Raw genomic sequence first — 57,671 nt, 5'->3', positions numbered from 1 at the left:
GTAGCGTCGGGCGGGCGCCGATCCGGTTTCCGTGGCCGGTGTGGCTGCCCGACGCCCGCGACCTGCCCGACGAGGAGACCCACGGCGAGTACCGGGCGGTCGCGGAGTACGTCGTGATCACCGCGACCGACGACGCGATATCCATCGAGTTCAAGCAGCTGGCGCTGGACGCCGAGCGGGTACTGGCGATGACTGCCGACAGTGGAATACCCGGCGGCACCGGCTACTTCGGCGAGCTACGACCGCTTTCCGCGGCTGTGAAGCGCGTGTAGCCCGCCGGTGGCCGCAACGTCGTCACGGCTGCTGCGACAGGACCACGCGGTAGGCCTGCCACGCGGCGCTCGACCGCGGCAGCGTCTCGTCCATCCGGCCGCCGATCGCCAGGGTGATCCGCGCGGCCGCGACCTGCACCGGCTCGCCGAACCAGTGTTCCTTGCGCGCCTGGTAGCGGTCGGCCGGCATCGCGACGAAGACGTTGCCGACGACGCGGGCGGTGGCGTCCCAGACCGGCGCGGAGATGCCGACCGTCGCCGGTTCCCGGTGACGGCGGTACAGGGCGTAGCCGCGCCGCCGGGTCACCTCGACCTCCTTGCGCACCAGGGAGATGTCCTCGGCGGTGGCGCCGGCCAGCTCGGTGGCGATGATCTGCTCGCGCCGCTCCTCGGGGAGGAACGAGAAGATCCCCAGCCCGGTGGAGCCGTGCGTCAGCGGCATCCACTGGTGCAACTCCGTGACGTAGCGCAGCTGCTGCGTCGAATCGACCGACGCGACGAGCATCATCTGGTCGCGGCTGCTGTCGTACATGCCGAGCATCGCCGTCTCGTCGACCTGGGCGACGAGCCGGCGCAGGTGGGGCATCGCCGCCTCCCGCAGGCCGTGCCCCGACGTGGCCTTCCACGCCAGCCGGTAGAACTCGGCCGCCAACGAATAGCTGCCCTGCTCTTCGTGGGTGACCATCGAGGCCTGCTGCAGGAGGCGGAGCAGGCGGTGGACGCTGCTGGTGGGCATGCCGAGCCCGGTCGCGATGTCCCTGACGCCGTAGCACTCCTTGCCGCCGTCAACCATGAACGCGAGCAGCTGGACGGCCCGGGTAACCGGCTCCCGGGCGCGCGTGGTCTGCTCCGCCTCGGCGTTCGTGGCGGGTTCGGGGGTGGCGCGTTGGGGGGTGGCAAACACGTCGAGCATCTCCCGCGTACGCAAGCGAAGTCCTTCGACCGGGCGGCCGACAGTACCGCCGCGATTCCGTTGTAAGGGATAAAGCTATCACTGTTACGTTTCTGCTTCTGCACGGCGGCGGCCACGGAGGCTGGTGCTGGCGCGACGTCGTCGACCTGCTGCGCCGGGCCGGTCACCGCGTCTACGCGCCCACCTTGACCGGCTACGGCGACCGCGAGCACCTGCGGGCGTGCGTCCGTGACTTCGCGACCTTCGTACTCGACGTCGTCAACGTCGTCGAGCACGAGGAGTTGCGCGACGTCCACATTGTGGCGCACAGCCAAGGCGGCGTACTCGCTCCCCGCGTCGCCGAAGCGATACCTGACCGGATCGCGCAGGTGACCTGGCTGGCCGGGGTGGTACTGGCCGACGGCGAGCGCCTCGCTGACGTCGTACCTCCCGCGACATCCCTTCCCGGGACGACCGACCACCCCGACGGCTCCCGCACGGTCGACGTCGACGCCTGGGTCGCCGCGGTGATGCCAGAGGGAACGGCGCAGCAGCGGCGCTGGGTCGCGACCCATTTCCGTCCCAGTCCCCACCTCGCCCGCGTCGAGCCGGGGCGCCTGTCGGCGTTCCTCGCCCTCGGCCTGCCGACCGCCTTCATCGCCGCCACCGAGGACGTCTGCGTGCCGATCGATCTGGCGCGGCGTTTCACGGGCCGGCTGCCCGGCGCGAAGACCGTCGACGTCGCCGCCGGCCACGAGCTCATGGTCACCCGTCCCGCCGAGACGGCGGCGGCGATTCTCGCGGCTCAAGCGTGAACCGGCTCCACCGGTGAACGCGGCGCGATGCGCCACGGCGCCCATGGTGGCTCCTCAGTGAATCTTCAGTAAATCCATGCCCGGAGGGACGGTCGCGGGTTGACCCCGGCCTGCCGGATGTCGTTGAGTGTTTCTTACAAAGGATGGTCAATTCCCTTAAAGGAAACGGAGAGAACGCGATGACCACGGAGACGCTCCCGCCGGCAGCGGCGACACCCGCCGCGACGGCCGGCGGCCGCCGGTCCGCCGCCGGGCTGCTCCTGGCGCCCGCCGTCGCGGCCATGAGCGCGCTCATCGTGCTGCCGATCGTGGCCGTCCTCGCCCTGTCGTTCTTCCACTTCGACCCGCTCAGCCAGCGGCTTCAGTGGGTGGGCGTCGACAACTGGCGCGCCGTGATCAGCGGCGGGCCGCTGCGCGGCGCCCTGCTGCGCACCATCGGGTACGCCGCGGTGGTCGTGCCTGCCCAGGTCGTCATCGGGCTGCTGCTCGCGGTGCTGATCGACAGCGTCGGGCGGCACGGCGCGTTCTGGCGGGTCGTGCTCTTCCTTCCGTCGGCCTGCACCCTCGCCGCGATGGCCGTGGTCTGGCGCTGGCTGTTCTATCCCAACGACGGCGTGTTCGACCTGACGGTGGGGCGCACCGTCGGCGCGTACGACTGGTTGAACTCCACCGGCCTGTCGCTGGCCGCCGTGGCGGTCGTCGGGTGCTGGTTCGGCATCGGGTCCAGCATGATCGTGTTTCTGGCCGGCCTCACCACCGTGTCGTCGACGACGCTGGACGCCGCTCGGATGGACAAGGCCTCGGCGCTACAACGGTTCTGGCACGTGACGCTCCCCGCGCTGCGACCGGCGGGCACCTTCGCCACCGTCATCGCGATCGGTGACGCGCTGCGCGTGTTCGACCAGGTACGTGTCATGACCCAGGGCGGACCGCTGGACAGCAGCACGACATTGTCGTACTTGCAGTACACGATCGGCGTGGAAAACCTCGACATCGGCTCCGGCGCGGTCGTCAGCGTCCTGCTGCTCGTGCTCACCCTCGTCGCGATCGCCACGCAGCTCAGGCTCGGCCGCGACCACGCCTCGGCGGTGGCGCGATGACCACGAGGCGGATCGCCGTCCGGCCCGCGCCGCTGATCGCCACAGCGATCCTCACCGTTGTGACCGCGATCCAGCTGTTCCCGTTCGTCATGATGCTCTGGACCTCGCTCACCGACCCCGCACACACCCGGCCGGGATCGTTCTCGCTCACCGGGTGGACGCTGGCGAACTTCCGCGACGCATGGGCCTCGCTGGACTGGCCGCACCTGTACCTCAACAGCCTCGGGGTCGTCTTCCTCATCGCCGGGCTCCAGGTCGTGCTCGCCCTGCCCGCCGCCTACGCGTTGGCCCGGCTCCGCTTTCGCGGCGAGCGCGTCGCCTTCTGGCTCGTCATCCTCTGCATGAACGTGCCGGCGCAGGTAACCGCGATCCCGCTGTTCTACGCGCTGTCCCGCATCGGCTGGCTGGACACCTACCAGGTGCTGATCCTGCCCTGGATCGGCAGCGGCTTCGGCGTATTCCTGCTGCGGCAGTTCATCCTGTCGATCCCGCAGAGCGTCTTCGACGCCGCCCGCATCGACAAGGCGCGGCCGGTGGCGCTGCTGTGGCACATCGTCCTGCCCAACGTCCGCCCCGCGATCATGGCCTTCGTGACGTTCTCCGTGGTGCTGCACTGGAACGACCTCTACTGGCCGTCGGTCATGCTCCGGTCGAACGACGCGGCCACCGTCACGTACGCGATCGCCCAGTACGCCGGGCCGGACAGCTCGATCAGCTACGGCCAGCAGATGGCCGCCGCGATCCTGGCCATCGCCCCCCTCATCGCCCTCTACCTCGTCGCCCAGCGACATCTCGTCCGCGGGCTACAACTCACCAGCGGTGGCGAGTGAAAGCCACCGGCTGTCGTCCTCAAGGAGCATCCATGCCTACATACGGGCCCGTTCCCGGCACACACACCCGCCGCGGCTTCCTCGGCCTCCTCTCGTCCGGCGCGGCCGCGACCCTGCTCGCCGCCTGCGGCGGAGGAAGCGGATCCGGCAGCGGCGGGTCCGGCGGGGGCGGCAAACAGACTCTCCTGGTGCCGAACTACGCGACCGTCACCGCGCCGGTCAACGCCGCGTTCGCCGACATCGCCGGCCTTCCCGAGGTCGAGGTGGAGCTCGCGAGCGGGTCGAACTGGCCAGACGTCGACACCCGGCTCCAGCAGGACATCACCGCCGGCCGGGTACCGGAGATCGCGATGGTCGGGATCAACATGCTCCCGTACTACCACGCCAACAAGATCGCCCAGCCCCTCGACGAGCTGCTGCCGGCCGCCGGCTTCGACGCCGGCGCCTTCGACCCCGCCATCCTGGCCGCCGGCCGCATCGACGGAAAGCTCGTCGGCGTGCCGTGGGGAGTGTCCACGATGACCCTCTTCTACAACAAGGACATCTTCCGCGCGGCCGGCCTCGACCCCGACCAGCCGCCTCGGACCTTCTCCCAGCTGCGCGAGTACTCCGAGCGAATCGTGACCGCCAAGGCCGCACGGTACGGCGTCGCGACCAGCCTCATGCAGAGCTCCGGCAACTGGGTCTTCCAGAACTACCTGCTCTCCAACGGCGGCTCCATGATCAACGCGGACGGCACGAAGATAACGTTCAACGAGACGCCCGGGGTGCAGGTGCTGGAGTACTGGGCCAAGCTGGTGGCCGACAAGCTCAGCATGCCCGGCACCCTGCAGCAGATCGACGACGCACTGACCCGGCGTGACCTCGCGATGGTGCTCAACCCGTCGTCCGTGCGGACCCTGATCAGCAAGTCGCTCGGCGCCTCCCTCGCCGCGGCGCCGATGCCGGTACCCGACGGCGGGCAGCCCCGCACCCCGCCCGGCGGCGGCGCACTCGTCATCATCACCAAAGACAAGGCCAAGCAGCAGCAGGCGGCGACGGTACTGGCCGCGCTGCTCGGACCCCAGGCCCAAGGGCAGATGGTCACTACCAGCGGATACCTGCCGGTCAACAGCGAGGCCGCGCGCAAGGCCGCGGCGGATCCGCTGGTCGCCCCCAGCGTCGCGGAGCTCAAGACGCTCGTACCGTGGCAGAACTTCCCAGGCAACAACGCCAACCAGATCAACAAGTTGCTCGACGACGCCATCACCGCCGCCCTGCTCGGCAAGAAGAGCGCGAAGGCGGCCCTCGACGAGGCGGCCAGCGCCGGCGCCGCCCTACTCCCCAAGTGATCGACGACCGGAAGACCATTCGTATGACGACAACACCGGGCCCGCCGGACGGCAGCTCCGCCCGTGGCCACCGCATCGCCGTCTCGGCGCTGAACAAGGTCTATCCCGACGGGACCCAGGCCCTGCGCGACATCGACCTGACCTGTCTGCCGGGCGAGTTCGTCGTGCTGCTGGGCGCCTCCGGCTCGGGCAAGACCACCCTGCTGCGCTGCCTCGCGGGACTCGAGCCGGCGACCGCCGGCAGCATCGCCCTGGACGGCCGGGACGTCACCGCCACGGCCGCCGGCGACCGGGACATCGCCATGGTCTTCCAGAACTACGGCCTCTACCCCAACAAGACCGCGTACGCCAACATCGAGTTTCCGCTCCGGATGGCGAACATGCCGCGGGCAGCGCGCCGGGCCGCGGTCGCCGAGGTCGCCGCGATGCTGCGCCTGGAGCCGTATCTCGGCAAGCGCCCGGGCCAGCTCTCCGGTGGGCAGAAGCAACGGGTCGGCATCGGCCGCGCCCTGGTCAGACGCCCGGGCGTGCTGCTCATGGACGAACCACTGTCCAACCTGGACGCCGAGTTGCGCGTGACGATGCGCAAGGAGATCCGCGCAATGCAGCGGGCCACCGGCACCACCACCGTCTACGTCACCCACGATCAGAGCGAGGCGCTGGCGCTGGCCGACCGGTTGGTCGTCATGCGAGACGGCCGCATCGTCCAGAACGACCACCCGGAGACGGTCTTCCGCCTCCCGGCCACCGACTTCGTCGCACGGTTCCTCGGCGGCATGAACTTGCTGTCGATGAGTGACCCCGCCGTACGCGACGCCGTCCTCGGGCGCCTGCCGGACGGGTACGACACGTCCGCCGTCGCCACCGTCGGCGTGCGTCCGGAAGACTGGGTCGTGCCCGGGGAAAGCGAGCCGCGGCCCGACGACGAGATCGAGTTCACCGGCCGGGTGGAGGACAGCGAGCTCATCGGCCGCGAACGGCTCCTCTCCGTCCTGATCGGGGCAGAACCCGCTCAGGTACGCATCTCGGCCGACCGGCGGCCGTCCAATGTGGCCACACTCCGGGTCAAGCTACGATACCTGTCCCTGTTCGGACCCGACGGCGAGCGACTGTCCCCCGCCCCGCGCGCGCTCACTCCTGCCACCCACGAGGCGACGATCTGAAAGGCGGCGGCCACCGTGCCCCTGAACCCCGATGCCGCGGCGTACCTCGCCAACACGACGTCGTACGTCGCCAAGGTGCTCGACGGCGGATACAGCATCGACGCGGTCCGGCGCGGCCAAGGCGATGCCGCCGGCGCGGCGTTCGGCCCGCGCGACGCCGTCGCCACGGTGGCGGACTCGCGGGTACCCGGCGGGCCACCCATCCGGGTCTACCGCCCCGACGCCACCGCCCCGCTGCCGATCGTCCTGCACTTCCACGGCGGCGGATACGTCTTCGGCGACCTCGACACCCAGGACAGCGTGTGCCGCGCCATCGCCGCACGCACACCGGCCGTCGTCGTCGCCGTCGACTACCGCCTGGCGCCGGAGCACCCGTACCCCGCCGCGATCGACGACTCCTGGCACGCGCTCGAGTACGCGTACCGCAACGCCGAAACGCTTGGCGGAGACGCGGCGCGCGTCGCGGTCGGCGGCGACAGTGCCGGCGGCGGCATAGCCGCGGTCATGGCCATCCGGGCCCGCGACGCCGGGCTCCCGCTGCGCCTGCAGTTCCTCGTCTATCCGGTCGCCGACCATGACCCGTCAAGACCCTCCATGCGCGAGTACTCGGACGGCTACGGCCTGACGACACGGGCGATGGACTGGTACCTCCAGCAGTACCTGACCCGCGAGGCCGACTGGCGCGACCCCGAAGTCTTCCCCCTGAACCACCCGGCATCACTCGACGGCGTCGCCCCCGCTCACGTCGTGACCGTCGAGTACGACCCCATCCGCGACTCCGGCGAGGCATACGCCGCACGCCTGCGGGCCGACGGCGTGCGCGTGGTGCAGATCCGCGAGCCCGGCCTCATCCACGGCGCGTACCGCATACCCGGCACCATCCCAGCGGCCGCACGCATCCTCGACGACATCATCCACAGCCTCCAACAAGCCTTCGCGTAGCGGCCGGTTGTAGTGCGTCAGCTGCCGGCGTCCCAGAACGCATCAAGCGCCTGTTGGTCAGAGTAGTGTCCCCGTACCGCCGAGATGAGACCGTCGCGGAACGTGATCAACTGGCAGCCCGTGACGTCCAGTCCTCGGTCATCGCGGGCTCCGGTCGCGTGTTGGATGGCGACGACGTAGTGCTGACCCACTGCGACGTCGAGCAGCGCTGCTCGGAAACTGTCTCCCGACAGCGGACCCAGTTGAGCGAGGAAATCCTCTCGGATCGCCGTCCAGCCGATATGGTCGCCCGCGATTCGGCTGTTTCCGGGCAGGTGCCAACTTGCATCGGGGGCGAAGCAGGTCTCCGCCATCGTCCAATCGCGGCGCGCCAGCGCTTCGTAGAACCGGGTGACGACTTCGATCGCGGCCACTCCTTGGTGAGTCATCGCCATTCGATCCCTTCGTGACAGCGGAGCAGGTCGCGGCGCGCTGGGTCCGCACCCGGCAACCTCGACACCGCAGCTTATGTGCGCGGCGACGATCCGGGATGCTGATCGGGTGCGCGAGAGCAAGATCGATCCCTCGTCGCAACTATGAGCCTGTCCTGCGGGCTCACCGCTGGCTGGCGCGGCCGGCCGGAACCGCAAGCCGAGCCCGATCAGCGCAAGTATCGACCTACCCCGCGGTGAGGTTCTGGAATACGGTGTGTCCGACCGCTGAATATCCCGCACCGGAAGTAGCTCATGGCCATCAGCGTTTTCGACCTGTTCTCGATCGGTGTCGGGCCGTCGTCGTCGCACACGGTGGGGCCAATGCGCGCCGCACGGACGTTCGTCGAGGGGTTGGCCGACGACGGGTCGCTCGGGGAGGTGACGCGCGTGCGGGCTGAGCTGTTCGGCTCGCTCGGCGCCACCGGGCACGGCCACGGCAGCGACCGGGCGGTCGTGCTCGGCCTGCTGGGTGAGCGTCCGGAGACCGTCGACACCCGCACTGCCATCGACCGGGCGGACGCGGTCCGCGCCGCCGGGCAGGTGGAGGTGCTGGGCAAGCACCTGGTCGCGTTCGCCAAGGATGACCTCGTCCTGCACCGGCGTCAGACGCTGCCCTACCACCCCAACGGGATGCGTTTCTCCGCCTTCGCCGGCGATCGGCTGGTGCGCGAGCGTACCTACTACTCGGTCGGCGGCGGCTTCGTGATCGACGAGTCGGCGGCCGGCGCCGACCGGATCAAGGCCGACGACACCGAGCTGCCCTATCCGTTCTCGACCGCCGCCGAGCTGCTGCGGCGCTGCGCCGAGACCGGGCTGTCGATCAGCGGGGTGATGCTGGCCAACGAGACCGCGTGGCGTTCGCAGACCGAGGTGCGGGCCGGGTTACTGCGGATCTGGGCTGTGATGCAGGAGTGCGTGCAGCACGGCTGGACGAGCGAGGGGACACTGCCCGGCGGGTTGAAGGTGCCGCGCCGTGCCCCTGAGCTGTATCGCAGGCTGTGCTCGGAGCCGTTCGCGACCGACCCGTTGCGCGTCATGGACTGGGTGAACCTGTTCGCGCTTGCGGTCAACGAGGAGAACGCGGCCGGCGGGCGGGTGGTCACCGCCCCGACCAACGGCGCCGCCGGGGTGCTGCCGGCTGTCCTGCACTACTACTCGCGGTTCTGCCCGGGCGCGTCCGACGACGGGGTGGTGCGCTTCCTGCTGTGCGCGGGCGCGATCGGTGTGCTGTACAAGGAGAACGCGTCGATCTCCGGGGCCGAGGTGGGCTGCCAGGGCGAGGTCGGGTCGGCCTGTTCGATGGCCGCCGGCGCGCTGTGCGAGGTGCTGGGCGGGACGCCGGCCCAGGTGGAGAACGCGGCGGAGATCGGGATGGAGCACAACCTCGGCCTGACCTGCGACCCGGTCGGCGGGCTGGTCCAGGTGCCGTGCATCGAGCGCAACGCGATGGCGGCGGTGAAGGCGATCAACGCTGCTCGGATCGCGCTGCGCGGCGACGGCCGGCACATCGTCAGCCTGGACAAGGTGATCAAGACGATGCGGGAGACCGGGGCCGACATGAAGGTCAAGTACAAGGAGACGGCCCGCGGCGGGCTTGCGGTGAACGTCGTGGAGTGCTGAGCCGTCACCGGCGCGATCTTGTCGGCTCCGCAGCTGTCGTAGTGCTCCGTACCCAGCGAGCGGTGCCATCAGGAGTACCAGGTTCCACCCGGAGAACAAGAATGCCTCCTGTCAGGGCACGGACGCGCGACTAGCCTGCCGTGGGTGGAGCGATTGGCGATCGACGGGGGCACGCCGGTGCGGGCCCGGCCGTTTCCCGGTGTCCTCGAGCCCGGCGGGCGCACGTTCGGCGAGCAGGAGCGGGAGGCTGTGCTCGCCGTGCTGGACAGTGCGGTGCTCAACGCCACCTGTGGCGGGCCGTGGCTCGAGGACCTGGAATCGGCGATGGCGCGGCTGCACGGGGTGCCGCACGCGGTGGCCTGCTCCTCGGGGACCGCGGCGTTGCATCTGGCGGTGGCGGCCGTCGACCCGGAGCCCGGGGACGAGATCATCACGACGCCGCTGACGGACTTCGGGACCGTCATCGCGATCCTGGCCCAGAACGCGGTGCCGGTCTTCGCCGATGTGGACCCGGCCACCGGCAACCTGACGGTGGAGTCGGTGCGAGCCTGCCTGTCGCCGCGCACCCGGGCCATCGTGGTGGTGCACCTTTTCGGGGCCGCGGCGCCGGTGCGGGAGCTGCGGGCGCTCGCCGATGAGCACGGGATCGTGCTCATCGAGGACTGCGCGCAGGCGTACCTGGCCCGGCCGCCCGGCGACGGCCGGCCCGTGGGCGGCTACGGGCATGCCGGCTGCTTCAGCCTGCAGCAGTACAAGCATGTGACCTCGGGCGATGGCGGACTGGTGATCACGTCGGACGCGGCGCTGGCCGAGCGGATGCGGCTCTTCGCGGACAAGGCGTGGCCGCGGGAGGACGGGCGGACCCATCTCTTCCTGGCGATGAACTACCGGATGACCAACCTGACCGCGGCCGTGGCGGGCGTCCAGTTGCGCCGGCTGCCCGGCGTGGTGCGGCAGCGCCGGCAGCTCGCCACCCGGCTGTGTGACGCGGTGGCCGGCCTCGAGGGCGTGCGGATGCCCGCGAACCCGCACGACCACGCCTGGTGGGTCGTGCCGCTGATCCTGCCGGGAGGCGGCAACCAGCGGTGGGCACAGGCGTTGACGGCCGAGGGGGTCACCGCGCACGCGGGCTGGCTCAAGATGCCGGTGTACCGGTATCCGGCGCTCGCGCAGCGACGGACCTACGGCCGGTCGGGTTTTCCGTTGACCAGCCCACCGGCGCGGCACGAATGGCACTACCCGCCCGGGCTGTGCCCGGAGGCGGAGCGGCTGATCGAGCACACGCTGGTGATGCTGCCGTGGAACGAGAACTACACGACGTCCGACGTGGACGACATCGCCGCGGCGGTGCGCAAGGTGCACGCGGCGTCCAAGCATGGCGTTTTCTAGCCGGGCACCGTTCTTGTCGTGCACAGGGCCGGGGCTTGTGCGGATGCCACGGAATCCGCTGCGCCGCCGTGAGCCGCGGTTAGGGTCGGTACGCATGCGGATCACTGAGGTCACCGCGGTTGCGGTGCAGGTGCCCAGGCAGGTGCCGATGGTGGCGAGCCAGGGCGCCATCAGCGTCAGCGAGTTCGGCGTGGTGCGGATCGACACCGACGCCGGCGTCGTGGGCTGGGGCGAGATTGCGATGTCCTGGGGCCGGGTCGGGCGGGCACTCTGCGGCGATGTGGCGCGGAGCCTGGCGCCGGTACTGGTGGGGCTGGACCCGCGGGACGTGTCGGCGTGCGCGATGGCGATGCAGCGGGTCCTGCACATCACCCCGGACGGCGCACACGCGGCGCGGGCCGCGGTGGAGATGGCACTGCTGGACATCGCGGGCAAGGCGGCGGGTGTTCCGGTGTACCGGCTGCTGGGCGGACGGGTGCGGGACCGCGTCCCGATGGCGTGGCCGATCCCGTGGGGCACGCCGGCCGACACCGCCGACGCCGCGTCGTGGGCGGTGGAGCAGGGGTTCCGTACCGTCAAGCTGAAGGTGGGCCGGCCGGGGGAAGTGGACCGGGACGCGGTGGCGGCGGTGCGCTCGGCGGTCGGCGACGGGGTGGCCATCAAGGTGGACGCCAACATGGCCTACCGTTCGGCGGGCGAGGCGTTCGCCGCGCTGCGACCGCTGGAGGAGTTCGGGCTCCAGCTCATCGAGCAGCCGTTGCCGGTGCGTGACCTGGACGAGATGGCGCGGCTGCGCGACCGCCTGGCGACGCCGCTGCTGCTGGACGAGTCGTGCTGGGAACTGCGCGACATCGGTGAGATCGTCCGGCGGGGCGCGGCGGACGTGCTCAACGTCTACGTCGTGGAGATGGGCGGGCCGCTGCAGGCGTGGAAGGCGTTCGCGGCCGCCGAATCGGCGGGGCTGACCGGGTTGCTGGGCAGCCAGTGCGAGATGGGACTGGCGACGGCGGCGTGCGCCCACGTCGGCGTGGCCGTGCCGAACCTGGCGTACGAGTCGGACGTGGTGGGACCGCTGCGCTATCCGCGTGACATCGTGCTGAACCCGCCCCGGATCGAGGACGGGTTCCTCTACGCCCCGGACGGTCCGGGGCTCGGCGTGGAGATCGACGAGAACGCGCTCGACGCGCTGCGGATCGAGTAGTCCGGTGCCGCGGGCGGCGCCGGAGCGCCGCCCGCGATCTCACACCTCGCGCAGCGCTTCGGCGACGATCTCCACGGTGCGGTCGACGTCGGCGTCGGTGTGGGCGACGGAGAGGAACCACAGCCCGCGCGGCACGATGTTGATGCCGCGGGTGAACAGCGCCCGGTGGAACCGGGCGGCGGCGGCCCGGTCGGTGGCGGCGAAGTCGCGGTAGTCGAGGACCGAGCCGGATGCCGTGAAATAGGTCTGGAACACCGGTCCCGGGCCGTCGACGAGCATCGGCACCCCGGCGTCGGCGGCGGCGGACCGGATGCCGTCCATGAGGCGCCGTCCCGTCGCGTAGAGGTGCGGGTAGATCCGGTCCCGGTCGCGATCCAGGACGGTGAGGTTGCCGACCGCGGCCGCCATCCCGAGCGGGTTGCTGTTGAAGGTGCCCGCGTGCCCGACCTCGCCCCGGGTCACCAGCTCCATCACGGACGCCTTGCCCGCGATGGCGGCGACCGGCAGCCCGCCGGCGATGGCCTTGCCGAACACGGCCAGGTCCGGGACGACCCCCAGGTGCTCCTGCGCACCGCCGGGCGCCAGCCGGAATCCGGTGATCACCTCGTCGAAGATGAGCAGCGCGCCGTGTTCGCGGCAGAGGCGCTGCACGGTGTCGAGGAACCCGGGCACCGGGGCGATGCAGCCGGTGTTGCACAGCACCGGTTCCATGACCACGGCGGCGACGTCGTGACCGTGCTGGGACATCAGCGCGGTGAGCGCCTCGGCGTCGTTCCACGGCGCGACGATCAGGTCCGTGCCCGCGCTGAGCTGCTGGCCGCCGCTGCCGGGCACCGGCCGCGGGGACCGGGCCGGTCCGGCGCTGTCCAGCGCCGGGTGCAGGCTCCAGAGCGCGGCGTCGAGCCACCCGTGGTAGTGCCCCTCGAACTTGAGGATCTTCTGCCGTCCGGTGGCGCCCCGGGCGATGCGCCAGGCGCCGATCACCGCCTCGGAGCCGACGGTGTTGAACCGGATCAGCTCCGCGCAGGGGACCAGGCGGCAGACCAGCTCGGCGGCGATCACCTCCAGCTCGTGCTGGGCGGCATAGGCCTGACCCCGGGTGAGCTGCTGATTCACCGCGTCCACCACGGCGGGTGCGGAGTGCCCCAGCACCATCGGACCCTGCGCGAGGACGTAGTCGACGTATTCGGTGCCGTCGGCGTCCCACAGATGCGCGCCGTGGGCCCGGTCCACGTACAGGGGCACGAACTGGCTGCGTCGGGCGTCGCTGGAGACACCGCCGGCTAGTACCTTTTGTGCGCGTTCGTAGAGTTCGGCGCTGCTCATTGATGTCACTCTCCGTCTTCGTGGCGGTATCCGCCGGATGACCGTAGGCCGGGCCGCGCGGGATCTGTCAAGGTCGACCAAAAACTCGGGACCAGCAGGACAACAAAGCGCCTGGGATCACAGGAAGCGCGCTTGTCCATCTGTTGATCGCAACTTACGGTCATCGGACAGCACACGGGGTAAGGAGGCAGGGCGTGGATCGGTTGACCGTCGGCGTCGTGGGGACAGGAATCATGGCGCGCACGCATGCCGCTGTGTTGAACTCGTATCATCGCAGTGCCGTCGGTGGCTGGGTCAGCCGCGATCCGGCCCGCGCGACCGGGCTCGGCGACGCGCCGGTCTACTCCGACGTGCCGTCGATGGCCGCGGATCCGGCCATCGGCGCGGTGCTCGTGGCCACCCCCGATCACCTGCACACCGCCCCCGCGCTGGCCGCCATCGAGGCCGGCAAGCACGTGCTCATCGAGAAGCCGCTGGCGACCACGGTGGCGGACGCCCGGCGCATCCGGGACGCCGCGAACGCGGCAGGGGTCACCGTCATGACCCTGTTCAACCACCGCTGGGTGCCCGCCTACTGGCAGGCGCACGAGCAGACCGCCGGGCGCCGTCCCGTGCTGGCCTACGCCCGCAAGAACGACACCCTGTCCGTTCCCACGCAGATGATCGGCTGGGCCGGGCAGACAACGCCGTCGTTCTTCCTCTCCAGCCACGACCTCGACCTGCTGCTGTGGTATTTCGACGATCGCGTCGTGCGGGTGTACGCCAGCGCTGTGCACGGTGTGCTGCGCGAGCACGGCATCGACACGCCGGACGCGGTCCAGGCGCAGATCCAGTTCGCCGGCGGCGCGGTCGCCACCCTCGAGGCGTGCTGGACGTATCCCGACACCTTCCCCACCATGACCGACTCGTTCCTGGAGCTGATCTTCGCCGACGCGGTGGTCCACCTCGACCGCAAGCGGGAGCAGATTGAGATCGCCACTCCGGACCGCTTCAGCTATCCCCGCAACCAGCTCGCCGGCCGGGTCGGCGGCAAGCCGTCCGGTTCCGTGGCCGCCGCGGTCACGCACTTCGTGGACGCGGCGCTGGACAACACCCCGCCACTGGTCACAGTGGACAGTTCGGTGCATGTCACGGAGGTACTGACCGCGATCGACACGTCGTGGCGAAGCGGGCAGCCGGTAACTGTCGACATTGGAGAGTGAGACCCGATGAGGTTACGAGAGCTTGTACGCATGGGCGCCGCGGCCGTAGCCGTGTCGCTCACGCTGACCGGCTGCTTCACCCAGGGCAACGACGCGAAGAGCGGCGACGACAAGCCGGCCAACCTGACCGGTGAGTTCGAGGTCGTCAGCTTCTATCCCGAGGGCTCGCCGGAATACAAACGCCTGGAGGGGCTGGCCAAGCAGTTCGAGGGCCGCTTCCCCGGCGCGAAGGTCAAGCTCGTCTTCGGCGGCGGGCAGGACGTTCCGAAGATTCAGGCCAGGTGGCGGGCGGGCAACCCGCCGGAGGTGAACTACGGCTTCTTCGGCCGGCTGGCGGGCAACCCCGACGGCATGAAGTACGTGGAGGCCGGCCAGGTCCAGCCGCTCAGTGACGCCATGAGCAAGACCCTGACCGGATTCGACAAGCCGTGGAAGGACGCGGTGCTGCCGGCGGTCCGCACACTCATCACCGGCCCCGACGGCACCTACTACGCCGCACCCGAATCGGTGACCACCATCCAGTTCTTCTACAACAAGAAGGTCTTTCAGCAGCTCGGCGTCAGCCCACCGAAGACCCTTCCGGAGCTGTTCGAGGTGGCCGACAAGGTCAAGGCCTCCGGGGTGGCGCCCTTTGCCGTCACCGGCACCTTCGCGCCGTACATGCAGCAGTACCTGGACTACCTGCTGATGCGGCGCAGCGGCACGCAGAACACGCTCGACGCCATCGCCGGCAAGAAGGACTTCGCGTCGCTTCCCGGTGCTGCCGAAGCGGTGGCGGACCTGCACAAGATGGTCAGCTCCGGCTACTTCATGGACGGGTTCAAATCGGCTGACTTCACCGCCGCGCAACTCGCCTTCTTCCAGGGCAAGGCCGCGATGATCCTGATGGGCTCCTGGCTCATCGGTGAGATGAAGCAGAGCATCCCGGCCGACTTCGAGGTGGGCACGTTCGCGTTCCCGACCGTCCCGGGGGCGTCCGGCGACCAGACCGGCGTCTACGGCGGGGTCAACGTGCAGACGGTGGCCAAGCAGTCCAAGAACCCGGCGCTGGGCGTCGAGTGGCTGCGGTTCGTGGCGGAGAAGTCCAACCAGGAAGCCTTCGTCGCCGAGACCGGCAACATCTCCGGCTACGAGGGTGTCGCCGCGCCGAAGGGCTTCGAGGCGCAGGCCGAGATGCTCAAGCAGGCGAACGCCTTCACGCTGACCAACCTGGGCATCCTGGCGGAGCCGGCGGCGGTCAAGGACGCCTACGGCCAGGCGGTCGTGAAGCTCTTCTTCGGGCAGGCCGACGCGCCGACGACCGTGCAGAGCATCAACGACGGACTGAAGAAGGCCCGCGGTTAAGGGGTTCATGGCGATGAGACGGCAGCGGGCAGGGATCGTGGAGCGCCAGAAACGGCGTCTGGTGCTGCCCTTCCTGCTGCCGGTCCTCGCCGTCTACGGGTTCTTCATGCTCTATCCGGCGTTCAGCACGTTCTACGTCGCCGTCACCGACTGGGACGGGGTCAAGGTTCCCAACTTCGTCGGCCTCGGCAACTTCACCGACCTGGCGTCGGACCGGCTGTTCCGGTCCACCATCGGCAACACCGTCATGTTCACCGTGCTCGGCGCGCTCATCCTCTTCCCGGCGGCACTGTTCTTCGCCGCCGTCACGCAGAAGCTCCGCGGCGGCAAGTTCTACCGGTTCCTGATCCTGGCGCCGGTCGCGCTGTCGGTCACCACCGCGGCGCTGCTGTGGAAGTTTCTGCTCAACCCCACCTTCGGGTTCATTCCCGAGGCGTTGCGGCTGGTCGGGCTCGACGGGCTGGCCGACTTCGAACTGCTGGGCAGCACCTCGACCGCAATGCTGATGGTGGTCCTGGCCGCGGTCTGGCACGGGGTGGGCATCTGGACGATGCTGTTCGCCGCCGCATTGGAACGGGTACCGGTGGAGCTACGGGAGGCCGCCACGCTCGACGGGGCGTCGGGCTGGCAGATCTTCCGGTACGTGACCTGGCCGCTGATCTGGGACGTGACCCGCACGCTGCTGATTCTCTGGATGATCCAGGGCCTGCAGACGTTCGCCTTCATCATCGCCATGACCGGTGGCGGACCACTCAAGTCGACCGAGGTCATCGGCACCTACCTCTACGGGGTGGCATTCACCGAGGGCCGATTCGGCTACGCGGCGGCGATCGCGGTGGTCCTCTTCGGCGCGATCCTGATCCTGACCCTGGCCGTGAACCGGTTCTCCCGGCGCGAAAGCGAGCAGTACTGATGGTGGCAGCCCGTTCCCGGCGCATCGCGCTGCACCTGGCGCTGGTGTCCTACTGCCTCGGTTCGGTGGGCGCCTTCGTCTGGTGCGTGATGGTCTCGCTCAAGACCAACCCGGAGTTCTTCGCCACGAGCCCGTGGTCGCTGCCGAAGTCACTGGAGTTCGGCAACTACGCCGACGCCTGGACCACGGCGAAGATCGGCCGGTTCTTCGTCAACAGCCTCTACACGACATCGGTCAGCGTGACCGTGGGGCTGCTGCTGTCGGTGATGGCGGCCTACGTGCTGGCCCGGGTCTCCTTCCCGGGGCGGCAACTGGTCCGGCTGGTCCTTCTCAGCGGGCTGATGATGCCCGGATTCCTGGTCGTCGTCCCGCTCTACTTCATGCTGCGGGACCTGGGCCTGCTCGGGTCGCTCAACGGCCTGATCCTGGTCTACATCGCCTCGCAGATCCCGTTCAACGTGTTCGTCCTCATCAGCTTCTTCGCCTCCCTGCCGAAGGAGATGGAGGAGGCGGCCTACGTCGACGGTGCCTCGGCGAGCCGGACGTTCTTCCGGGTCGTGCTGCCGCAGGCGATGCCGGCGGTCACCAGCGTCGCGGTGCTCAACACGCTCACCACATGGAACGAGTTCTTCTTCGCCCTGGTGTTCCTCACCAGCGACGACGCGCAGACCGTGCCGGTCGGCATTCTCGGCCTCCAGGTCAACGCCCAGTACGCGGCGAACTGGGTGGAGCTCTTCGCCGGCCTCGTGATCACGATGATCCCGGTGCTGGTGCTGTTCGCCGTGGCACAGGAACGGATCGCCCGCGGTCTCACCGCGGGCGCGTTGAAGGGATGAACGTATGAGGTTGCGCATCCGCGAGGAGGTCGGCGTCGCCCGCGCAGGCGAGGTCGTCGTCGCCGGGGTGCCGGTGGCAGCCGGGGCGACCGGGCCGTTCACGGTCCGGGATCCCTCCGGCGCGGTCGTCGCCGCGCAGGAGCTGTGGCGCTCGGGTGGCTGGGCGACCCTGGCCTTCCCGGCCACCCTGGACGCCATGGCGTCGGCGGACCTCACGGTCGGCACCGGCTCCGGGGCGGCGCCGGCCCGTGCGGCCACCGCGGTCGCGGACGGCGACTCGGTGGTGCTGGACACGGGACGGGTACGGGCGACGGTGCGGCCGGACGCGTTCGACCCCCTCGGCGGCCTCGCGGGCCTGCGGGAGGCCCGGGTCCAGCTCGTGGACGGGGACGGCGTGGTGCACGCGGCGACGAGCGCCGCGGTCCGCATCGTCCACAACGGACCGCTGCTGGCCCGGGTGGAGCTCACCGGCCGGTACGGCACCTCGTGGGCGTTCGCCGCCACGGTCACCGCGACCGCCGGCGCACCGCACCTCGACGTGGAGCTGCGTCTCATCAACGACATGGACGGCGACGAGGCGGCCGTCGCGGAGTGGGCGGCGGTGCTCGGCACCGCGCCGATCCGCGGCGGCCTGTGCGGGGCGTTCGACGCCGCGCACCGGTCCTCCGGTCCGTTCACGCTGCGGCACCGCGGCGCCGGGCACGCGCGGGGCATCTTCGCCGCGTCCGAGGTCTCCGGCGGCTCGGACTGGACCGACGCCAGCTCCCCGGATTACCACGACCGCTGGGAGTGGGCCGAGCTGCACGGGCTGCAGGGCACCAACTGGGTGATCGCCGAGACCGAGACCGGGCCGGTGACCGTGGCCGTGCACCGGTTCGGGGAGAACCATCCGGCGGACCTCGCCGTCGGCGAGGCCGGGGTCAGCGTCCGATTCTGGCCGCGGGACGCGGGGGAGCTGCGGTTCACGCAGGGGGCGGCGAAAACGCGGCGGGTGCGGGTCATCGAGGGCGCCGACCGCCTCGGCGGGCTGCGCCTCGACCACCCGCTGGTGGGACACCCGCTCGACCCCGCCGGCGCGCCGCGCATCCTGCCCTACCTGCCGGAGCGCTACCCGAACCTTGAGGCCCACATCCGCGAGGAGCTCTTCGGGTGGTACCAGTCGGGCCAGTCCCAGGGCTTCCACGACCTCGGCGACAGCGTGCAGGGCATCACCACGGGGCCGCGGACCGGCTACTCCGCCAACAACGAGCACGACGCGCTCTACGCGCTGGCGCTGCACTACCTGCGCTCGGGCGAGCGGGCCCACTACGACTCGGCCAGCATTTACGCCGACCACCTGTGCGACATCGACCTGATCCACCACAGCACCCGAAACGCCTTCGAGGCCGGCGGGGTCCGTGCGCACGGCCGCGCCCACGTCCACTACGTCCGGGCCCGCACCCCGTCCGGCGAAGTGTGGTCCTCCATCGACACCGGCCACATGTGGACCGAGGGCCTGGTCCTGTTCGCCCAGATCAGCGGGGAGCAGCGATACCTGGACGCCGCCCGCCTGATCGGCGACTGCCTGATCCGGCTGCACGGCATCGGCTGGACCCGTCCCGAGCCCGGCCCGCGCAACAGCGGCTGGCCGCTGATCGCCCTCACCGCGCTGGCCCGCGCCACCGGCGAGTCGTCCTACCTGGACACCGCGGCCGCGATCGCGCGCCAGGCGGTCAAGGCGCAGGCAGACGACGGCCGCTGGCTCATGCGGCTGGGCCTGCACGACGACTACTGCGCCTGGCAGAACGCCGTCCTGCTCACCGGGCTCGCCAACCTGCTGGCGCTGCAGGACGACCCGGCAGTACGGGCGGCGATCGTCACCGGCTGCCGTTCCCTGGTCGATCTCGGCCGCAATCCCGACGGCACGTTCATCTACCTGCGGCGGTTCGACTACCGCTGGGCGAACCGGTCCGCCATGGTCCGCGAGGCCCTGGCGCTCGGGTTCGACCTGACCGGCGACGAGCGGCTGCTGGCCGCCGGATTGCAGGGCGGTGGCCGCTGGTACCGCCCCCGCGGCGCCGCCCCCGCGCTGAGCAACGACATCGCCGAGTGGCGCGGCCACCTGCCGTTCCTGGCCCGCGCGCACGACGCCGGCCTGCTCACCGACCTGCTGGAGGCGTGATGGCCCTCGACGTCAACGTCACTGTCGGGCCATGGCCGACCGACGACCATCCCGCCTGGACCCCCGCCGACGTCCGGGCCCACCTGGACCGCCACGGCCTCGACGCCGCCCTGGTCCGGCACAGCCGGGCCGTGCTCTACGACCCGGTCGCCGGCAACCGCGCCCTGCGCGAAGCGCTCGCGGGTGACGAACGTCTGCTGCCGGCGTACGTGCTCGGACCGCTCGACTGCGGGGAGTTCGGGCCGCCGGAGGACCTGCCGGCGCGGCTCGCCGCGGAAGGCGTGCGCGCGGTGTGGCTGTACCCGCGCAGCCACACCTGGTCGCCGGACGGCCCGGAGGCGGCGGGTCTGGTCGAGGCGCTCCGGGCGGCGCGGCTGCCGGTGTTCGTGGAGCAGGACGAGATGTCGTGGTCCGAGGTGGACCGGCTGGCCGAAGCCGCGCCGGAGCTGGACATCGTGGTCTGCGGTGTCGGCTACCGCACCCTGCGCCAGCTGATCGCCGTGCTGGAGCGCCGTCCCCGGGTGCACGTCGACCTCTCCTACCTCGCCAGCCAGCACGGCCTCGAACTGCTGGCGGGACGCTACGGCGCCGGCCGGGTACTGCTCGGCACCGGTGCTCCGGTCCGCGACGACGCGGCACCGATGTTCCTGCTCGCCCACGCGGCGCTCGGTGAGCGCGAACGCGCGGCCGTGGCCGGCGGTAACGCCCGCCGCATCCTGTCCTCCGGTACGGCGGGCGTTGCCGGTCCGCGTCCGGAGGGCAGGGCCTTCCCGCGGGCGGACGACGTCCTCGACGCGCACGCGCACATCGGGGCGTGGCCGGGCACGTGGCTGCCGCAGCAGGAAGTGGACGAGCTGGTCGCGGCCATGGACCGGGCCGGAACCCGGCAGGCGGTCGTCTCGCACCTGCTCGGGGTCTGGGCCGATCCGATCGCGGGGAACGAGCAGGCCGTCGCCGCCGCGCAGCGGCACCCCGGCAGGGTCTACGTCTACCTCGTCGCCGACCCGCACCGGCCGCAGGACGAGTCCGTGCTGGACCGCCAGCTCGGGCTGCCCGGCGTCGTGGGGATCAAGGTGCATCCGCACACGCACGAGTGCGCGCTGGACGACCGGCGCTACGACTGGATCTGGCGGCTGGCCCAGCGGCACGACGTCGCGGTCCTCGGGCACGCGTTCGCCGACACCTGGCACAGCGATCCGCGCCTGTTCGGCAACGTGGCCGCCCGCCACCCCGAGCTGCGGCTGCTGGTCGGTCACAGCGGCGCCACCGTGACCGGATTCCGCCGCACCATCGAGGTCTGCCGGGCACACCCCAACGTCTACGCGGAGATCTGCGGCTCGTGGATGACCGGCGGCTGGCTGCGCCGGATGGTCGACGCGCTCGGCGCCGACCGGATCGTGCACGGCACCGACGCGTGCCTCATCGACCAGCGCTACGGGCTGGGCCGCGTGCTCGGCGCGGACCTGACCGGCCGTGAACGCGCCCTGATCCTGGCGGGCAACGCCCGTCGCTTGCTCAACATTCCATGCTCATCTGGAGGAGACTGATGTTCCTAGCCCGCGTCCGGGTCGGCGCCGGTCCGGTGGTCCTCACCGCCCGGGTCTCACCGGACTCCCTGCTCCGGCTGGATCGGCTCGGTGTGACCGGCGACGATCCGGTCTCCGTCCTCACCGAGCTCGGCCTCGACCCGCTCACGAAGATGGTGCGCGAGGCGGTGCGGGCCGGGATCCCCGCCGACCGGCTGCTGCGGGTGGACGAGGTCACCTTCGAATCGCCGGTGCCCGCGCCGTCGAAGATCGTCTGCGTCGCGCTGAACTACGTGGCGCACGCCGAGGAGGGCGAGCAGGCGGTACCGCAGGAGCCGGTGGTCTTCTTCAAGCCGTCGTCCTCGCTGACGGGGCACGGCGCGACCGTGCACTGCCCGGCCCGGTCCCAGCGGCTCGACTACGAGATCGAGCTGGCCGTTGTCATCGGCGCCACCGCCCGCGACGTGCCGGAGGCCGACTGGGAGCGCGTGGTGCTCGGCTACACGGTGCTCAACGACGTGACGGCGCGGGACCTGCAGCTGGTGGCGATCGAACGCAACCAGCCGTGGGACCTGACCAAGGCGTTCGACACGTTCGGCCCCTGCGGGCCGTACCTGGTGACACCGGACGAGATCGCCGACCCGATGAACCTGGACCTGACCCTGACCGTCGACGGTGAGGTGCGCCAGCATTCGAACACGAAGCACATGGTGTTTCCCATCGGCAAGCTGATCGAGGTCATCTCCGACGGCATGACGCTGGTCCCCGGCGACATCATCGCCACCGGCACGCCCTCCGGCATCGGCCCGGTCCCGGACGGCGGCGTCATGGTCGCGACCATCGAATCCGTCGGTACGCTCACCAACCCGGTCACCTACGCCGCCGTTCCGGCGCTCTAGGGGGCGTGTCGCGGCCGGGAACACCGGATCACCGGTGTTCCCGGCCGCGCCGCTGTCCTCAGGTCAGGTGGAGCGTGGTGCGGCCGGGCAGAAGGGTGAGCGCGATCTCCAGGTGAGCGGTGCCGTGCCGCTGGACGACGGCACGGCGCAGCGGGGCGCCCGTCACGGTGGGGATCGGGGAGTCGCCGAGGGGGATCAGGATCGCGGCGTCCTGCAGGGGGAGCTCGGCGTCGATGTGGAGCAGGCCCGGCCCGGGCCGCAGCGTGACGCCCCGGCGGGCGCGTTCCCAGGCGCCGATCCGCGCCGCGGTCCACCACCGCAGGCCCAGCGAGCGGCCGAGCTCGACGATCGCGGCGGCCGCCCGGCGGGTCTCGGGGGACAGGCGCATGTTGGCGCCGTGGAACAGGCAGTGCAGGACGCCGTGGTGCGCCAGCACCTGGCCGAGCACGGCCTCCGCGATCGGCGGCTGGATCGTCCACGCCAGGTCCTGGAAGTGCAGCGGCAGCATGAGGACCGGCAGCGCGCCGAGCGGATACGCGACGTGACAGGTACCGAACGGGAAGCCCGCGTTGCCTTGGGTTCCCGGGCCGCGGGACCCGTCGACGAGGATGCCCATGGACACACACCAGCGGTAGAAGTCGTCCCAGCCCTCCCAGCGCAGGTAGTGGTTCTTGTTCGTGGTGACGGGACCGCCGGCGGCACGGGCCCAGGCGAGCTGGGCGGCCAGCTCCGCCTCGGTGAAGCCGCGGCCGGGGGAGTGTGCGTCGAAGTGCAGGCCGAGCTCGTGCCCCTCGGCCGTGATCCGCGCGATGGTCTCCGGCGACAGCGCCGGACCGCCGCCCGGCGCCGGCGGCAGCAGGCACCACGTCGCTGCGGTGCCGCACTCTGCGAACGTCTCGAGCGCCACCGTCGCGTCCGGGTCGGCGTTGCCGTCCGTGTCGTGTGACAGGTGCCCGATCGCGGGCACGCCGGCCGGCCAGTAGCCCAGCCACGGCAGTGTCGCGGCCGGCGCGAGCCACCACAGGGTGCGCAGCAGCACGTGCCGCCACAGGTCGGCGTGCGGGCGGTGGAAGTAGGGCGCCACCGCGTCCGGCGGCCAGGCGTGCGCGAAGCCGGGCTCGAGCACCTCGCCGGGCGGCAGGGCACGGTCCTGCTCGTAGGAGAGGGCGATGCCGTCGTCGACCTTGAGCACCCCGTCGTCGACCGGGGACGTGTTGTCCGAGGGCGGCACGCCGTCGGCGAGTACCGGCCATCCCTGCTGGATGCGGACCACCGACTGGCACAGGTCGGCCCCGATCACCATGACGGTGCCGGCGCCCACCCGGCGGACGGTGACCGCCGCGCTGCCGTCGCCCCAGCGCGCGACGACGGAGGCTGTGGCGGCGGGCGTCATGCGGACACCGCCGAAGGCGCGCAGCGGCACGTCGGGCGGGGTACCCCAGGCCGGAGCGGGGGCGAAGACGACCCGCCCCTCGGCGACGGGGGCGGTGACGCGGACCGCGGCCAGTCCGGCGAGGGGGCCGGGGTCGCCGAGGACGAGCAGGCGGCCGCCGCGGCCGAGCCACCGGCGCAGGGTCTCCACGTCGGGGTCGCCGGCGCCGGCGATGACGAGGACCGCGAAACGCGGATCGGGTGCGGGCACGACCTGGTGCGGCAGGCCCGCATGGGCGAGGATCTCGGTCAGGTAGCCGGAGAACGCCGGCTCGGCGCCGCCCTGGACCGGATCCAGGACGACGCCGAGCGGCTGAGCGAAATCGGTCACGGTGTCCATCTCATGAGCGAGGCGCCGCTGCCCCAGTAGACCCGGCCCGACGAGTCGAACGCGATGGTCCGGTAGTAGCTGGCGCCGACGTTGGCGAGGGTGGTGAGGCTGTCGGTGGCCGGGTCGATGCGAAACAGCGACCCGCCGGTCGTTCCGTAGACCAGGCCGTCGGGGCCGGTGGCGAGACCCAGCGGCGATCCGAGGGGGAACGCGCCCAGCTGCGTCACAGTCCGGGTGGCCGGGTTGAACGAGAACCACTTGCTGTCCGAGGTGACCCCGTAGACCTTCCCGTTGCCGGCGGTGGCGAGCGAGCAGATCCAGGTCGAGCCGGGCACCGGGACAGTGGAGTGCACGACCGACGAACTGGCCTCGTCGAAGACGAGCAGCTTGGCGTCGCCGGTGGCGGTCACGCCGTCGCCGTTGATGGTGCTGCCGACGTAGATCTCGCCCGGCCCGGCCGCGAGCGCGAACAGGTTGTGGTCGCCGGCGAGGTGCCGCCAGGACTGGGACTGGTAGGTGACCGGGTCGATCCGGGTGAGTGCGCCGCCGAGCTGGCCGTAGGCGGCCCCCGAGGCGAGGTACAGCTTGCCGGTCGAGCCCTTGACGAAGTCCCACGGGCGATACTGCTGGTCCCCGAACTCGCCGAGGTCGCGCGGGTTGCCGCCGGCGGCGGAGTCCGGGTTCCACGGCTGGGCGGGGTCGTAGGCCGTGACGACGTTGTAGGTGTACGACCCCATGAAGAGTTTGTCCGATGTGGACGCCATCGACAGGACCTCACCGGTGCGGCCCTTCGCGACCGGTCCCAGCACCGTTGTGGCCCCGGTGCCGGGGTCGGTGCGGAACAGCGCGTTGGTCTCGTAGGTCCCGCCGTAGATCTTGCCGTCGGGACCGGTCTGCAGCGCGGTGATGTTGGTCGGGGAGCCGGGCAGGGTGAGCTGCTGCCGCACGACCTGGCCGGTGCGCGGGTTGACCCGGCCGTACATTCCCTTGCTGCCGATACCGGTCAGCCACTGCTCGCCGCCGATGCGCAGCTCGCTGAGATGGCCGGAGACCCAGTCGGCGTCGCTGATCCGGGTGCACGCCTTGGTGACGAGGTTGTACCGGATGACGCCGGGCGTGGAGCCGGTGCAGGTACCGACCGCCCACGCCTCGTGTCCGGACTTGGGCAGCACCGTGTAGCCGGCCAGCTCCGGCACCTCACCGAGGAACTTCGGTTTCTGCCACGGCGGGGTGTTCAGGTTGAACCGCAGCACCCGGATGTCCGGGGTGACCATCTGTACGAGCAGATCGTTGCCGACGAGCGCGGCGTTGTACCCGAAGGAGTAGCCCGCGTACTGCGACGGCAGGATGTCGGTCTTCCGGCCGGTCCGCACGTCGAGGATCGTGGCGAAGGCGGGAGCGCCGCCGCCGACGAACAGCCGCCCTCCGGGCAGCGGCACGAGCGCCTTGGCGTACTTGTGGTCCGGGACAACGACACCGAGGTCGCGCAGGGCGCTGGTCTCCTGGTCGTACTCGAACACCTTGCCCGACGGGAAGGTGCCCAGGTAGATCTTGCCCCAGGGTGCGGCGGTGACGCCGAAGAAGAAGGTGTTGCCGAGGTCGGTCTCGGGTGACGTGGCGACGATGCCGAGCTGCTCGGTCTTCGGGTCGTAGCGCCACAGGTGGGCGCGGCTGTCGCCGCCCAGGGTGGCCAGGTACACGCGGCCGTCGGTGCCGAGCGCGGTGTGGTAGCCGCCCCACGAGCCGGTCATGGTCAGCTGCTTGACGAGCGTGCCGGTGCGGGCGTCGACGGCGAAGAACGTGACGCCCGGGGAGCTGGCGACGTAGGTACTCCCGTAGAGCATGGGATTGCCGTGCTTGTCGCGGCCCTGGACGCTGTCGAGGATCAGGTAGTCGGAGATCGGGACGCCGAGGTTCTCGACGGTACCGACGACGGCCTGGTTCGCCGCCGGTGCGGCCGCCGCGGGCGGTGCGGCGAGGCCGGCGACCACGAGGGTGCCGGCGACCGCCACGGCCAGGCGGCGCAAGAGGGTCGTGTTCAACGGTGCTCCTATCGCAGCGTTACGAAGAGGAGGGGATGGAACGACGGATCGCCGGAGCGCTGCCCGGCCATGAGCATGCTGATGCCGTTGCCGGGCGGCGTCCGGCTGCCGGAGCGGGCCTGCAGGAGGTTGGGCCAGTTGGCGGCCGAGACGCCGGGCACCGTGTGCCGGTCCAGGCTCCAGTCGCGGCCGTTGCGGCTGGTCGCCACGACCAGGTCGGCGCCGTCGGAGCTGAGCACGACCAGCGTTCCGTCCGGGCGCGCGACGATCTGGCTGTGGTTGCCCAGCGGGCCGACCGGCACGGGGGAGCCGGACGCGCCGCGCTGGTAGTAGAGCGTGCCGACGCCGTTGTCCCGCCGGTAGAAGACCGTGTGGACGGTGCCGTGGACGTCGACGGTGAGGTCGGAGGCGTCGACCCAGTTGCGGTCGCCGTCGGGAGCTGGATTCTGGGTCAGGTATCCACCGGCGAAGGTCCGTCCGCCGTCGGTGGAGTGCCACAGGAGGGCGCCGTCGAGGCAGGCCGAGTTGGGTGTACCGAGCACATACTGGCTGAACGACAGGTGGACGTCGCCGGATTGCTTGCCCGGCTGGACCCGTGGGTAGAGCCAGGCGCGCCCGGCCGGCGGGGTGCCGATCCGGGTGGTGTGGACATCGCGCCCGGTGCGGGTGTCGAACTGGTTGAGGTACAGGTCCCAGCCGTCGACGGCGTAGGCGCTGTAGAGGTAGTGCCCGTCGCGGGAGACGGCGAGCCCCTGGTAGTAGCGTTCCGTGCTGCCGGTGCGCACGGTGTAATCGGTGAACCGGGTGAAGTCGACCGACCCGTCGCGCAGCCGGGCGTCGAACTGGAGCCGGATCGCGTAGACGGAGGCCATGTCGGCGCCGGGCTTGGGCGCCACCCCCGGAAACGCCTCGGCGCCGGTGTAGCAGGCGACGTGCAGGTGCAGCCGCCCGGCACCGTCGACCAGCAACCCGACCGGCTGGTACACGTGGCCGGGCAGCCGTACCGCCTCGGTCCAGGTCTGGCTGTCCCGGGACTTCCACACCCGTGCCTGCCACGGGTATTCGGCGCCGTTGCCGTCCAGTGTGGCGGCGTAGTACCAGCGCCCGTCGAAGACGACCTTGGGTATTTGCGCGCCCCAGGTGGGGACGACGTTGGTGAGGCGCAGGGCGTCGGAGACGACGGAGGTGCACAGCCCGGCTCTTGCTCGGGCGAAGGCCGGCGAACCGGCGGCCACGGTCGCCGCGGCGGCACCGAGGCTGAAGAGGACCACGCGCCGGGAAACTGGTCTGACTGCCATGGATCGACGCTAGTCACCCGGGCTCGGGTGCTGGGGCGCCGTCATTGCGGTGCGGCGGCCGGAACTTGCGCTGTCGCGCTCAGCCGGCGTACTGACGCCGGTATTCGGTGGGTGTGACGTTGAAGGTGCGCTTGAACAGGACCCGGAAGCGCTTGGGGGAGCAGTACCCGACCCGGTCGGCGATGGCCTCGACCGGAAGTGCGGTCTGGGTCAGCAGCTGCCGCGCGTGGTGCATGCGCACGCCAGTGAGGTAGCGCAGGAACGTCGTGCCGAGCTCGCGCTGGAACAGGTGGCTGATGTAGAAGGGGCTCACGTAGACCGTACTGGCCACGGTGGTCAGTCGCAGATCCTCGGCGTAGTGGTCGCGGATGTACTGCTCGACCATCGCGAGCACGTGCCGCGCGGGCGACTGCGGCGCTTGGACCTCGACGATGCGCGGGAGCAGCTGCCCCAGCCACAGCATCAGGTAGGACCGCTCGTGGATCTCGAACATCTCCAGCAGCTCGTCGAGGGCGAGCCGGTCGAAGGCGTCGACCCAGTCGGCCGACCCGTCGGCGAGGCGGCGCTTCCCGGCCACGTCGAGGGCGTAGAGCAGCTCGGCGCCGATCCAGCGTCGCAGCACGTCCGGGGTGACGCCCTCCACCAGCGCCACCCGGTCGATCCAGCGCCGCAGCGCGTCGACGGCGCCGACGGCGTCGCCTTCGCGGATGCAGCGGGCCAGGTCGCCTTCAACCCGCTCCGGTAGCGCGGCGGCGCCCGCGCTGTTGTGGTCGTCGAAGAGATAGAGCCGGTTGCCGCCGCCGACGAGCTTGCGCTCGACGGCGCGCACCGCCTCGCTGGTGGCGGTCTCCAGCCGCGCCGGTCCCGCGTGCGGGTTGCTGACGCTGATGGTGACCGCGACGCCGGTCTCCGCGCTGACGGCGGCGAGCAGGCTGTCGGCGTACTCCTTGGCGGCGGCCATGAGCCGGGCCCGGTCGTCGCCGGCGAGGGTGACGATCCACGAGTCGGGCGGCACCAGGGCGATCCGGGCGCCGGCGGGCAGCAGGGACTCGGCGTGCTTCTGGGTCATGGCGACCTGGTCGGCGGCCCAGTCGTCACCCCGGGCGAGCCGGTTCACCTCAAAGTCGTCGATATCTGCGAGGACCGCGACGAGCAGGCCGGGGCCGGCGTCGTCGATCACTGTCACGGGTTGACCTAAGACGGTGCCGAATCGGGACATCGTGCCTCCGGCCGGTTGAGCAGGTCCGAGGTGGTACAGCGCAATCTCGCGCCCCTCGGGGATGGGTTGCCAGCTGATATACCACAGGTGGGTCTTCCGAGAAAGGGTGTCATATGGATATTGGCCGGCTGCGCGACGCGCTCAACGGCGTGCTCGCCTTCTCCCCGACGTTCTTCGGCGCTGGTGGTGAGCTCGACCTGGACGCCCTCGCGCGGCACGTCGACCGGCTCGCGGACACCGGTGTCTGCGGCGTGGTGGTCGCCGGTGGGGTCGGCGAGTTCTACGCGCTCGACGACGGCGAGCTGCGCGATCTGGTCGACGTGGCCGTCGACGCGGCAGCGGGCCGGATACCGGTGCTGGCCGGGGTCGGTCACGCCACCGACCGCGCCGCACAGCAGGCGCGGCTCGTGGCCGGCGCGGGTGCGGCCGGGCTCATGGTCAACCCGTTCTACTTCGTCCGGCCGGAGCCGGCCGGGATCATCGAGCACTGCCGGCGGCTGGGCGAGGCCGGCGGGCTGGGCCTGCTGATGTTCAGCACCCGGGACATGGTCTACGACGTGCCGGCGCTGCGAGCACTGTCCGAAGTGGACGCCGTGGTGGCGGTCAAGGACGAGGTCGGCGACCTCGACCTGTTCGCCGAGTGCGTGCGGGAACTGGGCGCCCGGTACGTCTGGATCAACGGCATGGCGGAGATCCCGGCCGTCGAGTACGCCGCGCGCGGCGCGGTCGTCATGACGTCGGGCATCGTCAACCTCGACCCCGTCCTGGCCTTGCGGATCTGGGACGCGGCCGAGCGCGGCGACGCCGACACGCACGGGCGGCTCCTGGCCGAACGGGTTGCGCCGATCGCCGCGCTGCGCAGCGCCCGGCCGGGCTACCACATCACGGTGATCAAGGAGGCGCTGAGCCTGCTCGGCACCGGGACGGCCACGGTCCGGCTGCCGCTGGTGCCGCTGCGCCCGGACGAGCGCGCGGTGCTGCGGGAGCACCTGACCCGCACCGGGTTCCCCGACCGGGCCAACGCATGATCGACCATCACGTCCGGTTCGGCCCCGAAGACATGGGGACCACCGACGCCGACGAGCTGATCCGGCTGCTCGACAACCACGAGGTGGAACGCGCCGTCCTCGGGCCGGTCGGGCGGTGGGTCGCGGTGGACAACCGGGAGGGCAACGAGGCTCTGTCGGCCGCGATCCGCCGCCATCCCGACCGGCTGCTCGGCTACGCCTGCGTCAACCCGTGGTACGGCATCGGCGCCGTCGACGAGCTGTGCCGCGCGCTCGACGCCGGGCTGTGCGGGCTGAAGCTGGAACCGGCCCGGCAGGGACTGCGCCTGCTCGACCCGCAACTCGAGCCGGTCCTGGGCGCCGCCGAGCATCGGGGGGTTCCGGTCTACGTCGTGACGGGGGTGCCGATCGCGGCCGAACCGTTGCAGCTCACCGAGCTGGCCCGGCGCTGGCCCGGCCTCACGTTCGTGATGGGCCGGTCCGGCCGTACCGACTTCAGCACGGACCTGATCCCCGCGCTCACCGCGGTGCCGAACATCGTGGCCGAAACCGCCTACAACGGCCCCGGCGACCTGCGCCGCATCGCCGGCGCCATCGGCGCGCACCGGGTCGTCTTCGCTGGCGACGTGCCCGCCAACGACCTGGGCCTGGAGCTGGACCGGGCCGCCCGCACCGGGCTCACCCTCGGGAGCCTGTTCTCATGATCCTCGACATGCACACGCACCTGCCCGCCGAGGACTCCCCGGCCTGGCGCTCCTGGCGCCAGGAGAACGTCCTGGCGGCGATGGATGCGGGCGGCGTGCACCGGGCGGTGGTGATGACCCTGGACGGGTTCTTCCGCGACACGCGGCGCGCCAACGACATCGTCGCCCGGGCCTGCGCCGGTTCGGGCGGCCGCCTGATCCCGTTCGGCACCGTCGACCCGCATCAGGGCGGGGCCGCCGACGAACTGCGGCGTTGCGCGCGGGAACTGGGGTGCCGGGCCATCAAACTGCACCCGTGGCTGCAAGGCTTCTCGCCCCTGGACGCCGCCATGGACCCGGTGGCCGAGGCTGCCGCCGAGACCGGCCTGCCGCTGGTGTTCCACGACGGCACGCCACCCTACTCGTCGCCGCTGCAGATCGCCGCGCTCGCGGAACGGTTCCCCGCCCTGTCCGTGGTGCTGGCCCACGGCGGCCTGTTCGACCTGTGGCGCGACGCGGCCGCCGCCGTCCTGCGCCACCCCAACGTGCACGTGACCCTCTGCGGCACCGCACCGCTGGGCATCTTCCGGCAACTGCTGGCGCTCACCGGAACCGCCCGGGTGAGCATCGGCACGGACAGCGGCTACGGCGACCCGGATCTGGCCCGCCACCGGCTCGCCGTGCACCGGCTGCTGCTGGACGAGCTGGACGAGTCCGCGGCCGCCGCGGTCGGGCACCGCAACGCCGAACGACTACTGGGACTGGACTGATGGACACCTCTGCCTGGATCTACCCCTGGGACGTCGCCGACCACGGCCCGTCCGCGCTGTCCCCGGTGGTGCGCGACGCCGGCCTCTGCGCCGTCAACGTGGCCGTCAGCTACCACAGCCTCTTCGCCACCGTTCCCGACAACCCGCGCCGCCACCTCGTCGAGCTGCCCCGCGGCATGGTCTACTACCGGCCCGATCCGGCGCGCTGGCACGACAGTGCCGTCAAGCCCCGGGTGTCGGCCTGGGTCGACGAGCTCGGTGACGCGCTCACCCTCGGCCGGGAGCTGGCCGAGCGGGCCGGCTGCGGGCTCACCGCCTGGACCGTCGGCCTGCACAACAGCCTCGGCCGCCGCCATCCGGAACTGGCCCTGCGCACCGTCTGGGGTGACGTCGTGACCGCGGCGCTCTGCGTGCGCAACCCCGCGGTGCGGGCATATGCGGCCGCCCTGGTCGCCGACGTCGGCGCCCGGGCCGACCGGGTGCAGCTCGAGTCGGCGCATTGGCTGCCGCTGCCGCACCACCCGCACGTCAAGCTCGCCCTGCCGCACCCCGTCAACCTGGGCATGATCGCGCAGATCTGCTTCTGCGACCACTGCCGTGCCGCGGGCGAGGCCGCCGGGGTCGACGTCGGCGCGCTGACCGCCGCGCTGCAACGGCGCTGGCAGCGCTGCTACGAGACGCCGGTACTGCAGCCGCTGTCCACCGAGGAGGGCTACGAGGCGTACCAGGCGGTGCGGGTCGAGGCGGTGACCTCGCTCGTCGCCGAACTGGTGGGGCGCAGCCCGGTGCCGGTCGAGTTCGTCACCTTCGGGGACCGGGCCGCCACCGGGGCGCACCTGGCCGACATCGAGCGGGCCGGGGCGGCGGTCCGGGCGCTCGCCTACGGCCCCGCCGAGCGGGTCAAGGAGGTCCGTGCGGCGGAGGAGGCCGCCCCCGACCGGCCGCGCTCGCTGCACCTGGGGCTGTCGCTGCTGCCCGAGCACGTCGCCGACCACGAGGCGTTCCTCGGGGCGGTCGACGCGGCCGGCGACGCGCCGTCGCTGTCCTTCTACCACCTGGGGCTCGTCGGCGCCGAGCGCCGTACCTGGCCCGGGAGCGTGCGCCGTGGCTGACGCGGTGCGGGTGGTGCTGGCCGGGTGCGGTGACATCGCCACCACCGGCCATCTGCCGGCGCTGGAGCGCAGCGCCGACGTGGTCCTGGTGGGGGTGCTCGACAACTCGGCCGAGCGGCGCGGCGTCGCGGCGCGCCGCTACGGGGTGCCCGAGTTGGAGCGGCTCGACGACGCGGACGCCGACGCGGTGATCGTGGCGACCCCGCCGGAGGTGTCGCCGCACCTGACCGCCCACGCGGTCGGCCTCGGGCTCGACGTGCTCTGCGAGAAGCCGATGGCGGTGGACCTGCCGTCCGCGGAACGGGTCCGCGACCTGGTGGCGGGCAGCGACCGGATCGTGCAGATCGGGTTCAAGAACCGGTTCTCGCCACTGGTCCGGGCGGTGCGGCGGTGGCGGGACGAGGGGCGCATCGGCGGGCCGGTCGCCTTCACGCTGGGCGGCTTCGACGAGGCGTACGACCCGTCCGACACCGTCCACACCGGGCGGATCGGGCACTTCCTCGCCCACGGGCCGTCGTTCGTCCACGAGGGGGCGCACTTCGCCGACCATCTGGCGTACCTGTCCGGTGCGACGCCGGTCTCGGTGCAGGCGATCGGGGTGCGGTCGCGGGACAGCCTGCCGTCGGAGAACTTCGTCTCCGCCCTCGTCGGCTACGACAACGGCGACGTGGCCCGGCTGGAGATCGGCTGGCAGTTCCCGCTCTCCCCGGTCGGTGAGTTCCGCGCGCTCGGCCCGGACGGCATCGCCGTCGTCGACCGGCCGGGCCTCACCGCTACGCTGTTCACCCGGGACAGCAGCGAACAGGTGACGCTGGACCGACCCTGGAACGATGCCTGTTTCGACGCCCAGCTCGGCCACTTCGTCGACTGTGTCCGCAACCGGGTCACCCCGGAGACCTCGGCGCCGGCCGGCGTCGAATCCCTGCGGCTCGGCCTGGCGGTCGTGACGGCGATGCGGACGGGAGAAGCGGTCACGTGGGACTGATGCGGGAACGGGTCTACGAGACGATCCTGCAGGACATCATCGCCGGGCGGCTCGCGCCCGGTGACCGCATCACCGAGCGCGTGCTGGCCCGCAGCCTCGGCATCAGCACCACCCCGGTCAAGGAGGCCCTGCGCCGCCTGGAGAACGAAGGGTACGTGTCGGCAGTGCCGCGCACCGGCGTCGTGGTCAAGGAGACCGCGCTGACCTCGGTGGGTGACGTGGTGGTGGCTCGTGCCTGGCTGGAGGGGCTGGCCGCAAGGCTGGTGGCGGAGCGGTTCGCCGGCGGCGGGCTGCCAGCCGGGCAGCGGGCGGAGCTCGCCGAGGTCGTGGGCGAGATGGGCCGCGCACCCGCGGAGGCCGGGCTGGATCTGGAGCTGGTGGTGACCATCAACGCCCGGTTCCACGACCTGATCCGCACCATGTCCGGCAACCGGCTCATCGGGCAGTTCGTCGGCGTGCTGCTGGGCGTGGACAGCGCGCTGCGCCGGCACCTGCTCACCGACGAGGCGGAGCTGCGGCGCGGCCTGGCCGAGCACCTCGCCGTCTACGAGGCGGTGTGCGCGGGCGATCCCGACCGGGCGGAAACCCGGATGCGCGAACACATCCTGCGTTCGGCCAGCCGGGTCGTCGCCACCACCCGGCAGGAGGCCACCCCGTGAGGACGTTGCTGGCGGAGCTGACCCGCGACGAGGCGGCGCGACGGGCCGCCGGGGCGGTAGCGGTGGTACCGGTGGGAGCGGTCGAGCAGCACGGACCGCACCTGCCGGTGGGCACCGACCTGTTCGCGGTCGCCCACATCGCGCGACAGGCGGCCTCGCTGGCGGCCGGGACGGCGGACGTCATCGTGACGCCACCGGTGCCGTTCGGCTATTCGCCGTACCATCTGCCGCACGGGCCGACGGTGACGCTGCGGACCAGCACCCTGCATGCGCTGCTGTACGACGTGTGCGACTCGCTGGTGCGGTCCGGGTTCCGGCGGGTGTTCCTGCTCAACGGGCACGGCGGCAACGCCGAGCTGATCGCGGTCGTGGCGCGCGAGGCGGGGGTGGACCTCGGCGTGCTCGTCGGCGCCGGCTCCTACTGGACAATGGCGTGGGACGCGCTGGAGCGAGGCGGCGCCCAGGAACGCGGGCGGCTACCCGGCCACGCCGGCGCCTTCGAGACCTCACTGGTCGCCGCGCTGCGGCCGGACCTGGTGGTCTCCCCGCCGCACGGCCGGGACACCTTCGCGCGCAACCCGCGCGGATACGCCCGGCCGTACCATGTGGAGGACCCGTTGGCGTGGGCCGGGGAAGGTTTCTCCGACGATCCCTCGGCAGCCTCCGCCGCGGACGGCGCGCGCTGGCTCGACCTCGCCGCCGACGCGGTCGCACAGGCGTTGCAGGAGTTCGCCGCGCGCCCGCTCCGCTGACAGCTGGCCACCTTTACGGGACGGTGGCGCTCGGGAAGTCCGACGATGGCCATGGCTTCCCTGATCACCGGGTGTGGCGTGCAACCGGAAGCTCCCGCCGGGGCACAGGGCAATTCTGCGCCTCACGGCGCAATTCCCAACCGGCATACGGTGGGGCTATGACGCTGCAGGACCATCCTGAATACCGGACACTGCTCGAACGGCTCTTCGAGTGGCGCCGCGAGATCCTCAGCCGGATGGCCCGGTGGGACGAGTACGCGACGCTGCCCACCTATCCCCGGCAGGACCTGGCCAAGGAACCGGGCGTGACGGTGCGCGTGGACAGCTTCCTCGGCACGCACAACACCGACACCGTGACAGATGTGTACTTCCGGGTCACCGACGCGGCCAAGGGCGTCTGCGAGACCGGGGCGATCCCGTTCCCGGTCGAGCCGGTCGACGAGCCGACGCTGACCCGGCTGCGCAGCCGGTTCCCGCTCGCCGAGGTCGCCGGGGACGGCGACGACCTGAGCAAGGCGGTGCGGCTGCGCGACTGGATCAAGTCGCTGTTCCGCCACCTCACCCCGTTTCGGATGCCGGAGTGGAACGGCCTGCTGATCCTGGACCGGGGCTCGCGCGGCGTCGAGAACTTCATCTGCGTGCACTACTCCGTCGCGCTGGTGCAGTCGTGCCTGGCCATCGGCATGCAGGCCCGTATGGTCAACCTGCACCGCGGCATCGCCGACAACTACGTGATCGGGGACGAAGCGGTCGCCGACCCACCCGTCGACGAGCACGTGGTCGCCGAGGTCTGGAGCGCCGAGCTCGGCACGTGGGTCATGATGGACACCGACTTCGACTGCCACTACGAGCGGGGCGGCGCCCCGATGTCCGCCTGGGACATCCACAACGCGTTCATCCACGGGGAGCTCGACGCCGTCGTGTGCCGGCGGGGGCCGCACTCCATGTCCTTCAACGCCTACGGGGAGCGGCTGGCGGACGAGGACCGGTTCTTCGCCGAGACCCTGCCGTCGTACTACGCCCACGTCTCGGTGCTGATGCGCAACACGTTCCTGTCGGACCCGGACGGCCCGGTGACCGTCGCACACCTCACCGACGCGAGGACCGCGCCGATCCTGTGGCACCGCGGATCGGACCTGCGGCTGCAGCCGCACCTGATGGGGCCGGTGGTCGTCGCCGGCCCCTACCAGGACACCACCCCGATCCTCACCGACGGCAACCTGCGCACCGGCTGGGCCTCGTCCGACGCGCAGACCGAGCACTCGGTGGAGGTCACCCTGCCCGGCCCGCGGGTGCTGGGGCGGGTCGTGCTGCACTGGCCCGAGTACGCGCTGTACCACCGGGCGTCGCAGCAGTACCGGATCGAGGCCCGGATCGACGGAGCCTGGCACACCGTGGCGGAGGTGACCCAGCCGGTCGAGGCGCCCTATTCGCTGCACGACCTGGACACGGTGGTGGCGACGGCGGTACGGGTGATCCAGCCTGCCGGCGGCGGATTCCGGGACCACCCGAACCGGTTGTGGCTCAACCAGGTCGAGCTCTACGCGCCCCGGTCGGCATGAGCCGCATCGACAGCGTCGACGTCCGCACCGGTACACCGTTGTCGCTGCGGCTCTGATCTGAGGGCTACGGGAGCAGTGCGATCGCCACCGCCTGGAGCTGGTCCGTTGAGAGGCTCAGCTGCGGCCGGGTCACCTTGAAATGCGACACGCTCGGATTGTCCAAGTCCACGTTCACCCAGTTGTTCAGGCCGACCGCGACCCTGGGCGAGTCCGGACGAAACGCCTCCGACATCCTGCTGACCACGCCATCGGCAAGCCTGGTGTCAATGGTGCGCAGGATCGTGCCGTCGGCGAGCTCGGAGCTGACGCAGGTCGACCTGCCGGTAGTGTCGTTCCCGCAGATCGGCGTCCCCGGCGACATCTGCCCCACCGGCTCGTTCACGCTCACGGTCAGCAGCTGGCGGCCCGCAGCGTCGTAGACGTCGAGGAGTACCACGTAGGCCGTGGTTTGCGGGATCATCGACCAGTCCGGGTCGCAGGTGCCGGTGGTCACCGTTTCGGCATCGGGCATCGCGCTGTGCAAGGCCTGACGCAGGGCCGTGGTGAGCCGTTCGGCCTCCTCCGTCGTCGGGAGCTGCTGCTTCGTGGTGGCGGCGGAGGAGGCGCTGGGGCCCGGGGACGCCACGACCGGCACGCACTCCGGGGGTGGCGACGTGACCCCGGTGACCGCGGCCGGTGTGCGCTGCAATGCCAGCCCCAGGCCGGCCGTGCCCGCGAGCACGGCGACGACCGCACCGGCGGCGGCGAAGCGGGTGCGCAGGCGGCGGCGCAGGCCCCGCGCGACCACCGCGTCCAGGTCGAGGCGCGGTGGCGGTGCCGGCGGGTCGAGCTCGCGCAGGTCGTTGATCAGCGGGTCCATGAGGTCTCCTCCGTTGCGTCGTGGCCGGCCAGGCGCTCGCGCAGGGCGGCGAGCCCACGGGCGGCCTGGCTCTTGACCGTTCCGGTACTGCAATTGAGCGCCTGCGCCGTGTCCTCGACCGACAGGTCGCAGCAGTAACGCAGGACCAGCACCGCCCGCCGGCGCGGGGGCAGCTCGGCCAGCAGCGCGGACAGGGCCAGGCGATCGGCGACGAGGTCCGGCATGGTGCGGACCAACACGCGACGCACATAGGCGTCGATGTCGTCCGCGGCGGCGACCCGCGGCCAGTGCTGCAGGATGCGCACGAGCGCCGCCGACAGCACGTCGTCGGCCCGGTGCCAGTCGCCGCAGAGCAGGTAGGCGGTGCGGCGCAGGGTCGGCATTTTGCCGGTCACATACGCCCGAAACCCCTCGACGTCCTTTGCCATACCCTCCAGACACGGCCACCGCGCCGGGAGGTTGCCCGCCTGGCTTACAGACTGCGGGACCGGCGCCGGAGCCGCCGCGAGGGTCTCGCGTTTGGACTGCGCGGCCGGCAGCCCGTACCCGGAGCGGGCGGTCCAGTCCGCCAGGTCCGGCGGACAGCGGCGGTGTTGTGGCCGTCGGCTACGATGCGGGGCTCTGCCGGTGAACAGGAGATCGTCGATGGGCGTTGTCGCGGGGCTGCGTACGCGAATGCCGCTGGTGATTGCGGTGACCGTCGGTCTGATAGCCGTCGCGGTGACGTACGTGGTGCTCCGTCCCGACCCCGGGGAGGCGGGCGCCGACAAGCGAGCCGGCTGTGAACCCATCGAGGTCAGTTCGTCGACCGAGAAGGCCGACCTCATGATCGAGCTGGCCCGCCGGTACAATGCCTCCGACAAGCTGTACGGCGGCAAGCGGTGCGCGTCGGTTTCCGTGCACCGGCTCACGTCCGGTGCGGCGGCGGAGGCGCTTGGCTCCGGCTGGGATGAACAGCGCGACGGTGGGCCGGCACCGCAGGTGTGGACGCCCACCGCATCGTTGTGGCTCCAGTTGGCCCGCCACCGGGAGACCACCGGCGGCAAGCAGGTGGTGCCAGCGGCCGGCACGCAGATGCCGTCGATCGCGCAGAGCCCGTTGGTCATCTCGATGCCGAAGCCGATGGCCGAGGCGTTCGGCTGGCCGAACCGCGAGTTCGGGTGGAGCGACGTGCTGGCGCTGGCGTCCGATCCGCAGGGGTGGGGCCGGTACGGCCATCCCGAGTGGGGGCGCTTCTCCTTCGGCAAGGACAACCCGCACCGGTCCACGTCCGGCCTGGCCGCGACGGTGGCCACGTACTACGCGGCGACCGGCCTGTCCCGCGAACTGACGGCGGCCGATCTCACCCAGCCCAATGTGATCAACTTCGTTCGCGGGGTCGAAGCCGGCGTCCTGCACTACACCGACGATGCGGTGAAGTTCCTCGCCAACTTGGCCGAGGCCGACGCCAAGGGCGCCGCGATGTCGTACGTGAGCGCCGTCGTGCATCAGGAGCAGCTCACCTACCTCTACAACAAGGGCAACACCACCGGCGACCCGAAGGTGAAAGGCAAGGCGCCCACGGTGCCGCTCGTGCCGATGGTGCCGCGGGACGGCACGCTGATGCTCGACCACCCGTACGTGGTGCTGCCTTCGGCCAGTGCCGCACAACGGGAAGCAGCCGCGGACTTCCTCGCGTTCCTGCAGCAACCAGCCCAGCAGGCCGCGTTCGCGGCGATGGGCTTCCGCGACCACCAGGGCAACGCCGGTCCCGAGTTGACGCAGACCCTGCAGATCCCGGCCGGGCAGAAGCTCAACCTGATCCAGTCGCCCGTCGGAGAGGTCCTGGACAAGATCCTCGCCGGCTGGGACGACCTGCGCAAGAAGGCGAGGGTGCTGCTCGTTCTCGACGTCTCGGGCTCGATGAAGGAGAAGGCGGCCGGTGACATCAGCAAGCTGGAAGCCGCGAAGAACGCGGCGATCGCGAGCCTCGACCTGCTGCATCCCGACGACGAGGTGGCACTGTGGACGTTCTCGGGGCAGCGACCAAACGGTGCGCAGCCCTACACCGAGCGGCTGCCGACGTCACGCATCCGTGACGCGAAGCAGCAACTCACCGACATCATCCGGGCGCTGAGCGCCGATGGCGGCACGGCCTTGTACCACACGACCCGGGCCGCCGACGGGTACATGCGGGAACGGCTGGACGCCGACCGCATCAACGCGGTCGTGCTGCTCACCGATGGGCGCAACGAGTATCCGGCCGACAACGACCGGGCGAAGTTGCTCCGCGACCTGGACGGGTCACGCCTGGAGAACTCGGTTCGCATCTTCGGTATCGCCTTCGGCGAGGAGGCTGACCTGGACACGCTCGAACAGATCGCGAAAGTGTCGCGGGCAGCCGCCTACGACGCGCGCGACCCGGCCAGCGTCGACAAGATATTCAGCTCGGTGCTGAGCAATTTCTAGCGGGCGACGTCCGGCAACCGCGTCTTCAGCGGTCGAACACGATACCGAGGGCCACCCGCACCGTATGCACGATCACGGCGACCACGGCTCCCGCAGCCAGCACGGCCGCCGCGCCCGCACCGGCGAGGCCGCCGATCATGCTGCTCAGGGCACCGAGCAGCACGGCCGCTGCCACACTCCACGGATCGGTGAGGTGGCGGCGGATCGATCGCCCCCGCCCCGGTTCGACGGCCTCGTCGACGCGTGACGCGCGGCCCGCCGTCGTCGAGGCCGGCGACAGCTGCATGACTCGCTGCGGCGAGCCCTCCGGCACGGGTGACGGGCCGGCGGCCGTTGCACGCGCCTGCGCAACGGTCTCCTCCGACCCGGCATCGGCGGGCAGCCTCATCGTGACACCGGTGGGCGTGCGTTCCTCGCACGCGTCGAGCAGGATCAGTGAACCCTCCGCCACCACGAGCTCGGGCTGCTCCAGAACCGCCGGCGGCATCCCGAACGCGCGGTGCAGCAGCGTCGCGACGAGTGGGACGCGGCTCGACCCGCCGACGAGGAAGATGCCGCCGACGTCCGACAGCCCGATGCCCGCGCTGCGTACCGCGGCGCGGGTGACCGCGACCGTCCGCGCGATGACCGGTTCGGCGAGCTGCTCGAACTCGTCCCGGCTCACCGGAACGGTGTCGTCCAGGATCGGCAGGTGCACCAGCGTCTGCGAACGACGGCTCAACGACTCCTTGGCCAGCCGAGCGTCCTCCCACAGCTGCCACCGGGCACGACGGTCGGCGGCGGTGGCCGGTTGTCGCAACCGGTCCCAAGCGTCCGGGGCCCGCTGCGCGATCAGCCGGCCCAGGTGCTCCACCAGCGCGGCGTCCAGGTCCAGGCCGCCCACCTCGGGCAGCCCTTCACCGGCCAGTACCGTCAGCGCTCCTGCGGGGTCGCGCCGAACCACACCGGCGTCGAACGTGCCGGCCCCGAAGTCGTACACCACCGCGCACTGACCCGCGCCGACCCGGCCGACCTGGCCGAGGAAGTAGGCGGCGGCAGCGATCGGCTCCGACACGAGTGTCGGGCTCGGCAGGCCGGCACGGAGCGCCGCAGCGGTCAACCGGCTCAACCGCGACGTGCCCCAGGTCTCCGGATGCGTGATCACGACACGATCCGGGAGCTGGCCGACGACCTGCTGCGCCTCCGACGCCACCCGTCCCAGCACGGCGGCGACCAGGTCGACCACGTCGGTCTCGTGGCCGCCGAGCAGGACGATCCCGTCTGCCATCCTTCGCTTCGGGTTGGGCTCGTACCGATCCGGATGCACCCGCGCCGACCGCACGGCTTCGGCACCGGACAACACGTCGCCGGGGCCTTCCAGGAGTACCGCCGAGGGCAGTAACGGTGACCCATCGAAGAGCAGGGGACGTGCTTCACCGCCACCGCGACGCACCATGGCCACGGTGTTGAAGGTGCCGAAGTCAATCCCGAGCAGCACGCCGTGAGCCATCGTTGCAGCGTACGCGGCCCCCGCATTTCCGTCCCGCCTTGATCCGCGCGTCCGGCGAGCATTGCGCCATCCTCGATGCCTGACGCGCCCGGCCTGGCAACCTGCCCGGTCCGCATGGCGGTCTTGACTGTGACGTTACGTCACAGTCGAGAATGGGCACATGCGCATCAGTGAGCTGGCCGAACTGGCCGGCTCGACCGTCCGCACGATCCGCTACTACCACCAGATCGGCCTGATCCCGGTGCCGGAGGCCCGGCACGGCCGCCGCGACTACGACATGGTCCATCTGGCCCGCCTGGTCCGGGTCCGCTGGCTGGCGCAGGCCGGCATCCCGCTGGCGACGATCGCGGCCATGCTCGGCGACCAGACGCAGCCCGCCCCGGGCCAGGCCAACGGACGCCGGGAGTCGGTCCTGGATGACCTGCGGGCCAGCGTCGACGCCCTCGACGAGCAGCTCGCCGACCTCGGCGTGCAGCGGGATCGCATCGCCGGGCTGATCGCCACCGTTGAGTTCGACGGGCACCTCTCGCCGATGCCGGCTGCCCTGGTGCGCTTCTACGACCGCCTGGAGTCGCAAGCCGGCGACGAGCACGTGCGCCGGGTCATCCGCCGCGAGCGCGACTTCATGGAGCTGGCGTTCTACCGGGGCGACATGCCGCCGGAGTCCGTGGTCGTCTACGAGCGGCTCACCGAGGCCCAGCTCGCCGAGAGCCAGGTGCTGTTCGGCCAGATCGCCGAGCGCGTGAAGCGCCGCGACGAACTCGACGCCCGCGAGATCGCCGAGATCGCCGCCGCCGTCGTCGAGCGGATCACCCGGCAGCTCGGCCCGCAGCTGCCGGATCTGCTGCGCTCCATCGACCTCGGCCTCGCCCGGCGCGCCGCCGACCTCTACGTCCGGCTCAGCGACGCCCGGATGCGTCCCGTCCAGCGGGCCATCGCCGATGCCCTGCTGACCGTCATCGAGAAAGGGCAGGTCCAGTGACAGACCCGGTCATCGACGTCCGCGGGCTGGTGAAACGGTTCGGGAGGTTCGCGGCGGTCGACGGCCTCGACCTCACCGTGTCCGGCGCCTCGGTGCACGGCTTCCTCGGCCCCAACGGGGCGGGCAAGTCCACCACGATCCGCGTGCTGCTCGGCCTGTACCGCGCCACCGCCGGTCACGTCCGCGTGCTCGGCCTGGACCCGGCCGCCCACGCGGCGGAGGTGACCCGGCGGATCTCGTACGTGCCCGGAGAGGTCATCCTGTGGCCGAACTTCACCGGCCAGGAGGTGCTCGACGCCCTTGCCGGCCTGCGCGGCCGCCGCGACGTCGCCGCCGAGCGGCGCCTGGCCGACGATTTCGCGCTGGACACCCGCAAGCTCGTGCGCACCTACTCCAAGGGCAACCGCCAGAAGGTCGTCCTCGTCGCCGCCTTCGCCGCCCCCACCGACGTGCTCGTGCTCGACGAGCCCACCTCCGGGCTGGACCCGCTGATGGAGGAGCTGTTCCAGCGGGAAGTGCGCGACGCGGCGGCGGCCGGGCGCACCGTGCTGCTGTCCAGCCACATCCTCGCCGAGGTCGAGGACCTGTGCGACGCGGTCACCATCATCAAGGACGGGAAGCTGGTGGAGTCCGGGCGGCTGGCCGACATGCGCCACCTCGCCGCGTCGACGATCACGGCGCGGCTGCCCCGGGAGCGCAGCGTCGCCGTCGCGCAGCAGCTGCGCGGACTCGGCGTGGCCACCGAGCCCGACGACGGCATGGTGCAGCTCAGCGTGGCCCGGACCCTGGTGCCCGCCGTGCTCGGCGTGCTGGCCGAGACCGGCGCCGAGGACATCACCTGCACCCCGGCGAAGCTGGAGGACCTGTTCCTGCGGCACTACGCGGTGGCGGCACGGTGAGCCTCACGCTGCTGTTGCTGCGCCGCCACCGCCTGGTGCTGGGCTCGTGGCTGGTCCTGCTGGTGGGGCTGTGCGCCAGCACTGTCCAGGCCTACCAGGACTCCTACTCGACCGCCGAGCAGCGCCGGACCGCTGTCGAGCTGGCGCACCACAACACGGCCACCACCCTGCTCTACGGCCGGCTGCCCGACCCGGGCACGCCCGGGCAGATGTACGCCTGGGAGATCGGCGCCATCGTGACCATCCTGGCGGGCGTCATGGCCGTGCTCGTCACGGTCTCGGTCACCCGCGCCATCGAGGACGACGGCACGCTGGAACTCCTGCGCTGCTGTGGCCTGCCGCCCCGGCTGCCCCTGACCAGTGCGCTGACGCTGCTCGGGATGCTCGGCACGGTGCTGGCCCTCGGCACCGCCGCCGCGGCCGGGCTGTGGACCGGCCGGGTCGACGGCGTCACGTGGCCGGGCGCGGCGGCGTTCGGCGCGTCCGTCGGCCTGACGTTCCTGCTCATGGCCGCCCTCACCACGGTGCTGGCGCAGGTTGCCCCGGCCGCAGGGCAGGCGCGGACGGTCGCCTTCGCCGCGCTCGGCGTCGCCTTCGGCCTGCGCGCCTTCGCCGACACCCAGGATGTGGGCGCGCTCAACTGGTTCAGCCCGCTCGCCCTGCGCGCGACGGCGCAGCCGTTCACCGGCGACCGCTGGTGGGTCATCCTCGGCGCTCTGCTCGCCGCGGCCGTCCTGGCCGGGGTCGCGGTCGTGCTGTCGGGCCGGCGCGAGTTCGGCGCCGGGCTCGTGCGCCGCCGTGACACCCGCGGCTCCCGGCTGCGCCTGCGCACCGCCGCCGGGCTGGCCGCCCGGCTCGCCCGCGGCCGGCTGCTGTCCTGGACCGTCGTCGTGGCCGCCATCGGCGCCCTGTTCTCGGCCATGGGCTCCGGCAGCGTCGAGCAGAGCCGCGACGGCGACCTCGGCGGGTTCCTCGGCACACAGCTGGGCGCCGGCGATCCGGTGGCCGGCTACCTCGCCTACTGCGGCACCGTCATCGGGATCGTGGTATCCGTGTTCGCGGTGCTGTCGGTGACCGCGGGCGGGCAGTCCGAGCGGGCGGGGCTGACCGACGTCGTGCTGGCCAGCGGCGTGCGCCGGTGGGCACCGCTGGCCGCACAGGCCGGCGTCACCGCGGCCGGCTGCGCCGTCATCCTCGCCGCGACCGCCGCCCTCAGCGCGCTGATCGCGCCGCTGGTCATCGACGGCCAGGACGTCGCTTCGCGCAGCCTGGCCTACGTGGCCGGGCAGTGGCCGGCCGCCGTGGCGATGACCGGCTGCACGACGCTCGTCGTCGGGCTGCGCCCGCGCCTGGCCGGGCTGGCCTGGCTGCCGCTGGCCGCCAGCGCGCTCGTCGCCCTGCTCGGTGACCTGCTGAGCATCCCGCAGCGCGTCCAGGACCTGGGGCTGTTCCGGCACGTGCCCGACATCGCCGCCCCGAGCCCGCACACCGGCGCGCTCCTGCTGCTCGTGGCGGCGGGCGCGGTGCTGGGCGTGCTCGGCGTCGCCGCCACCACCCGCCGTGACATCACCACCGGTTAGGAATCACCACCGGATAAGGTGGTTCGCCGCCCCGATCACGTGAACAGCAATTGTCGTCCGGGCGGCGCGGAACGATCGCCGAGCGACGTTTCGCCAAAACATTTCCGAGGCGTGTAACAAATAGTCGGCGACGAACGCTGCGGCGAACCCGGCGGCGCGATTTCCCGCCATGGTTGAAACCGCCGGCCGGCCTTATTCGATATCGAGGCCGGCGACGCCGCGCAGCTGTGAGCGCCGGCCCAGTTGCAGCTTGCGGTAGACCCGGGTCAGGTGTTGCTCGACGGTGCTGACCGTGACGAAGAGTCGGCGGGCGATCTGCAGGTTGGTGTGTCCCTTGGCGGCCAGGACGGCCACCCGCAGCTCGGCATCGGTGAGCCGGTCCAGCGGGCCGGACGGGCGCGCGGTGTCGCCCGGCGGGTGCGGGTCGGCCCGGTCCCCGGCGGGCCCCATCGCCGCGATCCGCAGCTCCAGCGGCCGGGCGCCGCAGCGGTTGGCCAGCCGAAGGGCCGACGTCGCGGCCCGCCGGGCCGGCCCCGGCTGGTCGAGCTCCTGGTACGTGGCGCCGAGGTCGGCGTAGGCACGCGCGAGGCTGAGCCGGTCGCCGGACTTGCCCAGCAGGCCGATGGCCTCGCGCAGCAGCGCCTCCCCGGGCTGCGGCGGGCCCGCCGCAGCCACCGTGCACAGCGTGATGCCCCGGGTCCGGGTGGCCGGGCCGGTCAGCGCGAGCTGCTCCTCGGCCAGCGCGAGGGCCTCCTCCCGCTCGCCGATGGTGAGCAGTGCCTCCGCCGCGTCGGTGCGCCACGGCACGAGGTCGGGCCGGTCCAGTGACCAGCCCTGCATCAGCCGCCCGCAGGCGCGGAAGTCGTCCAGCGCCGGGCCGGGCCGCCCGGCGGCCAGGTGCAGGTGGCCCCGCGCGCTGAGGTACTCCAGCCCGAACACGGTCGCGAACACCGCGTCCGGCACCGGATGGTCCAGGTACAGGCTCGCCGCGTCGATCATCCCCATGCCGGTGTTCGCGCGGATCATGACGGCCAGCGGCGCGCCGGCCGCGGCGGCCCAGTCGGCCACCGGCAGCAGGGCCAGCGCCGCTGCGGCCCGCTCCACCGCCTCGGGCAGGTCGCCGAGGCGGGTGCTGACGCCGGCCCGCGCCACGCCGATCATCGCGCGCCAGGTGGGGTGCCCGCGCACGCGGTCGTCCTTGAGCAGCAGGTCGCAGGCGTCCGCGGCGAGGTCCGGCCGGTCGCCGTAGAGCAGCGCCATGACCGCGTACACCGCCGGCAGCACGCCGTCGACGGCCGGGCGGACGCCGTGCAGCACCTGCTGGGCTTCGCTCAGCGCGCCGGGATCGGGGCCGTCCAGCACGACCCGGCTCAGCACGTCGACGGCCCGGTGCCAGACGCCCTGCCGGCCGCCCAGCCGCCGACCGGACGGGTCCGCCCGCCCCGGCTGCGCCGCGCCGGCGGGCGCCTCCGGCCGGTCGGGCGCCGCCTCGATGCTCAGCCCCGGCGCGAGCGTGCCGGAGTACTTGGTGAGCAACTCCAGGTCGATCGCGACGCCGGGCCGGGAGTGCAGGTCGGCCAGGATGCGTAGCGCGTCGGCGTACTGGCCCTGCCACAACAGGTGGGCGAGCAGGCAGGTCACCTCGCCCGCGGAGAGCAGCCCGGCGTGCGCCGCGGCGCACAGCTGTGGCAGGTAGCGTTTGGCGGCGCTCGGGTTCACCCGCCACTGGGCCTCGGCGAGCGCGGCGGTGATCTCCGCACGCTGCCGCGGCTCCTCGGCCCCGTCGTGGGCGAGCCGCAGGTAGCCGATCGCGGTGGCACTGTCGCCGTCGAGCAGCGCCAGCCGGGCACCGTCCAGCAGCACGCCGCATGCCCAGACCGGCCCGGTCTCCCGGCCCGCCGCGAGGTGGCGCGCCACGACCGGCGTCGGGGCGCCGGCGGCGTGCAGGATGTCGGCGGCCCGCCGGTGCAGGCGGGTGCGCAGCTCGATCGGCATGCCGTCCAGCACGGCGTGCTCCGCGGCGTCGTGCCGGAAGCGCCCGGCGTCGAGCAGCCCGGACTCGGTCAGGATGTCGATGCCGGTGATCACGGACTGGTGGTCGGCGGCGACCACCTCGCCCACCAGCGGCACGCTCGTCGCCGCGCCGAGCACGGCGACGGCGTGGGCGATGTCCAGCAGCGACGACTCGGCCCGCAGTAGGCAACCCGCGACGGCGCGCCGGTAGGTCTCGCCTGGCACCGGTCCGTCGCCGGTGAGCGCATCGCCGGGCAGCTCCTCGGCCAGCGCCCGCAGCAGCAGCGGGTTGCCGCCGGTGATGGCCAGGCATTGCGCGGTCAGCCGCTCGGCCGTCTCCGCGTCCATCCGCTGCTCGAGCAGCGCGGTGACGCCCGGCGCGGGCAGGGTGCCCAGGCGCAGCTGCCGGACGTTGGGCAGGTGCAGGATCTCCGACTGCAGTAGCCGGCGCAGCCGCGAGTTGTGCGTACACTCGCCGATCAGCACCAGGATCCGCTGTGAGCGCGCGCGGCGGATCAGGTACAGCAGGCAGCTCAGCGACGGCGGGTCGATGAACTGCAGGTCGTCGACGACGATGACGAGGGGCCGCTCGGCGCACAGCGTGCGGAAGGCGGCGTGGACGCCACGCAGCAGCGCCGGGCTCACCGGCGGCGCGCCGTCGGGTGGGCCGCTCTGCGGCGCGTCGAGGACACCGCCGAAGAGCAGCCGGTCGGTCGCGTCCGCGCGGTCGGCGGGCAGCGCCACCCCGGCCAGCAGCTGGTCGATGACGCCCATCGGCAGCGCCTGCTCCACGCGCGAGGCGATCGCGGTGACCACGTGCGCCGCCGGGGCGACGTCCTCGCCGAAGGCGCGCAGCAGGGCGGTCTTGCCGGTCGCCGGCGCGCCGCTCACCACGACGACGCCGCCCCGGCCCTGCGTACATCGCTCGAACTGCTCCCGCAGCAGCTGCAGCTGGGGGCCACGCATGACGAGTTTCATGGTTCCCCCGCCCGCCGGTCGGCGCCGCCGATCTGCTCGGCGTGGCGTTGCTCACCCGGCCGCGGATCGCCCCGGGACGGCGCGCCGACAGTGCACCCGGGTGACCGGCGACTGCCGGTCCCGCCGAGCCCGTGGCGAGTCATCGGGTCCCCTCCGGCCGCGTGGCTGCCTGTGGTGCCGACTCATGTGATTCATTCCGCTCGATCGTCACCCGCCGTCCTGCCGCGTGTCAGGAGTCGTTGGTCACGGCCTGCCCGGGACCGTTGGGCCTGAGCGTCAATCGGATGTATCACGCGTTCGTTCCAATCCGGACAACACGGCGCCGGCGGACCGCGTGCGCACCGTGACGATCGTAGTGATCATTGCATTCGTGGGCCCCAGTAATTCGTCAACCCCTATGTTGTAGCGGGCCGTCCGAATGCGTATGTAGCGCGAACGTGAAGTTCATTTCAAAAATTGACTGCGATGTACGGGTAGCTTACGGGATCGACCGTAGGGGGTGCTTAGGGGATTTTTCACCGGCCCGGCCCGGGATACTCGAAGCGACGACAAATCGAGCTTCAAATCGATACTCGCGGACTCGATTACGGACATCGCTTGTTCGCTTCGAGTACGGACGGAATTCGACATTACGTGCTGTGACCCGCACCGGGATCGCCGAGTGACCACCAAGATCGCCGAGTGACGCTGAAGGGGCGGTTGGCGTGCAAGGCAGGACGGACGGGGCAGCCGCGCCCGGGGCGCGGACGCTCGTCGAGCACTTCCGCGGCGTGTTCCTCGACCGGCCGCAGGAGCGGATCTACCGCTTCCTCGCCGACGGGGAAGGCGAACCGCTCACCCTTACCAACGCCGAGCTGGACCGGCGGGCGCGGGCGCTGGCCGCCACCATGCGGGGGCGGTTCCCGGCCGGAGAGCGGGCCCTCATCGTGTGCCCGCCGGGCCTGGAGTACGTGACCGCGTTCTTCGCCTGCCTGTACTCGGGGATCATCGCCGTTCCCGTGTACCCCCCGAACCCGGCACTGCTCAAGCGCACCCTGCCGCGGCTGCTCGGCGTCATCGCCGACGCGCGCCCGGCTGTGGTGCTGGCGCCGTCGGACGTGGCCGTCCTCGCCGCCGAGGTGGGTGCGCAGGCACCGGGGCTGACGGAGCTGACTTGGATCACGATCGACGCCGTCGACGGCGGCGCGGCCGGGGACTGGCGCGAGCCGGTCACCGGCGGCGGGGACGCGGCCTTCCTGCAGTACACCTCGGGATCGACGGGGCAGCCGAAGGGCGTCGTGGTCACCCACGCCAACCTGCTGGACAACCTCGGGGCGATCCACCGCCGCTTCGTGGGCGCCGACAGCGGCACGCGGTCGGTGACGTGGCTGCCGCCGTACCACGACATGGGCCTGATCGGCGGCCTGCTCGTGCCCGCCTACGGCGCGCTGCCGGTGGCTTTCATGTCGCCGCTGTCGTTTCTGAAGCGTCCGGCGCGGTGGCTGCGCGCCATCTCCGAGCACCGCGGGGCGTACAGCGGCGCCCCGAACTTCGCCTACGAGCTGTGCGCCAGCCGGATCACCGACGAGGAGTGCGAAGGGCTCGACCTGAGCTGCTGGACGCTCGCCTTCACCGGCGCGGAGCCCGTCCGGGCCGACACGATCGACCGCTTCACCCGCAGGTTCGCGCCGTTCGGCTTCCAGCGGCGGGCGTTCTACCCGTGCTACGGCCTCGCCGAGGCCACCCTGCTGGTCTGCGGGGGCGAGCGGGAGGCCGAGCCCGAGGTGCGCCGGCTGCGCCCGGACGCCCTCGCGCAGCACCGGGCCGAACCCGCCGGATCGGACCCCCGGGCGCGCACGGTCGTGGGCTGCGGCCGGCCGGTCGACGGGCTGGTCATCGCCGACCCGGACCGGCGTACGGCCCTGCCGGACGGGCAGATCGGCGAGATCTGGGTCCGCGGCGCGAGCGTGGCCGCCGGCTACTGGGGGCGCCCGCAGGAGAGCGAGGAGGTGTTCGGCGCCCGCCTCGACGGCTCGGACGAAGGCCCGTTCCTGCGCACCGGCGACCTCGGCTACCTCGAGGCCGGCGAGCTGTTCGTCACCGGCCGGCGCAAGGAGCTGCTGATCGTCGCGGGCCGTAACCACTACCCGCACGACATCGAGCGCACCGTCGAGCGGTGCCATCCGGCGGTGCGCAGCGGCGGCGTGGTCGCCTGCGCCCTGACCGACGGCGACGAGGAGCGGCTGCTCGTGGTCGCCGAGGCCGACGGCGCCCCGGCCCGGCTCGACACCGGCGCGATCATCGCCGCGATCCGCACCGCCGTGGCCGATGAGCACGAACTGCGCGTGGACGTCGTCGCCCTGACCGGCCGCGGGTCGGTGCCCAAGACCTCCAGCGGCAAGCTGCAGCGCAGCGCCTGCCGCGACGCGTTCACCGACGGCAGCCTCCGGCCGTTCGCCACCTGGACCCTTGCCATACCGCCGCCGGTCACAGCCGAGCCGGCGCCGCAGCCGGCCCGGCCGCAGTCGCAGCCGGCGGTCGAGCGCTGGCTGACCGAGTTGCTCGCCGACCGCCTGGAACTGCCCGCCGGGGATGTCGACCCGCGGCGGCCGATCGCCGAGTACGGGCTGCGCTCGGTCGACATGGTCGGGCTGGTCGGGGAGCTGGAGCGCCGGTTCGGCCGGTCGCTGCCGGCCACGCTCGCGTGGCAGTACCCGACGATCGAGGCCCTCGCCGCCCACTTGAGCGGTGCCGCCGACCCGGAGCCGGACCCGCCGGCGCGCCTCGCCGCACCGGACGCCGAAGGCCCGGCCGAACCGGTCGCCATCGTCGGCGTCGGCTGCCGCTTCCCGGGCGGGGCCGACGACCCGCAGTCCTACTGGCGGCTGCTGCTGGACGGGCGCGACGCGATCACCGAGGTGCCGCCCGAGCGCTGGTCCGTCGAGGAGTACACCGACGAGGACCCGGCGGCGCCGGGCCGGACCACCACCCGGTGGGGCGGCTTCGTCGAGAGCATCGACCGGTTCGACCCCGGGTTCTTCGGCATCTCCGCGCACGAGGCGGCCCGGATGGACCCCCAGCAACGGCTGCTGGCCGAGGTCGCCTGGGAGGCGCTGGAGGACGCCGGGCTGCCGGCGGAGGCGCTCGCCGGCAGCCCCACCGGGGTGTTCATCGGCATCGCCACCAGCGACCACGCACACCTGCAGTTCCGCGATCTCGACCGGGTCGACGCGTACACCGGGACCGGCAACGCGGGCAGCATCGCCGCCAACCGGCTGTCCTACCTGTTCGACCTGCGGGGCCCGAGCATGGCCATCGACACCGCCTGCTCGTCGTCGCTCGTCGCAGTACACCAGGCATGCGCCAGCCTCGCCCGGGGTGAGTGCACGGTGGCGATCGCCGGCGGCGTCAACGTGATCCTCTCGCCGGCGCTCGCGATCAACTTCAGCAAGGCCGGCGCGATGGCCGCCGACGGGCGCTGCAAGGCATTCGACGCGCGGGCCGACGGCTACGTGCGCTCGGAGGGCGCCGGCGTCGTGGTGCTCAAGCCGCTCAGCCGGGCCATCGCCGACCAGGACACCATCCACGCGGTCATCCTGGGCAGCGCGGTCAACTCCGACGGGCGCACCAACGGGCTGATGGCGCCCAACCCGCACGCCCAGCGGGAGGTACTGCAGGCAGCGTACGCCAGCGCCGGCATCCGCCCGGCCGACGTGCACTACGTCGAGGCGCACGGCACCGGCACCCTGCTCGGCGACCCGGTCGAGGCCGGCGCCCTGGCCGGCGTCGTCGGCGCCGGCCGCGACCCCGAACGACCGTGCCTGATCGGCTCGGTCAAGTCCAACCTCGGCCACCTGGAGGCGGCCGCCGGCGTCGCCGGGCTCGTCAAGGCCGCCCTCATGGTCCGGCACCGCACGGTACCGCCGAGCCTGCACTTCGAGCGGCCCAACCCGCACATCCCGTTCGGGGAGCTGGCGCTGCGGGTGGCGGATCGGTCGCAGCCCTGGCCGTCACCGCAGCGGGCGCTCGCCGGCGTGAGCTCCTTCGGCTTCGGCGGCACCAACGCCCACCTCGTGCTCGCCGAGCCGCCAGCGCGGCCGGACGACGACGGGCCGCCCGCCGGGCCGGGCGAGCAGTCGGCGCGGGTGCTGGCCCTGTCCGCCCGCACCGAGCCGGCGCTGCGGCAGCTGGCGCAGCGCTACGCCGGGCGCCTGGACGCGGTCACCGACGATCGGCAGTTCACCGACGTCTGCTACGCCGCCGCCGTACGCCGCAGCCACCACGAGCACCGGCTCGCCTGCGTGGGCTCGTCGGCGGCCGAGGTGCGCGAGGCCCTGCGGGCGTACACCACCGGCCAGCCGCCGCCCGGCCTGACGCACGGTGCGCGGGTCGTGGGCCGCCGGCCGTCGGTCGCGTTCGTCTTCTCCGGCCAGGGCCCGCGATGGTGGCCCCTCGCCGCGGACCTGGCGGCCACCGAGCCGGTGTTCCGTACCATGATCGACACCTGCGAACGGCTGCTGGCAGAGCACGTCGACTGGTCGCTGACGCAGGAGCTGGCGCTGCCGGTGGAGCAGTCGCGGATGGCGGATCCCGCGATCGCGCAGCCGGCGCTGTGCGCGGTGCAGATCGCGCTGGCCCAGCTGTGGCGGTCGTGGGGTGTCGAGCCGGCGGCCGTCGTCGGTCACAGCGTCGGCGAGATCGCCGCGGCGCACATCGCCGGTGCCCTGAGCCTCGGCGACGCGCTGCGGGTGGCGGTCCACCGCGGGCGGGTGATCCGCTCCGCGATCGGCCGGGGGCGGATGGCGGTCGCCGCGCTGACCCTGGACGAGGCCCGGGCCCTGCTGGAGGAGCGGGGCGACTCCGCGGTGTCGATCGCGGCCGGCAACGGCCCCACCTCGACGGTCTTCTCCGGCGAGACGGCGGCGCTGGAGGCGCTGACCACGGCGCTGCAGGAGCGCGGGATCTTCTGCCGGACGCTCGAGTCGGTCGGCTTCGCCTCGCACAGCCCGCTGATGGACGGTCCCCGTGACGAGCTGCACGCGGCTTTGGCCGGGCTGAGCGCCCGCGCCGGCGCGGTCCCGATGATCTCCACCGTGACCGGCCGGGCCATCGCCGGGGAGTCCCTCGACGCCGGCTACTGGGCCGACAACCTGCGCCGCCCGGTCCTGTTCGACCCCGCCGTCACCGAGCTGGTCGAGACCGGCCACGACACGTTCGTGGAGATCTCCGGACACCCGATGCTCGGCGAGCCGGTCGCCGAGCGGCTGGGCGAGCAGCACGCCCGCGGCGCCGTCGTGGCGTCGCTGCACCGCGAGACGTCCGGCCGGACCGCGATGCTCACCGAGCTGGGCCGGCTCTACGCCGCCGGCTTCCCGGTGGACTGGCGGCGGGTCTTCGGCGCCGCCGGTGCGATGGTGGCGCTGCCGGCCTACCCGTGGCAGCGCGAGCGCTGCTGGCTCGACCCCGAGCCGCGCCGGGGCCGCGGCCGCTCGGCGCATCCGGTGCTGGAACAGGAGGTCCGCTCGGCCGTCGAGCCGCACGCGTGGCACTTCACCGGCCGGGTGGACGTCGGCGGGTACCCGTACCTTCGCGACCACTGCGTCGGCGATGTCGCCGTGCTGCCGGCCAGCCTGGTGCTCGACGCGGCCCTGGCCGCCGGCCGGCGCGGCCTCGACGACCCGGCCGTCACGGTCGAGGACCTTGCGCTGCGCCAGGTGAGCGTCGTCGACGAGAACGCCGGGCAACCGACCCTCCAGCTGGTACTGCGCCCCGAGACGCCGGGCCGGGCCACCTTCACCCTGTTCACCCGCGGCGGTTCGGCGCCGGCCGACTGGGTGGCGGTGGCCGACGGCCGAGCCGTCGCGGCGGGGCCGCCGGACGGTGCGGCGGCGGTGCCCGCCCTGAGCGACCTGCGGCAGCGGTGCCGGGAGGCCGGTGACCCCGTCGCGCACTACGCGGCGCTTTCGCGGGCCGGCCTGCGGTACGGCCCGGCGTTCCAGGGTGTCGAGGCGCTGTGGCGCGGCGAGGGCGAGGCCCTGGGGCGGCTGCGCGGGACGGTGGACCTGACCGGCGACCGGGACCGCTACCAGGTGCACCCGGCGGTGCTCGACAGTGCCCTGCAGGTGCTGGCCGCGGCGCTGCTGCCCGAGGGCGCCGACGCGCAGACCTACCTGCCGGCCTCGGTGGGCCGCTTCCGGCTCGCCGCCGGTGCGGCCGAGCCGCGCTGGGCCTTCGCGACGGCCGGCGAGCGCGGCCCGGACGCGGTGCGCGACGGGCGGGTCGTGCTGTACGCCGACGACGCCACCCCGGTGGGCGAGCTGAGCGGGATCACGCTGCGCCGGCTCGATCCCGGCCCGGCCCCCGACGCGGTCGGGGAGTCCTTGCTGCGGCTCGCCTGGCGCGAGGCGGCCGTGCCCACGCCGGCGCCGGGTGCGGAGCCGGGCGTCTGGCTGGTGCTCGCTGACCGGGACGGGACCTGCGCGGCGGTGGCCTCGGGTCTGGCCCAGCGCGGCGCCCGCTGCATCACGCTGCTCGCGGGCCGGGGCTACCGCAAGGTCGGCCCGGACCGGTACGAGGCCGATCCCACCCGCGCCGACGACCTCACCGCCGTGCTCGCCGACCTGGCCCGCGACGGCGCTGCGCGCTTCGCCGGCGTGCTGCACGGCTGGCCCCTGGACGCCCGGCCGGACACCGATGACATCTCCCTCGACGCCGTCTGCCTGGCGCTGGTCCACCTCGTGCAGGAGCTGCTGCGGGGCGCGTCGGTGCAGACCCCGCGCGTGGCGGTGCTGACCCGGGGCACGCAGGTCGTGGACACCGAACCCGTGGATGCCGCGGCGGTTGCGCAGTCGGCGGTCTGGGGGCTGATCCGGGTCCTGGCCGTCGAGCACGCCGAGCTGCGCCCCGTGGTCGTCGACCTCGACCGCACGCCGGCCGCGGGCGAGGCCGGCCAGGTGCTCGCCGAGCTGCTGGCGGGTGGCGCCGACGGCCAGGTCGCCCTGCGGCGGGGCCGCCGGTTCGTGCCCGGGCTGCGGCGGTGGCGGCCCGAGACCGGCGCCGACTGGGCCCGGCGGCCGTACGACCCGCGGCGGGACACCAACCACCGGGTGCTGGCGGCCCGGCCCGGCATCCTGGGCAGCCTGACCTCCACCGCGTGGCACCGCGTGCCGCCCGGCCCGGGCCAGGTCGAGATCGAGGTCGCTGCCGCCGGGCTCAACTTCAGCGACGTGCTCAAGGCCCTGGAGATCTGCCCGGGTGTACCGCCGGGCGTGGTGCCCCTCGGCGCCGAGTGCGCCGGGCGGGTGGTCGCCGTCGGCGACGGTGTCACCGGGCTGCGCGCCGGCGACCGGGTGATGGCCGTGGCCCCGTCCAGCCTGGCCGCATACACCACGACCGATGCGCGGCTGGTCGCGCCGGTCCCGCCGGGCCTGTCCGACGAGGAGGCCGCCGCCGTGCCGGTCGCCTTCCTCACCGCGGTGTACGGCCTGGAGTACCTCGCCCGCCTGGGGCCGGGGGAGACCGTGCTGATCCACTCGGCCACCGGCGGCGTCGGCCTGGCCGCCCTGCAGGTGGCCCGCCGCCGGGGCGCGCGGATGCTCGCCACCGCCGGTAGCGAGGCCAAGCGCGAGCTGCTGCGGTCGATGGGCGTCGAGCACGTCATGGACTCCCGCTCGCTCGCCTTCGCCGAGGAGGTCATGCGGGTCACCGCCGGGCGCGGGGTGGACGTGGTGCTCAACAGCCTGGCCGGCGAGGCGCTGCTGCGCAGCCTGTCCCTGCTGGCCCAGGGCGGCCGGTTCGTCGAGATCGGCAAGCAGGACATCTACGCCAACAGTCACCTGGGGCTGGAGATCCTCAAGCACAACCGGTCGTTCCTCGCGGTCGACCTGGAGCAGACGTTCAACGAGCGGCCCGGGTTCGTCGCGGAACTGTTCGGCGAGGTGCTGCGCGGCTTCGCCGCCGGCGAATTCGCCGCTCTGCCGGTGCGCGGGTTCACCTACGGCGAGGCCGGGGCCGCCTTCGGCCACATGGCCCAGGCCCGCCACACCGGCAAGATCGTGCTGCGGCCGGCCGGCGTGGACACCGTCGCCGTGCGCCCCGGCGAGAGCCCGGTCCGGCCCGGCGCCGCATACCTCATCACCGGCGGCCTCGGCGCGCTCGGCCTCCAGACGGCCGAGTACCTGGCCGGGCTGGGCGCCCGGCACCTGATGCTCGTCGGCCGCCGCGGGGCCACGGCGGACGCCGAGCCGGCCCTGGCCCGGCTGCGCGAGGCGGGCGTCGACGTCCGGGTGTGCCGGGCGGACCTCGCCAAGGCCGCCGACGTCGCCGCCGTGCTGGAGGAGATGTCAGCGACGATGCCGCCGCTGGCCGGCGTGGTCCACGCCGCCGGCGTGCTCGACGACGGGCTGCTGCTGGAGCTGGACCGCGACCGCTTCTGGGCGGTGGCGGCGCCGAAGGTGCTCGGCGCCTGGCACCTGCACCGGGCCACCGCCGAGCGGCCGCTGGACTTCTTCGTGCTGTACTCCTCGGCGGCCGCCCTGCTCGGCTCGCCCGGGCAGGGCAACTACGCGGCGGCCAACGCCGTCCTCGACGCGCTGGCCCTGCACCGCCGCGCGCATGGTCTTCCCGCGACCAGCATCGACTGGGGGCCGTGGGCCGAGATCGGTCTCGCCGCCCGGCCCGGGCGCGGCGGCGCGCTCGCCGCAGCCGGCGTGGCGGGCATCCGGCCCGCGGACGGCGTCGCCGCCCTCGACCGCCTGCTGCGCGGCGCCGCCACCCACGCCGCCGTCCTGCCGCTGAACCTCGACGCCCTGCGCGCCGCGGCCGGCCACGGGCTGCTCCCGGCCCTGCTGGCCGAGCTGGCCGGCGGCGAGGACGGGCCCGGCGATCGCGCCGGTCCACGCCCCGACGGCGCGGTCCGCGTCCGGATGCTGGCCGTGGAGCCGGGCCGGCGCCGGCGCAGCGTGCTGGAGGAGCACTGCCGCGCCGAGGCGGGCCGGGTGCTCGGCCTCGACCCCGCACGCATCGACGTCACCGAGCCACTGGCCGGCATGGGATTCGACTCCCTGATGGCCCTGGAACTGCGCCGCCGGCTGGAGATCTCGCTGGGCCTGACGCTGCCGGCGACCCTGGCCTGGCGCTTTCCCACCATCGAGGCCCTGGTGCCGTTCCTGGCCGAACAGATGGACGTCACCCTGGTCGCGGACCGGCCGGAGCGAGCCGCGCCAGGCGAGCCGGAACCGGCGGCCGGGCCGGACGACGAGCTTGCGCAGCTGGCCGACGACGAGGTCGAGCGGTTGCTCCTGAACAGGATCGTGCAGTTCGAGGAAGGGCGGCACTGAATGGCTTCGCCGGACCGTAACCCGGGCGCGGGCGACACCCTCAGGCGGGCGTACCTGGCCATGGAGCAGATGCAGCGGCGGCTGGACGAGTACGAGCAGGCGCGCAGCGAACCCATCGCCGTGGTCGGCATCGGCTGCCGGTTCCCCGGCGGCGTGAGCGACACCGAGGGGTACTGGCAGATCCTCAGCGACGGCGCCGACGTCGTCGCCGAGATCCCCGCCGACCGGTGGGACGCCGAGGCCTTCCACAGCACCGAGCCGCAGCAGCCGGGCCGGATGAGCACCCGCTGGGGCGGCTTCCTGGACCGTGTGGACGAGTTCGACCACGACTTCTTCGGCATCTCCCGCCGCGAGGCGGTGACCATGGACCCGCAGCAGCGGCTCACGCTCGAGGTCGCCTGGGAGGCGCTGGAGAACGCCGGGCTCGCCCCGGCGGAGCTGGCCGGCCGCCGCGGCGGGGTGTTCCTGGGCGTGTGCAGCTACGACTTCGCCGCCGAGCACTTCCAGCACCCGCTGGACCTGTCCGCCTACGCGAGCACCGGGACCTCCCACAGCGTCGTGGCCGGTCGGCTGTCCTACCTGCTGGACCTGCGCGGGCCGAGCCTGACCGTGGACAGCGCCTGCTCCTCGTCGCTGGTCGCCGTGCATCTGGCCGCGCAGAGCCTGCGCTCGGGCGAGTGCGACCTGGCGCTCAGCGGCGGGGTCAACGTCGTCGTCTCCCCGCTGCCCAGCATCGCCTTCTCCCAGTTCCCGGGGATGGTGTCCCCCGACGGGCGGTGCAAGACCTTCGACGCGCGGGCCGACGGCTACGTGCGCAGCGAGGGCTGCGGGGTCGTGGTCCTCAAGCGCCTCGCCGACGCGAGGCGCGACGGCGACCGGATCCTGGCCCTGGTGCGGGGCGGCGCGGTCAACCAGGACGGCCGCAGCTCCGGGGTGACCGCGCCCAACGGCGCTGCCCAGCGCGACGTGCTGCGCGCGGCGCTCGCGTCGGCCGGGGTCGGGCCCGAGCGGGTCGGCTAC

General features: G+C 72.3%; 42 protein-coding genes (2 of these 42 cut by a window edge). 31 read left to right on the top strand and 11 right to left on the bottom strand.

Translation table 11 applies throughout. The features are described 5' to 3' along the window. Window positions 1-272: the end of a metallophosphoesterase family protein gene (locus ACQPY0_RS41930; RefSeq protein WP_432974025.1), read on the top strand. Its footprint begins 547 nt before the window's first position; only the last 272 of its 819 coding nucleotides appear in the window; the start codon falls outside the window, past its left edge; the stop codon is at window positions 270-272. A 22-nt stretch (window positions 273-294) separates the two neighbouring features. On the opposite strand, the gene ACQPY0_RS41925 is transcribed toward ACQPY0_RS41930, so the two are convergent. Continuing rightward, a complete protein-coding gene (locus tag ACQPY0_RS41925) occupies window positions 295-1,200 on the bottom strand; it encodes an IclR family transcriptional regulator (RefSeq protein WP_432974023.1) in 906 nt (301 codons plus the stop codon). Window positions 1,201-1,262: 62 nt separating this feature from the next. Here ACQPY0_RS41925 and ACQPY0_RS41920 point away from each other — a divergent pair, with 62 nt between their 5' ends. The 6 genes from ACQPY0_RS41920 (at window position 1,263) to ACQPY0_RS41895 (ending at window position 7,345) form a co-directional block, all read left to right on the top strand. After that, entirely contained in the window at window positions 1,263-1,979 is a 717-nt protein-coding gene (locus ACQPY0_RS41920; RefSeq protein ID WP_432995585.1) for an alpha/beta fold hydrolase, read from the top strand. Between the two features lie 179 nt (window positions 1,980-2,158). After that, the gene (locus ACQPY0_RS41915) at window positions 2,159-3,079 is read left to right on the top strand and encodes a carbohydrate ABC transporter permease (RefSeq protein ID WP_432974021.1); all 921 of its coding nucleotides are present in this window, start codon (window positions 2,159-2,161) and stop codon (window positions 3,077-3,079) included. After that, the gene (locus tag ACQPY0_RS41910; protein WP_432974019.1) at window positions 3,076-3,909 is read left to right on the top strand and encodes a carbohydrate ABC transporter permease; all 834 of its coding nucleotides are present in this window, start codon (window positions 3,076-3,078) and stop codon (window positions 3,907-3,909) included. Before ACQPY0_RS41915 ends, ACQPY0_RS41910 begins: the two co-directional genes overlap by 4 nt. A gap of 32 nt (window positions 3,910-3,941) precedes the next feature. Next, window positions 3,942-5,240 carry an ABC transporter substrate-binding protein gene (locus tag ACQPY0_RS41905; protein ID WP_432974017.1) on the top strand — a complete coding sequence of 433 codons (1,299 nt, stop codon included), beginning with the start codon at window positions 3,942-3,944 and terminating at the stop codon, window positions 5,238-5,240. 23 nt (window positions 5,241-5,263) lie between these two features. Then, entirely contained in the window at window positions 5,264-6,403 is a 1,140-nt protein-coding gene (locus tag ACQPY0_RS41900) for an ABC transporter ATP-binding protein (protein ID WP_432974015.1), read from the top strand. A 15-nt stretch (window positions 6,404-6,418) separates the two neighbouring features. Then, window positions 6,419-7,345 carry an alpha/beta hydrolase gene (locus tag ACQPY0_RS41895; protein ID WP_432974013.1) on the top strand — a complete coding sequence of 309 codons (927 nt, stop codon included), beginning with the start codon at window positions 6,419-6,421 and terminating at the stop codon, window positions 7,343-7,345. Window positions 7,346-7,362: 17 nt separating this feature from the next. On the opposite strand, the gene ACQPY0_RS41890 is transcribed toward ACQPY0_RS41895, so the two are convergent. Beyond that, entirely contained in the window at window positions 7,363-7,779 is a 417-nt protein-coding gene (locus tag ACQPY0_RS41890; RefSeq protein WP_432974011.1) for a nuclear transport factor 2 family protein, read from the bottom strand. A 291-nt stretch (window positions 7,780-8,070) separates the two neighbouring features. Between ACQPY0_RS41890 and ACQPY0_RS41885 the strand changes: the two genes are divergently transcribed. The 3 genes from ACQPY0_RS41885 (at window position 8,071) to ACQPY0_RS41875 (ending at window position 12,028) form a co-directional block, all read left to right on the top strand. Further along, complete coding sequence (locus ACQPY0_RS41885; protein WP_432974009.1) at window positions 8,071-9,438, top strand: L-serine ammonia-lyase; 1,368 nt, start codon at window positions 8,071-8,073, stop codon at window positions 9,436-9,438. A 144-nt stretch (window positions 9,439-9,582) separates the two neighbouring features. Then, entirely contained in the window at window positions 9,583-10,827 is a 1,245-nt protein-coding gene (locus tag ACQPY0_RS41880; RefSeq protein ID WP_432974007.1) for a DegT/DnrJ/EryC1/StrS family aminotransferase, read from the top strand. A gap of 94 nt (window positions 10,828-10,921) precedes the next feature. Next, entirely contained in the window at window positions 10,922-12,028 is a 1,107-nt protein-coding gene (locus ACQPY0_RS41875) for a mandelate racemase/muconate lactonizing enzyme family protein (RefSeq protein WP_432974005.1), read from the top strand. Window positions 12,029-12,067: 39 nt separating this feature from the next. Here the strand turns inward: ACQPY0_RS41875 and ACQPY0_RS41870 are convergent, their stop codons facing one another. Next, entirely contained in the window at window positions 12,068-13,354 is a 1,287-nt protein-coding gene (locus ACQPY0_RS41870; protein WP_432974003.1) for an aspartate aminotransferase family protein, read from the bottom strand. 194 nt (window positions 13,355-13,548) lie between these two features. Between ACQPY0_RS41870 and ACQPY0_RS41865 the strand changes: the two genes are divergently transcribed. The 7 genes from ACQPY0_RS41865 to ACQPY0_RS41835 are packed head-to-tail and all read left to right on the top strand — an operon-like array spanning window position 13,549 to window position 22,235. Next, the gene (locus tag ACQPY0_RS41865; protein ID WP_432974001.1) at window positions 13,549-14,556 is read left to right on the top strand and encodes a Gfo/Idh/MocA family protein; all 1,008 of its coding nucleotides are present in this window, start codon (window positions 13,549-13,551) and stop codon (window positions 14,554-14,556) included. A gap of 30 nt (window positions 14,557-14,586) precedes the next feature. Then, window positions 14,587-15,900, top strand: coding sequence for an ABC transporter substrate-binding protein (locus tag ACQPY0_RS41860; protein ID WP_432973999.1), 1,314 nt, complete (start codon window positions 14,587-14,589; stop codon window positions 15,898-15,900). A 13-nt stretch (window positions 15,901-15,913) separates the two neighbouring features. Beyond that, window positions 15,914-16,813, top strand: coding sequence for a carbohydrate ABC transporter permease (locus ACQPY0_RS41855; RefSeq protein ID WP_432973997.1), 900 nt, complete (start codon window positions 15,914-15,916; stop codon window positions 16,811-16,813). Further along, a complete protein-coding gene (locus ACQPY0_RS41850) occupies window positions 16,813-17,649 on the top strand; it encodes a carbohydrate ABC transporter permease (protein WP_432973995.1) in 837 nt (278 codons plus the stop codon). The genes ACQPY0_RS41855 and ACQPY0_RS41850 overlap by 1 nt, the downstream gene beginning before the upstream one ends. 4 nt (window positions 17,650-17,653) lie before the next feature. Then, the gene (locus tag ACQPY0_RS41845; RefSeq protein ID WP_432973993.1) at window positions 17,654-19,810 is read left to right on the top strand and encodes a hypothetical protein; all 2,157 of its coding nucleotides are present in this window, start codon (window positions 17,654-17,656) and stop codon (window positions 19,808-19,810) included. After that, a complete protein-coding gene (locus ACQPY0_RS41840; protein ID WP_432973991.1) occupies window positions 19,810-21,357 on the top strand; it encodes an amidohydrolase family protein in 1,548 nt (515 codons plus the stop codon). Before ACQPY0_RS41845 ends, ACQPY0_RS41840 begins: the two co-directional genes overlap by 1 nt. Continuing rightward, window positions 21,357-22,235, top strand: coding sequence for a fumarylacetoacetate hydrolase family protein (locus tag ACQPY0_RS41835; RefSeq protein WP_432973989.1), 879 nt, complete (start codon window positions 21,357-21,359; stop codon window positions 22,233-22,235). Before ACQPY0_RS41840 ends, ACQPY0_RS41835 begins: the two co-directional genes overlap by 1 nt. Window positions 22,236-22,293: 58 nt before the next feature. Here ACQPY0_RS41835 and ACQPY0_RS41830 read toward each other — a convergent pair whose 3' ends face one another. The 4 genes from ACQPY0_RS41830 to ACQPY0_RS41815 form a co-directional block, all read right to left on the bottom strand. After that, complete coding sequence (locus ACQPY0_RS41830; protein WP_432973987.1) at window positions 22,294-23,997, bottom strand: hypothetical protein; 1,704 nt, start codon at window positions 23,995-23,997, stop codon at window positions 22,294-22,296. Continuing rightward, window positions 23,994-26,039: a hypothetical protein gene (locus ACQPY0_RS41825; RefSeq protein WP_432973985.1), complete on the bottom strand. Its 2,046-nt coding sequence runs from the start codon at window positions 26,037-26,039 to the stop codon at window positions 23,994-23,996. The genes ACQPY0_RS41830 and ACQPY0_RS41825 overlap by 4 nt, the downstream gene beginning before the upstream one ends. Window positions 26,040-26,047: 8 nt before the next feature. Continuing rightward, complete coding sequence (locus ACQPY0_RS41820; RefSeq protein WP_432973983.1) at window positions 26,048-27,337, bottom strand: hypothetical protein; 1,290 nt, start codon at window positions 27,335-27,337, stop codon at window positions 26,048-26,050. Between the two features lie 79 nt (window positions 27,338-27,416). After that, window positions 27,417-28,523, bottom strand: a complete 1,107-nt coding sequence (locus tag ACQPY0_RS41815) for a helix-turn-helix transcriptional regulator (RefSeq protein ID WP_432973981.1) — start codon at window positions 28,521-28,523, stop codon at window positions 27,417-27,419. 146 nt (window positions 28,524-28,669) lie between these two features. On the opposite strand from ACQPY0_RS41815, the gene ACQPY0_RS41810 reads away from it, so the two are divergent. The 8 genes from ACQPY0_RS41810 to ACQPY0_RS41775 all read left to right on the top strand — a co-directional run bounded on the left by ACQPY0_RS41810 (window position 28,670) and on the right by ACQPY0_RS41775 (window position 36,086). After that, window positions 28,670-29,584 carry a dihydrodipicolinate synthase family protein gene (locus ACQPY0_RS41810; RefSeq protein ID WP_432973979.1) on the top strand — a complete coding sequence of 305 codons (915 nt, stop codon included), beginning with the start codon at window positions 28,670-28,672 and terminating at the stop codon, window positions 29,582-29,584. Then, window positions 29,581-30,267 carry an amidohydrolase family protein gene (locus ACQPY0_RS41805; protein WP_432973977.1) on the top strand — a complete coding sequence of 229 codons (687 nt, stop codon included), beginning with the start codon at window positions 29,581-29,583 and terminating at the stop codon, window positions 30,265-30,267. Before ACQPY0_RS41810 ends, ACQPY0_RS41805 begins: the two co-directional genes overlap by 4 nt. Further along, on the top strand, window positions 30,264-31,016 hold the full coding sequence (locus ACQPY0_RS41800) for an amidohydrolase family protein (RefSeq protein WP_432973975.1): 753 nt from the start codon (window positions 30,264-30,266) through the stop codon (window positions 31,014-31,016). The genes ACQPY0_RS41805 and ACQPY0_RS41800 overlap by 4 nt, the downstream gene beginning before the upstream one ends. Further along, window positions 31,016-32,128, top strand: coding sequence for a hypothetical protein (locus tag ACQPY0_RS41795; RefSeq protein ID WP_432973973.1), 1,113 nt, complete (start codon window positions 31,016-31,018; stop codon window positions 32,126-32,128). The genes ACQPY0_RS41800 and ACQPY0_RS41795 overlap by 1 nt, the downstream gene beginning before the upstream one ends. After that, a complete protein-coding gene (locus ACQPY0_RS41790; protein WP_432973971.1) occupies window positions 32,121-33,113 on the top strand; it encodes a Gfo/Idh/MocA family protein in 993 nt (330 codons plus the stop codon). Before ACQPY0_RS41795 ends, ACQPY0_RS41790 begins: the two co-directional genes overlap by 8 nt. Continuing rightward, window positions 33,113-33,772, top strand: a complete 660-nt coding sequence (locus tag ACQPY0_RS41785; RefSeq protein WP_432995584.1) for a GntR family transcriptional regulator — start codon at window positions 33,113-33,115, stop codon at window positions 33,770-33,772. Before ACQPY0_RS41790 ends, ACQPY0_RS41785 begins: the two co-directional genes overlap by 1 nt. Continuing rightward, the gene (locus ACQPY0_RS41780; protein ID WP_432973969.1) at window positions 33,769-34,524 is read left to right on the top strand and encodes a creatininase family protein; all 756 of its coding nucleotides are present in this window, start codon (window positions 33,769-33,771) and stop codon (window positions 34,522-34,524) included. The genes ACQPY0_RS41785 and ACQPY0_RS41780 overlap by 4 nt, the downstream gene beginning before the upstream one ends. A gap of 158 nt (window positions 34,525-34,682) precedes the next feature. Further along, entirely contained in the window at window positions 34,683-36,086 is a 1,404-nt protein-coding gene (locus ACQPY0_RS41775) for a galactose-binding domain-containing protein (RefSeq protein ID WP_432973967.1), read from the top strand. 64 nt (window positions 36,087-36,150) lie between these two features. On the opposite strand, the gene ACQPY0_RS41770 is transcribed toward ACQPY0_RS41775, so the two are convergent. Both ACQPY0_RS41770 and ACQPY0_RS41765 read right to left on the bottom strand, forming a co-directional pair. Then, the gene (locus ACQPY0_RS41770; RefSeq protein ID WP_432973965.1) at window positions 36,151-36,945 is read right to left on the bottom strand and encodes a hypothetical protein; all 795 of its coding nucleotides are present in this window, start codon (window positions 36,943-36,945) and stop codon (window positions 36,151-36,153) included. Further along, entirely contained in the window at window positions 36,933-37,373 is a 441-nt protein-coding gene (locus tag ACQPY0_RS41765; RefSeq protein WP_432973963.1) for a sigma-70 family RNA polymerase sigma factor, read from the bottom strand. Before ACQPY0_RS41765 ends, ACQPY0_RS41770 begins: the two co-directional genes overlap by 13 nt. 217 nt (window positions 37,374-37,590) lie before the next feature. Between ACQPY0_RS41765 and ACQPY0_RS41760 the strand changes: the two genes are divergently transcribed. Then, entirely contained in the window at window positions 37,591-39,393 is a 1,803-nt protein-coding gene (locus tag ACQPY0_RS41760) for a vWA domain-containing protein (protein ID WP_432973961.1), read from the top strand. A 25-nt stretch (window positions 39,394-39,418) separates the two neighbouring features. Here ACQPY0_RS41760 and ACQPY0_RS41755 read toward each other — a convergent pair whose 3' ends face one another. After that, window positions 39,419-40,882: an Hsp70 family protein gene (locus ACQPY0_RS41755; RefSeq protein ID WP_432973958.1), complete on the bottom strand. Its 1,464-nt coding sequence runs from the start codon at window positions 40,880-40,882 to the stop codon at window positions 39,419-39,421. 160 nt (window positions 40,883-41,042) lie between these two features. Here ACQPY0_RS41755 and ACQPY0_RS41750 point away from each other — a divergent pair, with 160 nt between their 5' ends. Genes ACQPY0_RS41750 through ACQPY0_RS41740 form a run of 3 tightly spaced genes read left to right on the top strand, consistent with a single transcriptional unit; the run spans window position 41,043 to window position 44,343 of the window. Then, the gene (locus ACQPY0_RS41750) at window positions 41,043-41,864 is read left to right on the top strand and encodes a MerR family transcriptional regulator (protein ID WP_432973956.1); all 822 of its coding nucleotides are present in this window, start codon (window positions 41,043-41,045) and stop codon (window positions 41,862-41,864) included. Then, the gene (locus ACQPY0_RS41745; protein WP_432973954.1) at window positions 41,861-42,763 is read left to right on the top strand and encodes an ABC transporter ATP-binding protein; all 903 of its coding nucleotides are present in this window, start codon (window positions 41,861-41,863) and stop codon (window positions 42,761-42,763) included. The genes ACQPY0_RS41750 and ACQPY0_RS41745 overlap by 4 nt, the downstream gene beginning before the upstream one ends. Continuing rightward, the gene (locus tag ACQPY0_RS41740; RefSeq protein ID WP_432973952.1) at window positions 42,760-44,343 is read left to right on the top strand and encodes a hypothetical protein; all 1,584 of its coding nucleotides are present in this window, start codon (window positions 42,760-42,762) and stop codon (window positions 44,341-44,343) included. Before ACQPY0_RS41745 ends, ACQPY0_RS41740 begins: the two co-directional genes overlap by 4 nt. Window positions 44,344-44,535: 192 nt before the next feature. Here ACQPY0_RS41740 and ACQPY0_RS41735 read toward each other — a convergent pair whose 3' ends face one another. Further along, complete coding sequence (locus ACQPY0_RS41735; protein ID WP_432973950.1) at window positions 44,536-47,322, bottom strand: AAA family ATPase; 2,787 nt, start codon at window positions 47,320-47,322, stop codon at window positions 44,536-44,538. Window positions 47,323-48,038: 716 nt separating this feature from the next. Between ACQPY0_RS41735 and ACQPY0_RS41730 the strand changes: the two genes are divergently transcribed. Then, the gene (locus ACQPY0_RS41730) at window positions 48,039-56,651 is read left to right on the top strand and encodes an SDR family NAD(P)-dependent oxidoreductase (protein WP_432973948.1); all 8,613 of its coding nucleotides are present in this window, start codon (window positions 48,039-48,041) and stop codon (window positions 56,649-56,651) included. Beyond that, window positions 56,652-57,671, top strand: partial view of a type I polyketide synthase gene (locus ACQPY0_RS41725; RefSeq protein ID WP_432973946.1) — the 5' end (the start) only. 3,669 nt of this gene lie beyond the right edge of the window; the window shows 1,020 of its 4,689 coding nt (coding positions 1-1,020); its start codon is at window positions 56,652-56,654; its stop codon lies beyond the right edge, outside the window. It abuts the gene before it with no gap.

The sequence above is a fragment of the Dactylosporangium sp. CA-233914 genome (genome assembly GCF_050942935.1).
Classification (GTDB): Bacteria; Actinomycetota; Actinomycetes; order Mycobacteriales; family Micromonosporaceae; genus Dactylosporangium.
This window is presented reverse-complemented; position numbering and strand designations above follow the sequence as displayed.

Excerpts from the sequence above, each read along its gene's own strand:
- ACQPY0_RS41915 (WP_432974021.1), top strand. The coding sequence starts at position 2,159 with ATGACCACGGAGACGCTCCCGCCGGCAGCGGCGACACCCGCCGCGACG.
- ACQPY0_RS41910 (WP_432974019.1), top strand. The coding sequence starts at position 3,076 with ATGACCACGAGGCGGATCGCCGTCCGGCCCGCGCCGCTGATCGCCACA.
- ACQPY0_RS41905 (WP_432974017.1), top strand. The coding sequence starts at position 3,942 with ATGCCTACATACGGGCCCGTTCCCGGCACACACACCCGCCGCGGCTTC.
- ACQPY0_RS41900 (WP_432974015.1), top strand. The coding sequence starts at position 5,264 with ATGACGACAACACCGGGCCCGCCGGACGGCAGCTCCGCCCGTGGCCAC.
- ACQPY0_RS41890 (WP_432974011.1), bottom strand. The coding sequence starts at position 7,779 with ATGGCGATGACTCACCAAGGAGTGGCCGCGATCGAAGTCGTCACCCGG.
- ACQPY0_RS41885 (WP_432974009.1), top strand. The coding sequence starts at position 8,071 with ATGGCCATCAGCGTTTTCGACCTGTTCTCGATCGGTGTCGGGCCGTCG.
- ACQPY0_RS41875 (WP_432974005.1), top strand. The coding sequence starts at position 10,922 with ATGCGGATCACTGAGGTCACCGCGGTTGCGGTGCAGGTGCCCAGGCAG.
- ACQPY0_RS41870 (WP_432974003.1), bottom strand. The coding sequence starts at position 13,354 with ATGAGCAGCGCCGAACTCTACGAACGCGCACAAAAGGTACTAGCCGGC.
- ACQPY0_RS41860 (WP_432973999.1), top strand. The coding sequence starts at position 14,587 with ATGGGCGCCGCGGCCGTAGCCGTGTCGCTCACGCTGACCGGCTGCTTC.
- ACQPY0_RS41855 (WP_432973997.1), top strand. The coding sequence starts at position 15,914 with ATGAGACGGCAGCGGGCAGGGATCGTGGAGCGCCAGAAACGGCGTCTG.
- ACQPY0_RS41850 (WP_432973995.1), top strand. The coding sequence starts at position 16,813 with ATGGTGGCAGCCCGTTCCCGGCGCATCGCGCTGCACCTGGCGCTGGTG.
- ACQPY0_RS41845 (WP_432973993.1), top strand. The coding sequence starts at position 17,654 with ATGAGGTTGCGCATCCGCGAGGAGGTCGGCGTCGCCCGCGCAGGCGAG.
- ACQPY0_RS41840 (WP_432973991.1), top strand. The coding sequence starts at position 19,810 with ATGGCCCTCGACGTCAACGTCACTGTCGGGCCATGGCCGACCGACGAC.
- ACQPY0_RS41835 (WP_432973989.1), top strand. The coding sequence starts at position 21,357 with ATGTTCCTAGCCCGCGTCCGGGTCGGCGCCGGTCCGGTGGTCCTCACC.
- ACQPY0_RS41820 (WP_432973983.1), bottom strand. The coding sequence starts at position 27,337 with ATGGCAGTCAGACCAGTTTCCCGGCGCGTGGTCCTCTTCAGCCTCGGT.
- ACQPY0_RS41810 (WP_432973979.1), top strand. The coding sequence starts at position 28,670 with ATGGATATTGGCCGGCTGCGCGACGCGCTCAACGGCGTGCTCGCCTTC.
- ACQPY0_RS41805 (WP_432973977.1), top strand. The coding sequence starts at position 29,581 with ATGATCGACCATCACGTCCGGTTCGGCCCCGAAGACATGGGGACCACC.
- ACQPY0_RS41800 (WP_432973975.1), top strand. The coding sequence starts at position 30,264 with ATGATCCTCGACATGCACACGCACCTGCCCGCCGAGGACTCCCCGGCC.
- ACQPY0_RS41795 (WP_432973973.1), top strand. The coding sequence starts at position 31,016 with ATGGACACCTCTGCCTGGATCTACCCCTGGGACGTCGCCGACCACGGC.
- ACQPY0_RS41785 (WP_432995584.1), top strand. The coding sequence starts at position 33,113 with ATGCGGGAACGGGTCTACGAGACGATCCTGCAGGACATCATCGCCGGG.
- ACQPY0_RS41775 (WP_432973967.1), top strand. The coding sequence starts at position 34,683 with ATGACGCTGCAGGACCATCCTGAATACCGGACACTGCTCGAACGGCTC.
- ACQPY0_RS41770 (WP_432973965.1), bottom strand. The coding sequence starts at position 36,945 with ATGGACCCGCTGATCAACGACCTGCGCGAGCTCGACCCGCCGGCACCG.
- ACQPY0_RS41765 (WP_432973963.1), bottom strand. The coding sequence starts at position 37,373 with ATGGCAAAGGACGTCGAGGGGTTTCGGGCGTATGTGACCGGCAAAATG.
- ACQPY0_RS41760 (WP_432973961.1), top strand. The coding sequence starts at position 37,591 with ATGGGCGTTGTCGCGGGGCTGCGTACGCGAATGCCGCTGGTGATTGCG.
- ACQPY0_RS41755 (WP_432973958.1), bottom strand. The coding sequence starts at position 40,882 with ATGGCTCACGGCGTGCTGCTCGGGATTGACTTCGGCACCTTCAACACC.
- ACQPY0_RS41750 (WP_432973956.1), top strand. The coding sequence starts at position 41,043 with ATGCGCATCAGTGAGCTGGCCGAACTGGCCGGCTCGACCGTCCGCACG.
- ACQPY0_RS41735 (WP_432973950.1), bottom strand. The coding sequence starts at position 47,322 with ATGCGTGGCCCCCAGCTGCAGCTGCTGCGGGAGCAGTTCGAGCGATGT.